The 56,599-nt window shown below is 67.7% G+C and carries 53 protein-coding genes (1 of these 53 cut by a window edge); 19 read left to right on the top strand and 34 right to left on the bottom strand.

Annotation, left to right across the window (positions count from 1 at the left end; all coding sequences use genetic code 11):
- Together GA0116996_RS03785 and GA0116996_RS03780 are read left to right on the top strand one after the other, a co-directional pair.
- A protein-coding gene (locus GA0116996_RS03785; protein ID WP_092307453.1) for an esterase/lipase family protein crosses the window boundary here: on the top strand, positions 1-1,174 show its 3' portion. 488 nt of this gene lie to the left of the window's left edge; 1,174 of the gene's 1,662 nt are visible here — the last part of the coding sequence; its start codon lies beyond the left edge, outside the window; the stop codon is at positions 1,172-1,174.
- A 95-nt stretch (positions 1,175-1,269) separates the two neighbouring features.
- Positions 1,270-2,187 (top strand): T6SS immunity protein Tli4 family protein, encoded by a 918-nt coding sequence (locus tag GA0116996_RS03780; protein ID WP_244159757.1) that lies wholly within the window; start codon positions 1,270-1,272, stop codon positions 2,185-2,187.
- Positions 2,188-2,194: 7 nt separating this feature from the next.
- Here GA0116996_RS03780 and mnmH read toward each other — a convergent pair whose 3' ends face one another.
- From mnmH to GA0116996_RS03720, 12 genes are all read right to left on the bottom strand, one after another.
- Complete coding sequence (mnmH, locus tag GA0116996_RS03775; RefSeq protein WP_092307449.1) at positions 2,195-3,301, bottom strand: tRNA 2-selenouridine(34) synthase MnmH; 1,107 nt, start codon at positions 3,299-3,301, stop codon at positions 2,195-2,197.
- On the bottom strand, positions 3,301-4,344 hold the full coding sequence (gene selD / locus GA0116996_RS03770) for a selenide, water dikinase SelD (protein ID WP_092307447.1): 1,044 nt from the start codon (positions 4,342-4,344) through the stop codon (positions 3,301-3,303). Before selD ends, mnmH begins: the two co-directional genes overlap by 1 nt.
- 182 nt (positions 4,345-4,526) lie before the next feature.
- Entirely contained in the window at positions 4,527-5,006 is a 480-nt protein-coding gene (bfr, locus tag GA0116996_RS03765) for a bacterioferritin (protein ID WP_092307445.1), read from the bottom strand.
- Positions 5,007-5,129: 123 nt separating this feature from the next.
- Complete coding sequence (locus GA0116996_RS03760; RefSeq protein WP_026164535.1) at positions 5,130-5,435, bottom strand: (2Fe-2S)-binding protein; 306 nt, start codon at positions 5,433-5,435, stop codon at positions 5,130-5,132.
- Between the two features lie 214 nt (positions 5,436-5,649).
- Positions 5,650-7,422: a phosphoenolpyruvate--protein phosphotransferase gene (gene ptsP, locus GA0116996_RS03755; protein WP_092307443.1), complete on the bottom strand. Its 1,773-nt coding sequence runs from the start codon at positions 7,420-7,422 to the stop codon at positions 5,650-5,652.
- A gap of 49 nt (positions 7,423-7,471) precedes the next feature.
- The gene (locus GA0116996_RS03750) at positions 7,472-7,741 is read right to left on the bottom strand and encodes an HPr family phosphocarrier protein (RefSeq protein ID WP_018008656.1); all 270 of its coding nucleotides are present in this window, start codon (positions 7,739-7,741) and stop codon (positions 7,472-7,474) included.
- On the bottom strand, positions 7,710-8,165 hold the full coding sequence (locus GA0116996_RS03745) for a PTS sugar transporter subunit IIA (protein ID WP_012351600.1): 456 nt from the start codon (positions 8,163-8,165) through the stop codon (positions 7,710-7,712). Before GA0116996_RS03745 ends, GA0116996_RS03750 begins: the two co-directional genes overlap by 32 nt.
- A 77-nt stretch (positions 8,166-8,242) precedes the next feature.
- Entirely contained in the window at positions 8,243-9,208 is a 966-nt protein-coding gene (gene gshB, locus GA0116996_RS03740) for a glutathione synthase (protein WP_092307441.1), read from the bottom strand.
- 8 nt (positions 9,209-9,216) lie between these two features.
- The gene (gene gshA / locus GA0116996_RS03735; RefSeq protein ID WP_062802025.1) at positions 9,217-10,512 is read right to left on the bottom strand and encodes a glutamate--cysteine ligase; all 1,296 of its coding nucleotides are present in this window, start codon (positions 10,510-10,512) and stop codon (positions 9,217-9,219) included.
- 557 nt (positions 10,513-11,069) lie between these two features.
- Positions 11,070-12,635: an ammonium transporter gene (gene amt / locus GA0116996_RS03730; protein WP_092307439.1), complete on the bottom strand. Its 1,566-nt coding sequence runs from the start codon at positions 12,633-12,635 to the stop codon at positions 11,070-11,072.
- Positions 12,636-12,667: 32 nt separating this feature from the next.
- A complete protein-coding gene (locus GA0116996_RS03725; RefSeq protein WP_010814843.1) occupies positions 12,668-13,006 on the bottom strand; it encodes a P-II family nitrogen regulator in 339 nt (112 codons plus the stop codon).
- 52 nt (positions 13,007-13,058) lie between these two features.
- Positions 13,059-13,841 (bottom strand): TorF family putative porin, encoded by a 783-nt coding sequence (locus GA0116996_RS03720; protein ID WP_092307437.1) that lies wholly within the window; start codon positions 13,839-13,841, stop codon positions 13,059-13,061.
- A 389-nt stretch (positions 13,842-14,230) separates the two neighbouring features.
- Here GA0116996_RS03720 and GA0116996_RS03715 point away from each other — a divergent pair, with 389 nt between their 5' ends.
- Both GA0116996_RS03715 and GA0116996_RS03710 read left to right on the top strand, forming a co-directional pair.
- A complete protein-coding gene (locus tag GA0116996_RS03715) occupies positions 14,231-14,509 on the top strand; it encodes an accessory factor UbiK family protein (RefSeq protein WP_092307435.1) in 279 nt (92 codons plus the stop codon).
- Between the two features lie 91 nt (positions 14,510-14,600).
- The gene (locus GA0116996_RS03710) at positions 14,601-16,142 is read left to right on the top strand and encodes a YifB family Mg chelatase-like AAA ATPase (protein WP_092308369.1); all 1,542 of its coding nucleotides are present in this window, start codon (positions 14,601-14,603) and stop codon (positions 16,140-16,142) included.
- Positions 16,143-16,155: 13 nt separating this feature from the next.
- Here GA0116996_RS03710 and zwf read toward each other — a convergent pair whose 3' ends face one another.
- Positions 16,156-17,643 (bottom strand): glucose-6-phosphate dehydrogenase, encoded by a 1,488-nt coding sequence (gene zwf, locus GA0116996_RS03705; RefSeq protein ID WP_092307433.1) that lies wholly within the window; start codon positions 17,641-17,643, stop codon positions 16,156-16,158.
- 571 nt (positions 17,644-18,214) lie between these two features.
- On the opposite strand from zwf, the gene GA0116996_RS03700 reads away from it, so the two are divergent.
- Positions 18,215-18,937 (top strand): GntR family transcriptional regulator, encoded by a 723-nt coding sequence (locus GA0116996_RS03700; protein ID WP_092307431.1) that lies wholly within the window; start codon positions 18,215-18,217, stop codon positions 18,935-18,937.
- Here GA0116996_RS03700 and GA0116996_RS03695 read toward each other — a convergent pair.
- From GA0116996_RS03695 to GA0116996_RS03685, 3 genes are all read right to left on the bottom strand, one after another.
- Positions 18,919-19,107 carry a hypothetical protein gene (locus GA0116996_RS03695; RefSeq protein WP_092307429.1) on the bottom strand — a complete coding sequence of 63 codons (189 nt, stop codon included), beginning with the start codon at positions 19,105-19,107 and terminating at the stop codon, positions 18,919-18,921. The two genes, GA0116996_RS03700 and GA0116996_RS03695, sit on opposite strands and share 19 nt — an antisense overlap.
- Positions 19,108-19,184: 77 nt before the next feature.
- Positions 19,185-19,826 (bottom strand): LysE family transporter, encoded by a 642-nt coding sequence (locus GA0116996_RS03690; protein ID WP_092307427.1) that lies wholly within the window; start codon positions 19,824-19,826, stop codon positions 19,185-19,187.
- An 84-nt stretch (positions 19,827-19,910) separates the two neighbouring features.
- Positions 19,911-20,513, bottom strand: coding sequence for a hypothetical protein (locus GA0116996_RS03685; protein ID WP_092307425.1), 603 nt, complete (start codon positions 20,511-20,513; stop codon positions 19,911-19,913).
- Between the two features lie 140 nt (positions 20,514-20,653).
- Between GA0116996_RS03685 and GA0116996_RS03680 the strand changes: the two genes are divergently transcribed.
- The 3 genes from GA0116996_RS03680 to GA0116996_RS03670 all read left to right on the top strand — a co-directional run bounded on the left by GA0116996_RS03680 (position 20,654) and on the right by GA0116996_RS03670 (position 24,118).
- Positions 20,654-21,175: a thioredoxin fold domain-containing protein gene (locus GA0116996_RS03680; protein WP_092307424.1), complete on the top strand. Its 522-nt coding sequence runs from the start codon at positions 20,654-20,656 to the stop codon at positions 21,173-21,175.
- Between the two features lie 133 nt (positions 21,176-21,308).
- On the top strand, positions 21,309-21,845 hold the full coding sequence (locus GA0116996_RS03675) for a TlpA disulfide reductase family protein (protein WP_092307422.1): 537 nt from the start codon (positions 21,309-21,311) through the stop codon (positions 21,843-21,845).
- Positions 21,846-22,003: 158 nt separating this feature from the next.
- Positions 22,004-24,118 (top strand): ATP-dependent helicase, encoded by a 2,115-nt coding sequence (locus GA0116996_RS03670; protein ID WP_092307420.1) that lies wholly within the window; start codon positions 22,004-22,006, stop codon positions 24,116-24,118.
- 108 nt (positions 24,119-24,226) lie between these two features.
- On the opposite strand, the gene GA0116996_RS03665 is transcribed toward GA0116996_RS03670, so the two are convergent.
- The 5 genes from GA0116996_RS03665 to GA0116996_RS03645 form a co-directional block, all read right to left on the bottom strand.
- Positions 24,227-25,423: a class I SAM-dependent rRNA methyltransferase gene (locus tag GA0116996_RS03665; RefSeq protein WP_092307418.1), complete on the bottom strand. Its 1,197-nt coding sequence runs from the start codon at positions 25,421-25,423 to the stop codon at positions 24,227-24,229.
- A 214-nt stretch (positions 25,424-25,637) separates the two neighbouring features.
- Positions 25,638-25,946, bottom strand: coding sequence for a YbeD family protein (locus GA0116996_RS03660; protein WP_012351583.1), 309 nt, complete (start codon positions 25,944-25,946; stop codon positions 25,638-25,640).
- Between the two features lie 61 nt (positions 25,947-26,007).
- Positions 26,008-27,207 (bottom strand): D-alanyl-D-alanine carboxypeptidase family protein, encoded by a 1,200-nt coding sequence (locus GA0116996_RS03655; RefSeq protein WP_092307416.1) that lies wholly within the window; start codon positions 27,205-27,207, stop codon positions 26,008-26,010.
- Positions 27,208-27,270: 63 nt separating this feature from the next.
- On the bottom strand, positions 27,271-27,924 hold the full coding sequence (locus GA0116996_RS03650; protein WP_092307414.1) for an alpha/beta hydrolase: 654 nt from the start codon (positions 27,922-27,924) through the stop codon (positions 27,271-27,273).
- 167 nt (positions 27,925-28,091) lie between these two features.
- On the bottom strand, positions 28,092-28,412 hold the full coding sequence (locus GA0116996_RS03645; RefSeq protein ID WP_012351580.1) for a (2Fe-2S) ferredoxin domain-containing protein: 321 nt from the start codon (positions 28,410-28,412) through the stop codon (positions 28,092-28,094).
- Positions 28,413-28,802: 390 nt separating this feature from the next.
- On the opposite strand from GA0116996_RS03645, the gene GA0116996_RS03640 reads away from it, so the two are divergent.
- The 8 genes from GA0116996_RS03640 (at position 28,803) to GA0116996_RS03605 (ending at position 38,613) form a co-directional block, all read left to right on the top strand.
- Positions 28,803-30,104, top strand: coding sequence for a dicarboxylate/amino acid:cation symporter (locus GA0116996_RS03640; protein WP_092307412.1), 1,302 nt, complete (start codon positions 28,803-28,805; stop codon positions 30,102-30,104).
- Positions 30,105-30,168: 64 nt separating this feature from the next.
- Complete coding sequence (locus GA0116996_RS03635; RefSeq protein ID WP_092308367.1) at positions 30,169-32,166, top strand: sensor histidine kinase; 1,998 nt, start codon at positions 30,169-30,171, stop codon at positions 32,164-32,166.
- A gap of 8 nt (positions 32,167-32,174) precedes the next feature.
- Positions 32,175-33,500: a sigma-54-dependent transcriptional regulator gene (locus GA0116996_RS03630; RefSeq protein ID WP_092307410.1), complete on the top strand. Its 1,326-nt coding sequence runs from the start codon at positions 32,175-32,177 to the stop codon at positions 33,498-33,500.
- A gap of 239 nt (positions 33,501-33,739) precedes the next feature.
- The gene (locus GA0116996_RS03625) at positions 33,740-34,864 is read left to right on the top strand and encodes an NAD(P)/FAD-dependent oxidoreductase (RefSeq protein ID WP_092307408.1); all 1,125 of its coding nucleotides are present in this window, start codon (positions 33,740-33,742) and stop codon (positions 34,862-34,864) included.
- A 9-nt stretch (positions 34,865-34,873) separates the two neighbouring features.
- The gene (gene creB / locus GA0116996_RS03620) at positions 34,874-35,566 is read left to right on the top strand and encodes a two-component system response regulator CreB (RefSeq protein WP_279615824.1); all 693 of its coding nucleotides are present in this window, start codon (positions 34,874-34,876) and stop codon (positions 35,564-35,566) included.
- A 9-nt stretch (positions 35,567-35,575) separates the two neighbouring features.
- Entirely contained in the window at positions 35,576-37,018 is a 1,443-nt protein-coding gene (gene creC / locus GA0116996_RS03615) for a two-component system sensor histidine kinase CreC (protein WP_092307404.1), read from the top strand.
- A gap of 125 nt (positions 37,019-37,143) precedes the next feature.
- Positions 37,144-38,121: an NAD(P)H-dependent flavin oxidoreductase gene (locus GA0116996_RS03610; protein ID WP_092307402.1), complete on the top strand. Its 978-nt coding sequence runs from the start codon at positions 37,144-37,146 to the stop codon at positions 38,119-38,121.
- Positions 38,122-38,163: 42 nt separating this feature from the next.
- On the top strand, positions 38,164-38,613 hold the full coding sequence (locus GA0116996_RS03605) for a YbaN family protein (RefSeq protein WP_165835134.1): 450 nt from the start codon (positions 38,164-38,166) through the stop codon (positions 38,611-38,613).
- Between the two features lie 115 nt (positions 38,614-38,728).
- Here GA0116996_RS03605 and GA0116996_RS03600 read toward each other — a convergent pair whose 3' ends face one another.
- From GA0116996_RS03600 to GA0116996_RS03570, 7 genes are all read right to left on the bottom strand, one after another.
- Positions 38,729-39,979: a phenylacetate--CoA ligase family protein gene (locus tag GA0116996_RS03600; RefSeq protein ID WP_092307400.1), complete on the bottom strand. Its 1,251-nt coding sequence runs from the start codon at positions 39,977-39,979 to the stop codon at positions 38,729-38,731.
- 84 nt (positions 39,980-40,063) lie between these two features.
- A complete protein-coding gene (locus tag GA0116996_RS03595) occupies positions 40,064-40,879 on the bottom strand; it encodes an ABC transporter ATP-binding protein (protein WP_018003769.1) in 816 nt (271 codons plus the stop codon).
- A gap of 193 nt (positions 40,880-41,072) precedes the next feature.
- Positions 41,073-42,410, bottom strand: a complete 1,338-nt coding sequence (locus GA0116996_RS03590; protein ID WP_092307398.1) for an ABC transporter substrate-binding protein — start codon at positions 42,408-42,410, stop codon at positions 41,073-41,075.
- A gap of 114 nt (positions 42,411-42,524) precedes the next feature.
- Positions 42,525-43,601 carry a branched-chain amino acid ABC transporter permease gene (locus GA0116996_RS03585; protein ID WP_092307396.1) on the bottom strand — a complete coding sequence of 359 codons (1,077 nt, stop codon included), beginning with the start codon at positions 43,599-43,601 and terminating at the stop codon, positions 42,525-42,527.
- 24 nt (positions 43,602-43,625) lie between these two features.
- Entirely contained in the window at positions 43,626-44,540 is a 915-nt protein-coding gene (locus tag GA0116996_RS03580; protein ID WP_092307394.1) for a branched-chain amino acid ABC transporter permease, read from the bottom strand.
- A gap of 11 nt (positions 44,541-44,551) precedes the next feature.
- Positions 44,552-45,514, bottom strand: a complete 963-nt coding sequence (locus tag GA0116996_RS03575; RefSeq protein ID WP_092307392.1) for an ABC transporter ATP-binding protein — start codon at positions 45,512-45,514, stop codon at positions 44,552-44,554.
- 22 nt (positions 45,515-45,536) lie between these two features.
- Complete coding sequence (locus tag GA0116996_RS03570; protein ID WP_092307390.1) at positions 45,537-47,495, bottom strand: AMP-dependent synthetase/ligase; 1,959 nt, start codon at positions 47,493-47,495, stop codon at positions 45,537-45,539.
- 280 nt (positions 47,496-47,775) lie between these two features.
- Here GA0116996_RS03570 and GA0116996_RS03565 point away from each other — a divergent pair, with 280 nt between their 5' ends.
- Entirely contained in the window at positions 47,776-48,444 is a 669-nt protein-coding gene (locus tag GA0116996_RS03565) for a Crp/Fnr family transcriptional regulator (RefSeq protein ID WP_092307388.1), read from the top strand.
- Between the two features lies 1 nt (position 48,445).
- Positions 48,446-48,868 carry a DUF3293 domain-containing protein gene (locus tag GA0116996_RS03560; RefSeq protein WP_092307386.1) on the top strand — a complete coding sequence of 141 codons (423 nt, stop codon included), beginning with the start codon at positions 48,446-48,448 and terminating at the stop codon, positions 48,866-48,868.
- 39 nt (positions 48,869-48,907) lie between these two features.
- Here the strand turns inward: GA0116996_RS03560 and GA0116996_RS03555 are convergent, their stop codons facing one another.
- The 5 genes from GA0116996_RS03555 to GA0116996_RS03535 all read right to left on the bottom strand — a co-directional run bounded on the left by GA0116996_RS03555 (position 48,908) and on the right by GA0116996_RS03535 (position 54,844).
- Entirely contained in the window at positions 48,908-49,258 is a 351-nt protein-coding gene (locus GA0116996_RS03555) for a hypothetical protein (RefSeq protein ID WP_092307384.1), read from the bottom strand.
- 181 nt (positions 49,259-49,439) lie between these two features.
- Positions 49,440-50,342, bottom strand: coding sequence for a 3-hydroxybutyryl-CoA dehydrogenase (locus tag GA0116996_RS03550; RefSeq protein WP_244981299.1), 903 nt, complete (start codon positions 50,340-50,342; stop codon positions 49,440-49,442).
- A complete protein-coding gene (locus GA0116996_RS03545) occupies positions 50,339-50,776 on the bottom strand; it encodes an HIT family protein (protein ID WP_092307380.1) in 438 nt (145 codons plus the stop codon). The genes GA0116996_RS03550 and GA0116996_RS03545 overlap by 4 nt, the downstream gene beginning before the upstream one ends.
- 155 nt (positions 50,777-50,931) lie before the next feature.
- Positions 50,932-54,231 (bottom strand): fused isobutyryl-CoA mutase/GTPase IcmF, encoded by a 3,300-nt coding sequence (gene icmF, locus GA0116996_RS03540; RefSeq protein ID WP_208601232.1) that lies wholly within the window; start codon positions 54,229-54,231, stop codon positions 50,932-50,934.
- A gap of 265 nt (positions 54,232-54,496) precedes the next feature.
- On the bottom strand, positions 54,497-54,844 hold the full coding sequence (locus GA0116996_RS03535) for a DUF2917 domain-containing protein (RefSeq protein ID WP_092307378.1): 348 nt from the start codon (positions 54,842-54,844) through the stop codon (positions 54,497-54,499).
- Between the two features lie 201 nt (positions 54,845-55,045).
- Here GA0116996_RS03535 and GA0116996_RS03530 point away from each other — a divergent pair, with 201 nt between their 5' ends.
- Positions 55,046-56,455, top strand: a complete 1,410-nt coding sequence (locus GA0116996_RS03530; protein ID WP_092307376.1) for an aminotransferase-like domain-containing protein — start codon at positions 55,046-55,048, stop codon at positions 56,453-56,455.
- Positions 56,456-56,458: 3 nt separating this feature from the next.
- Here the strand turns inward: GA0116996_RS03530 and GA0116996_RS03525 are convergent.
- On the bottom strand, positions 56,459-56,599 hold a 141-nt coding region (locus GA0116996_RS03525; RefSeq protein ID WP_133250528.1), incomplete at its 5' end, for an amino acid permease C-terminal domain-containing protein.

The following is a 56,599-nucleotide window of genomic DNA, read 5'->3' as shown; positions in this document are numbered from 1 at the left end:
GCTGCAAGGATGGTGGTCGACTGAAGGCCTGCATCCGCCCGGTGACTATGGTGAGGAAACCGGACAGCCGCCTTTGACGGAGCCAGAACTCATGAAAGCAGCACGCTATGACTTCGATGAATGGTGCGCCGGCTACAACTGGCTTCAATCCAACCGAAAGTCCGCCGAAGACGTCAGGCAATACATCGAAAACACGGTGCTGAGGCATTACCGTGAACAGAAGCCGCCAGTACCAGCCGACAAGGTCATCCTGGTTACGCATTCCATGGGCGGGCTCGTGGCGCGCGCGCTTACGAATCTTGTCGGCTATGAGAAGGTGCTAGGTGTGGTCCATGGCGTGCTGCCGGCGACAGGGGCGCCGGCGATTTACCATCACATGCGTGCGGGCTATGAGGGGCCTGAGCAGTTGATTCTGGGCTCCAATGCAGGGGAGGTTACCGCTGTCGTGGCAAATTCAGCTGGCGCCTTGGAGCTATGCCCAACGTTCGATCATCGCGACGGCCAAGCTTGGTTGTTTTTGCAGAGCGAACCTGGCGAGGTGGTCATGGATACAGAAGGCTTACCCTGTGCCTTTCCGCGCGCTGGAAACCCTTATGATGAGATTTACAAAAATCCAGCGTGGTATGGGCTTGTGCCGGAGCCGAACACGAAGTTTCTCAATTTGTCGGAGGACCTGTCCAACTACGAATATGCAAAAGCCGCCTCGCGCAGCACCTTCGAAGAACTGATAGATCAAGTCGCTAGGTTTCATCGTGATCTCGCTGGGCAGTACCATCCTGAAACTTACGTACACTATGGTGCGGATGGTTCAAGGCCAATGCATAGCTGGCAGGATATCGTCTGGCGTGGTAATCCAAATGCATTCCCCACATCTGCTTTTCCGGCGAGCGACGATGGCAATGGCAGCTATCAAGCCTCGAATAACGCCCCCGCCCTAACGGCGGCACGCGGTCAAGGTGACGGGACGGTACCCGCGTTCTCTGGCGAGGCCCCACGTGATGCTGGAGTTGTGGCAAGTTTCCGGCACGGTTCGGATGGTGCAGGTTCCGAGAACGCTGATCGCAAAGGCTACGATCACCAAGGTAGCTACAACGACCCCAGGGCGCGCTGGGCAACGCTATACGGCATTGCCAAAATTTCCCAATTGGCCGACTGGCACTCGAGTGAAAAATGAAGACATCCCGCTCGTTCGTTACGGTAATTGCTGTTTTCCTAACGTTGGCATTTGCAAGCATTAGCTACGGGCAATCGATGACACGGAGCCCTTCGATGGATAAACTTGGCTGGAAGACATACTGCTTTGGGCGCTACCTCGTTGAGCTTCCTCCACAGGCGAAAGTCAGCGCAACCTACAAGATCTGGGGCGACGAAATCGCACCGATGCCCGGACAGACCCCAGGCACGCTTCGGTCAATGATCTACCAGCGGGAAAAGGACTTGAAGGCCGCACATCACGAGACGCAGGGCTCCATGTTTGTCAGCAGAACGATGGTTGGCACCGAATCGGAGGTCTTACTGTCATGGTCATTGCCATACAGCAAGGCTATGCTGCGTGACGATACATACCTTGTCGCAGCGAGTCCGTGGCGCGTTTTTCATTATGGCGGGGGTGTCTCCCCTGGTAGAGAGGCGATAGCCCTCCGACTTGCGAAGACCTTGGCCAACAACATCCGTTCCCGTTCCGAAACCGAAATCCCCACCGGCCCCGGCTTCTGCATCGACCAAGGCTTTATCGCCGGCAACGACTACCGTTCGGAGAGCGTGCAGGTGGGCATCACGCTGCCCCAACATCCCAACGCCTTCATCAGCTTTGACGCCAGCACCGGCGCCGAGGAAGACCGGTTGCTCGAACGCGTTGACAACTTCCTAACCAAGGCAGTACTCGGTCCGCTCGCCGGCCTGAAGGTATTGCGCAAGCGCGAACGCAATGTCGGTGCGATTCCCGCGGAAGAGTATGCAACCGCCGCGACGGGCAATGGCCAGCGTGTTTATGTATTCGCCTGGGAATCCCAAGGAAAAAACAAGTCCTTGTCCGAGCAAAACGTATCCGCGGGCCTGCGCGTGCTCGAGCAGCCGGTGGACAGTCCGCAGACACCGTATCAGCCCGCATTCCAGTCTGATGAAGAGGCGCTGCAACTATGGGATGCCATCATCGAGTCCATTCGGCTGCGGCCCGGCGCAGTTTAGCGCCGCCCTATTCCTCCTGCCGCGCCGTGTGCGCCAGCAGCCAGTCGGTCACGGCAGCGCGGTCGCCGCGGAACACGATGCGCGCCGCGCGCTGGTCGCGCTGGAAGTCATACATCGGATCGTAGTAGTCGCGCAGCAGCACTTCGATCCAGCCGCGGTGCAGTGCTACCTCGCCGCATTCTGCCTGCCGCGCCAGCGCCTGGTCCAGCAGTGCAGACAGCTTGCCGTAGCGTGCGCCCCCAAGCCGCGGCGCGATCGCGGCCATCGCTTCGCGCAGGCGCGTGGCGTAGGCGTCGAAGCCTTCCGCGCTGCCCCTGGTGTCGATGAATTCCGCCGCCAGTCCCTGCACGTAGTCGCGCAGCACGCGCTCGACGCGGGCGTCGAACGGCGCTTCCAGCCATACCAGCGGACTGGCCTGCATGCGCTGCGACAGTGCCTGCGGCACGTCGCGGCTGCCGATGAAGCGGCCTTCGTCTTCCACCGCCAGTGCACGCCAGCCGGCGTCGAGATGCCGCAGCACGTCGATGGCGAGGGCGTTTTCAAAGTCGATTTGCGGCGGCTGCGGCAGCGCGCGGCGGCCGAATGCCGAGCCGCGGTGGCGCGCATGGCCTTCCAGGTCGATCGACGCGGGCACGTCGGCCAGCACGTCGGTCTTGCCGCTGCCGGTCAGCCCGCCCACCACGAACCATGGCTGCGCGGCCGCCGCGGTATCGATGGTCTCGATCAGGAAGCTGCGCATGGCCTTGTAGCCGCCGGTCACGCGCGGATAGTCGACACCGGCATCGTGCAGCCACTGCTGCACCAGCTGCGAACGCAAGCCGCCGCGGAAGCAATACAGGTAGCCGTCCGGATGCGCGCGCGCAAACTCCGCCCAGGCGGCGATGCGCGTCGCCTTGCGCTGGCCGGCCACCAGCTGGTGGCCGAGTTCGATCGCGGCCTGCTGGCCCTTCTGCGCATAGCACAGGCCGACCTCGTGGCGCTCGGCATCGTCCATCAGCGGCAGGTTGACCGCGCCGGGAAAGGCCCCGCGCGCGAACTCCAGCGGCGCGCGCACGTCCAGCATGGCGACGCCACTGAGAAATAGTTTGCGGAAGTCGGCGGTATCTGGACGCATCAGCGGATCTCTACGGCCAGCGCGGCGCGGGCGACCATCTCGCCGATCGGGGCGAGCGCCAGTCCCAGGCGCCGGCATTCGTCAAGGAACTCGGCTTCGCCGGCCGGCTCGACCGCGACCAGCAGGCCGCCGCTGGTCTGGGGGTCGCACAGCAGCGCGCGTTGCGTCTCGGTGAGCGGCGCGATGCGGTGCCCGTAGCTGTCGAAGTTGCGCTGGGTGCCGCCCGGCACGCAACCCTGGCCGATGTAGTCGGTCACGTCATCCAGCACCGGCACCGCGGCATAGTCGATGCGCGCGGTCAGGCCGCTGCCGTCGGCCATTTCGACCAGATGGCCGAGCAGCCCGAAGCCGGTCACGTCGGTCATCGCGCGCACGCCCGACAAGCGCCCGAAGACGCTGCCGGGCCGGTTCAGCACGCACATCCAGTCGCGCGCCAGATGGCGGTTATCGTCGCGCAGGAGTCCCTTCTTCTCGGCCGTGGTCAGCACGCCGATGCCGAGCGGCTTGGTCAGGTACAGCCGGCAGCCAGGCGTGGCCGTGTCGTTGCGCTTCATGTGCGCACGCTCGACCAGCCCCGTGACCGCCAGGCCGAAAATGGGCTCGGGCGCGTCGATCGAGTGACCGCCCGCCAGCGGAATGCCGGCGTCGTCGCAGGCGCGGCGCCCGCCGGCCACCACTTCGCGTGCCACCTCGGGCGGCAGCACGTTCACCGGCCAGCCCAGGATGGCGATGGCCATCAGCGGGTCGCCGCCCATGGCGTAGATGTCGCTGATCGCATTGGTCGCGGCAATGCGTCCGAAGTCGAACGGGTCGTCGACGATGGGCATGAAGAAGTCGGTGGTGGAAACCACCCCGCGCTGGCCGTCCGCGCCATCCAGCGCATACACCGCCGCGTCATCGCGCGAGGCATTGCCAACCCACAGGCGCGGGTCCAGGTGCTGCGCGCCGCTGCCGGCCAGGATCACGTCGAGCACTTTGGGAGAAATCTTGCAGCCGCAGCCGGCACCGTGGCTGTACTGCGTCAGGCGGATGGGACTGGTCATGAACGTGGGCTCCGCGCGGCGCGCCGGCGGGTCAGGAGCCTTGCCCCGCCGGCGCGCCTGGATGAAGAGAGGAATTGGAATGAGAAGGGTTACTGCCTGCAGGCGAGCAACCAGGCGGCGCCGATCGGCGCCGCGCGCTGGGGCGGGCCGCCCACCGAAGCGGCCTCGCCGAAAACGGCGGCTTATTGCTCGCCCGGCTCCATCTGCGACTGCAGGTAGTTCTGCAGCCCGACCTTGTCGATCAGGTCCAGCTGCGTCTCCAGGTATTCGATATGTTCCTCGGTATCGGTGAGGATATCGACCAGAATTTCGCGGCTGACGTAATCGCCAACCGACTCGCAGTAGGCAATGCCTTCCTTGACGGTGGCGTGCGCCGTCTGCTCCAGCTTCAGGTCGCACTTGAGCATCTCGGGCGTGTCTTCGCCGAGCAGCAGCTTGTGCAGGTCCTGCAGGTTGGGCAGGCCGTCCAGCATCAGGATGCGGTCGATCAGGCGGTCGGCGTGCTTCATCTCGCCGATCGATTCCTTGTACTCCACTTCGCCGAGCTTCTTCAGGCCCCAGTGGCGATACATGCGGGCGTGCAGGAAATACTGGTTGATCGCGGTCAGCTCGTTCTTGAGCTGGGCGTTCAGATGCTGGATGACCTTCTTGTCACCTTTCATTGGCGGCTCCTGTTGCATCGGGCCCGCGCAAAAATACGAAACGGCGCCAATGGCGCCGTGCAGTCAGAAAAAAGGAATGCGCAAAAACGCGCCGTGAACTGAAGCTTCAGTTCATGGGCGCGTTCAGGCCACCAGCGCCTTGCGCTGGTCGTTCGCGACTGCCGGGTCCCGAGTGTCCATTATGGTACATGGGCCCGAAGCGGAACAGGAAGAAATCTCCACAACCTGGATGCTGGCGAGGGTCGCCACCGTCACGTTGCGTACCGCGGCCACGCCTTCCTGCAACACCTGCTGCGCGCACTCGCGGCAACGGCCGCAGCACGTGCCGACGCCGAGCGTTTCAGCCAGTTCGTCGAGGGTTTCGACGCCCAGGTGCGCGGCACCGTGAATCTCACGATCGGTGATCTGGTTGCAGATGCAGACGTACACAACTCCCTCCGTTGGGGCGCGGGACACCGGCATGTCCCTGCGAATGAACGTCAGAATATCAGAGATCAATAATGATAACAATTCCCATTAAGCCACATCAACGAAGGTCGGGAAGGCGTCACAGGGCGTAAAAAGAAGGCGGCTGGCGCGGCACTTTTCCGTGTTGGGAAGTGCCGCGCCAGCCGCCTTTTTGCCTCGGAAAACCCTGATTGCGTCAGGGTCGTGCGATTTGCCGCAGGACCGTTGCCTGTTCCTCGGGATCGTATGCCTGCAGCAGCTGGTCGATCAGCGGTTCCAGGTGTTCGCAGTTGGCGTGCAGGATTTCCTGCTTGACCCGCAGTAGCTGCGACGGGTGCATGGAGAATTCGCGCAAGCCCATGCCCAGCAGCAGCCGCGTCATCGACGGGTCGCCCGCCATCTCGCCGCACACCGCCACCGGCACGCCGGCGCGGTTGGCTTCGCGGATGGTGCGCGCCACCAGTTGCAGCACCGCCGGATGCAGCGGGTCGAACAGATGCGCCACGGCGTTGTCGGCGCGGTCGATCGCCAGCGTGTACTGGATCAGGTCGTTGGTGCCGATGGACAGGAAATCCATCTTGCGCAGGAACAGCGGCAGCAGCAGCACCGCCGCGGGGATCTCGATCATGGCACCGACCTTCATGCCCGGGTCGTACGGCTCGCCGCGCTCATCGAGCTGGCGCTTGGCCTTGGCGATCAGCGCCAGGGTCTGGTCGATCTCGCTGGCATGCGCCAGCATCGGCACCAGCAGCCGCACCGGACCGAAGGCCGAGGCGCGCAGCAGCGCGCGCAGCTGGGTCAGGAACATGCCGGGCTCCGACAGCGACCAGCGGATCGCGCGCAGGCCCAGCGCCGGGTTCAGCGCGGTCTCGAAGTCGTCTGCGCGGCCGTCGCCGCGGGCGTCGAGCGGCTTGTCGGCGCCGATGTCGATGGTGCGGATGGTCACCGGCAGCCCGTGCATGGCGTCGACCGCGCCGCGGTACGCCTGGAACTGCTCTTCCTCGCCCGGCAGTTCGTCGCGCCGGTTCATGAACAGGAACTCGGAGCGGAACAGGCCGACGCCGACCGCGCCCGCGGCCAGCGCGGCGCCGGCATCCTCGGCCATTTCGATATTGGCCAGCAGCTCGATCTCGATGCCGTCGAGCGTCACCGCCGGCGTATGGCGCAGGCGCTGCAGGCGCTTCTTCTCCAGCACGCGCTCGCTCTGGCGGTGGCGGTATTCCTCGAGGATGATGGCGGTGGGGTCGACGATCACCAGGCCGGCGTCGCCGTCGATGATGATCCAGTCATCCTGGCGGATCAGCTCGCTCGCGCTCTGCACGCCGACCGCAGCCGGGATGTCGAGGCTGCGCGCGACGATGGCGGTATGCGAAGTGCGCCCGCCCAGGTCGGTGACGAAGCCGTGGAAGACCGTGTGGCGGAACTGCAGCATGTCGGCCGGCGCGATATCGTGGGCCACCACGATCACGCCGGGCGCGGGCTCGCCGTCGGCGGCCAGCGCGGGCACCGGCGCCGGCACCAGCACCGGGGCGCCGGCCAGCGCCTTGAGGATGCGCTCCACCACCTGCTGGATGTCGGCCTTGCGCTCGCGCAGGTATTCGTCCTCGATCTCGTCGAACTGGCGCATCAGCTCTTCGAGGCGCGTCGTCAGGGCCCACTCGGCGTTGTAGCGCCGGCCCCGGATCAGCGCCTCGGGCTCTCGCGCCAGCGCCTCGTCGTCGAGGATCATCGCGTGCACATCGAGGAAGGCGCCCATCTCTTCGGGCGCGTCGCGCGGCAGGTCGCGCTTGAGCGCGGCCAGTTCGGCGCGCACCGCGGCACGCGCGGCGCGCAGCCGTTCCACCTCGGCGTCGAGCTGCTCTTCATCGACCAGGTAGTGCGACACGTCCAGCGCCGCGGGCGCAAGCAGGTGCGCGCGCCCGATGGCGACGCCGCGCGAGACCGGGATGCCGTGCAGGGCGAAAGGCATGTACCGCTCCGTCAGGAACGTTTATCAATTCGGGTCAAGGCCGCCGGCCTCACTCCCCTTCACCAAAACGGTTGGCGATCAGTGCCAGCAGCGCGTCCATCGCCTCCTGTTCGTCGGGACCCTCGGTTTCGATCGTGATGGTCGAGCCGATCCCGGCGGCGAGCATCATCACGCCCATGATGCTCTTGGCATCGACCTGGCGTCCGTTGCGGGACATCTTGACCTGGCTGACGAAGCTGCCGGCGAGCTGGGTCAGCTTGGCGGACGCGCGTGCGTGCAGTCCGAGTTTATTGATGATGGTGGTGTCCCTCTGCAGCATATTTGTCGGGATGATTGGCGGTTTGATTCTGGACGGTGGTGGTGCCGACCTGCAGCACGCCCTGCGAGCCGCCGGCCAGCGCCTTGGTGGCAAGCTGGTCCAGCTTTTCGGCCCGGTAGCAGATGGCGCGGACCAGCATGGGAAGGTTGACGCCGGCCAGCACGCGCACGCGGCCCGGCTCGGCCAGGCGCGCGGCGATATTGGCGGGGGTGGCGCCGAAGATGTCGGTCAGGACCAGCGCGCCGTTGTCTTCGCAGATGGCCTCCAGGCGGCGCCTGGCCTCGGCCAGCACGGCGGCGGGATCGGCATCGGGAAGGACGTCGATGGCTTCCAGCCGCTGCGGCTGGCCACAGTAGACGTGGGCGGCGCAATCGCGCAGGGCTGACGCCAGCGGGGTGTGCGCGATGATCAGGATGCCTGCCATGATGGTGAATCCGTTGGATTGCCCCGATTGTAGCAGGCGCCCCCCGGCGCTCCCGCTGGCCGCCCGGGCCGCCGGGGCTAGCTGCCGGCAGCGCCGACCGCGTGCTCGAGCGCGTCGATGAACATCGCCGCGACATGGAAGCCGGTCTGCTGGGTGATCTCCTGGAAACAGGTCGGGCTCGTCACATTGACCTCGGTCAGGTAGTCACCGATAACGTCCAGGCCGACCAGCAGCAGGCCCTGCTCCCACAGCCCCGGCGCCAGCGCCTCGGCGATCTCGCGGTCGCGCCGGCTCAACTCCTGGGCGCGGCCGGTGCCGCCCGCGGCGAGGTTGCCACGCACTTCGCCGGCCATCGGCACGCGCGCCAGCGAATACGGCACCGGCACGCCGCCGATCAGCAGCACGCGCTTGTCGCCGTCCTTGATCGCCGGGATATAGCGTTGCACCATCAGCGAGCGGGCGCCGTCCTGGCCCAGCGTCTCGACGATCGCAGCGAGGTTCATGCCGTCCGCGCCGACGCGGAACACGCCCATGCCGCCCATGCCGTCGAGCGGCTTGACGATGATGTCGCGATGCTCGGCGTGGAAATCGCGGATCCGCGCCAGGTCGCGCGTGACCAGCGTCGGCGTGATGAATTCCGGGTACTGCGCAATCGCCAGCTTCTCGGAATGGTCGCGGATCGCGCGCGGCTTGTTGAATACGCGCGCGCCCTGCGCCTCGGCCAGTTCCAGCAGCCAGGTGCTGGTCACGTATTCCATGTCGAACGGCGGATCCTTGCGCATCAGCACCGCGTCGAAGGCCGACAGCGGCTCGAGCGCGCTGTTGCCCTCGCGGTACCAGGCGCCGGGCTCTGCGCCATCGTCGCCGGTCAGGTGCAGGCGCGTGGCCACGGTCTCGACCGTGCGGCCGGACAGCGCCAGCTGCGGCTGCAGGCACCAGTACAGCTCATGGCCGCGCGCGGCGGCCTCGGCCATCATGGCGTAGGTGGAGTCCTTGTAGGTCTTGAAGGTCTCCAGCGGATCGGTGATGAAGAGGATGCGCATGGCGGCGTTCAGATGATCGGGTTGGGGTCGGTCTTCTCGAGCTCCAGCGACGCCGCCAGCAAGGCCAGCCGCGCCACCACGCCATACATGTAGAAGCGGTTCGGCACCGCCGCACCGGGCTTGGCGTGGCTGTCCGGGATGCCGTTGGGCGCAAACGCCAGCGGCACGAAATGCATGCCCGGCGCGTTCAGGTTCTCGTCGTTGCCGCGGCCGGTGTGCACGCGGTAGAAGCCGCCCACCACGTAGCGGTCGATCATGTAGACCACCGGCTCGGCCACCGCCTCGTTGACCTTCTCGAAGGTGTGCACGCCCTCCTGGATGATGACGTCGCTGACCTCCAGGCCCTCCTTGACCACGCTCATCTTGTTGCGCTCTTTGCGGTTCAGGCCCTTGATCTCGGACGGGTCGCGCACGGTCATGATGCCCATGCCATAGGTGCCGGCATCGGCCTTGACCACCACGTATGGCGTTTCCTTGATGCCGTACTCGCGGTACTTCTTGGCGATCTTCTTCAGCACCCCCTCGACCGCGTCGGCCAGTTCTTCCTCGCCCACGCGCTCGTGGAAATTCACGCCGGTGGTACGGGCGAAGTACGGGTTGACCATCCACGGGTCGATGTCGATCAGCTTGGCGAACTTCTTCGCCACCTCGTCATAGGCGGAAAAGTGGCTGCTCTTGCGGCGCGTGGACCAGCCGGCGTGCAGCGGCGGCAGCAGGTACTGCTCGTTGATGTTTTCCAGGATCGGCGGAATGCCAGCCGACAGGTCGTTGTTGAGCAGGATCGAACAGGGATCGAAGTCCTTCAGCCCCAGGCGGCGGCCCTTGGTGCCCAGGCGCGCCAGCGGCTCGACCACCAGGGTCTGGCCATCGGGCAGCTCGATCGGGGTCGGTTCGGTGATTTCCTCGGAAAGCGAGCCCAGGCGCACGTTCAGCCCCGCCTGGCGCATGATCAGCGACAGCCGCGCCACGTTCTGCAGGTAGAACATATTGCGGGTGTGGCGCTCCGGAATCAGCAGCAGGTTCTTGGCATCCGGGCAGATCTTCTCGATCGCGGCCATCGCCGCCTGCACCGCCAGCGGCAGCATCTCGGGAGCCAGGTTGTTGAAGCCGCCCGGGAACAGGTTGGTATCGACCGGCGCCAGCTTGAAGCCGGCGTTGCGCAGGTCCACCGAGCAATAGAACGGGGGCGTATGTTCCTGCCATTCCAGCCTGAACCAGCGCTCGATGGACGGCGTCGCGTCCAGGATCTTCTTTTCCAGTTCGAGCAGCGGACCGTTCAGCGCGGTGATGAGATGCGGGACCATATCCATCCTATAGATCGTCTTAATCGTTCGCCCCGATTGTAGAGGAACGGCCAACCAGGCGCTGGCACACCCTTTATAAGGATATGCAGCGCCTGGCATAAGGGATAACCATATGGGGATGGACGGCGCGAAATAAAGAGGCCGCGCCGGCGACGGCGGACGGGCAAAAAAAAAGCGCGGCGATGCCGCGCTTTTAAATGGCCTGACAGATACGGGGAGCGTTCTGCAGGTGGAGGAAACTGCCTCAGTGGCAATGTATGTGCGCCGCACATTAAAGACAATTGAAGCTTTTTAAGATCGGAGTTAAGCACTTTGCGAAAAGCCCGTGCCCGGCGCGGGGGATTGCCGGCTGGCCCGCGCCAGCATTGGGTTCGCCGGTCCGGGCGGCGGTGGGAATGCGCCGCGCGATGGCCTCGTTCACGCCAGCGCGACCTGTCGCCGGGGGTTAAATGTCTGCAACCCCCGTCAACGCGACAAAGAAAAAAGCCCGGCACGCAGCCGGGCAAAACTCCTGAGAGCAGATTCCCAATCAGCCCTCCAGCACAACACCTTTGCGATCAGCCTTCGTAAGCGGTCTCGCCGTGCGAAGTGATATCCAGGCCTTCGCGCTCTTCGTCTTCCGGCACGCGCAGCCCGATCAGCATGTCCACCAGCTTGAAGGCGACGAAGGCCACCACGCCGGACCACACCACGGTGGTCAGCACGCCTTCGAACTGGACCCACAGCTGGCCGGCAATCGAATAGTCGTCGGCGACCTTGTTGGCCACGTAGTCGTAGATGCCGGTGCCGCCCAGGCTGGGCGCGGCGAACACGCCGGTTAGCAGCGCGCCGACGATGCCGCCGACGCCGTGCACGCCGAACACGTCCAGCGAGTCGTCCATGCCCAGCATGCGCTTCAGTCCGGTCACGCCCCACAGGCACAGCAGGCCGGCCACCAGGCCCATCACGATCGAGCCCATCGGGCCGACGAAGCCCGCGGCCGGGGTGATCGCCACCAGGCCGGCGACCGCGCCCGAGGCGCCGCCCAGCATCGACGGCTTGCCCTTGCCGATCCACTCGCCGAAGGTCCACGACAGCACCGCCGCGCAGGTCGCCAGCAGCGTGTTGACGAAGGCCAGCGCGGCCGAGCCGTTGGCTTCCAGCGCCGAACCGGCGTTGAAGCCGAACCAGCCGAACCACAGCAGCGAGGCACCCACCATGGTGAAGGTCAGGCTGTGCGGACGGATCGCCTCGCGGCCGAAGCCGATGCGCTTGCCGAACATGAAGGCCCCGACCAGCCCGGCCACCGCGGCATTGATATGGACCACGGTGCCGCCGGCAAAGTCCAGCGCGCCCTTCTGGAACAGCCAGCCGGCCTTGGCCGTGGCGGCGGTGCCGGCGGCGGCGTCGGTGTAGGCATCAGGGCCCGGCCAGAACCACACCATGTGCGCCACCGGGATGTAGGCGAAGGTGAACCACAGCACCACGAACACCAGCACCGCCGAAAAGCGCGCGCGCTCGGCGAAGGCGCCGATGATCAGGCCGCACGTGATGCAGGCGAAAGCGCACTGGAAGGCGAAGTAGCCCAGTTCCGGCAGCACCACGCCCTTGCTGAAGGTGGCGGCCACGGCGTCGACCGTCAGCCCCTTCATGAACAGCCGGTCGGTGCCGCCGAAGAAGGCGTTGCCCTCGGTGAAGGCAAAGCTGTAGCCGTAGATGGCCCACAGCAGCGCCACCAGCGAAAAGATCACCAGGCACTGCATCAGTACCGACAACATGTTCTTGGAGCGCACCAGGCCGCCATAGAACAGCGCCAGGCCCGGCAGCGTCATCAGGATCACGAACGCGGTCGAGACCAGCAGCCAGGCGGTGTCGCCCTTGTTGGGCACTGGCGCAGCCGGCGCGGCGGCGGCTTCAGCCGGTGCGGCCGCGGCAGGGGCCGCTGCAGGGGCTGCAGGGGCTGCAGGGGCCGCAGCGGGTGTTGCTGCGGTCGCTGCCGCGGCCGGCGCGGAAGTGGCGGCGGCCGAAGCCTCGGCGGCCGGCTTGTCCTGCGCGGCGGCCGGAGCCGACATGCCCATGCCGGCCGTGCCGACGGCCAGCGCCATCGCGCCCGCGGTCAGGAATCGCTTGATCCAGGTTTTCATGGAATTCACCTTTGTCTCTATGCTGTCTTGGGTCACAGGGCATCGCCGCCGGTCTCGCCGGTGCGGATGCGGATGACCTGCTCGATCGGGGCCACGAAGATCTTGCCGTCGCCGATCTTGCCGGTGCGGGCCGACTTCTCGACCGCTTCGATGGCACGCTCGACCACGTCGTCGGGCACCGCCACCTCGATCTTCACCTTGGGCAGGAAGTCGACGATGTACTCGGCGCCGCGGTAGAGCTCGGTATGGCCCTTCTGGCGGCCGAAGCCTTTCACTTCGGTCACGGTGATGCCGGACACGCCCACGTCCGACAGCGCTTCGCGCACCTCGTCGAGCTTGAACGGCTTGATGACTGCGATGATGAGTTTCATCAGGATTCTCCTGGGAGCGGACCGGCATCAGCCCGCCCGGGCTGCGTCAGAGTTAGAAAGTCTTGGTGATCGAGGCCCAGGCCGCGGCCTTGCCCAGGTAGCGGCCGCGGTTGGCACTGGTGTAGGCCACTTCCTTGGCGTTGGTGTCGACATAGGCGACCGCCAGCGCAAAGCCCTTGCCCAGGTCCTTGGTCAGGCCGATCTTCCAGTCGGTGTACGAGGCATCGCTGTTGTGCTTCACGCCCTGGTAGCCGACGTGCGCGTTCAGCGTCAGGTCCCAGAAATTCAGCGGCACGTTGGCGCTCAGGTCGACGTAGTAGCTGTTCTTGCTGTCGGCCCAGCCGAACAGGTTGGTGACCGAGTGCGAGTACTTCAGGAATACCGGGCCCCAGCCCACCCCGGCATACAGTTCCGTGGTGTACGGCCGCGGGTTGTTGTAGCCGCCCGGGTAGTAGTACTCGAGCACGCCCAGGTCATAGGCGAATTCGGTGCCGGCCACCTTGAAGGTGTTCTTGAAGCCGCCGTAGAAATCCATCTCGACCGGCGCCGACACCGCCGGGTTGGCATCCTCGAGCCAGCTGATGCTGGAGTTCCAGTTGCCCAGGTAGAAGCCGCTTTCGTGCGCGTAGTCGAAACCGCCCTGGATGGCCGGGCGCAGGTTGGTCTGGCTGATGCCGCGATAGCGGTAGTCCGTGACCAGCGACACATTGGCCGTGAACGTATGCGGCGAGGCCGGCTCGGCAGCCGGGGCCGCGGCGCCGGTGCTCTGCGCCAGGGCGCCGCCCGCGGCGCTGGCCAGGACCACCGCGCTGACTGCAAGGGCCAACTTCTTCATGGGGTTTTTCTCCTTTTCCTGATGGCTCGGATTTCGTTTAGTTGGATTCCGGTGAAGCTTTGAGGCAGCTCGGCATCACTACTGCAACTGCCGTGCCAACCCACGGTATGCCGCGGTGCGTGCGGCCCCTCGCGCCCCGGCCATGGGCACCGCGCGGGCTTGAATGCGCCTTGCAGCGACGCCAGATGGGGTTAAATGGTGTGAACGGCGCGGCGCCGGTGCTTTCGCGCGCGTGCCGCTGGGGCGATAATCGAGTCTTGACGGGGGCGGCGTAGGGCCCGCGCACCACGGATCGCCCGCATTCAGGGCGCCCAAATCCTGTGCGAAAGCGCGCCATACGCCAGATTCCCGCCCGCATTGGCACCACTCAGGTGCGCAAAGGAGAAACCATGAAACCGACCGACCTCTTCAACGACCTGCAGAACAAGGTCAGCGAGGCGCTGCGCAATTCGCCGGCAAAGGACATCGAGAAAAACGTGCGCAGCATGATGACCCAGGGCTTTGCCCGGCTGGACCTGGTCACGCGCGAGGAGTTCGACGTCCAGTCGCAGGTGCTGGCGCGCACCCGCGCCCGCCTGGAGGAACTGGAAAGCCGCGTGGCCGAACTCGAGCGCCGCGCCGGCATCCCGCCCGGCGCCGGCTCGGTGGACTCGACCGGGGGCGCGTGAGCACGCCGGTCCCCCCGCCACCTTCCCGCCTGTGTGAAGGCCGCCAGTCATGGCGGCCTTTTTCGTTAACAGTTTCGTGCGGTTCGATGCCATGAGCCTTGCCGTCCTACGCAGCCGGGCCCTGACCGGCATCGCCGCGCCGCCGGTGCGGGTCGAGACCCACCTGGCCAACGGCCTGCCGGCCTTCACCATCGTCGGCCTGGCCGACACCGGCGTGCGCGAAAGCCGCGAGCGCGTGCGCGCCGCCATCCTCAACAGCGGCTACGAGTTTCCCAACCGCCGCATCACCGTCAACCTGGCCCCGGCCGACCTGCCCAAGGAGTCCGGCCGTTTCGACCTGGCCATCGCGCTCGGCATCCTGGCCGCCAGCGGCCAGATTCCGGCCGACGCGCTCGACGCGCATGAATTTGCCGCCGAGTTGTCGCTGTCCGGCGAATTGCGTCCGGTGCGCGGCGCGCTGGCCATGGCGATGGGGCTGGCGCGCGACAATGCCGCCCGCGCCGGCTCGGGCGAGACGCCGCGCGCCTTCCTGGTCGCCGCGGGCAACGGCGCCGAAGCCGCGCTGATCGAAGACCTGGCGGTCCATGCCGCCGCCACGCTGCGCCAGGCCTGCGACCACCTCGGCCCCGTGACCGAAGCACGACTACCCCGCGCCATGCCGCCCTTGCTGCCCGCCGCCACCGGGCGCGGCCCCGACATGCGCGACGTGCGCGGCCAGGCGCAGGCGCGCCGCGCCATGGAGGTGGCCGCTGCCGGACAACACTCGGTGTTGCTGGTGGGCCCGCCCGGCACCGGCAAGTCGATGCTGGCACAGCGCCTGCCCGGCCTGCTGCCGCCGATGTCGCTGCAGCAGGCGCTGGAAGCCGCCGCCGTGATGAGCCTGACCCCGGGCGGCTTTCGCGCCGAGGCCTGGGGCGTGCGCCCCTGCCGCGCACCGCACCACACCGCGTCGGGCCCGGCCATGGTCGGCGGCGGCGGCAATCCGCGCCCCGGCGAGATCTCGCTCGCGCACCACGGCGTGCTGTTCCTGGACGAATTGCCCGAGTTCGACCGCCGCGTGCTCGAAGTCCTGCGCGAGCCGCTGGAGTCGGGCCGCATCACCATCGCCCGCGCCAACGGCCACGCCGACTTCCCCGCCTGCTTCCAGTTCGTGGCGGCGATGAACCCGTGCCCGTGCGGCTACCTCGGCCATCCCGACCGGCCGTGCCGCTGCACGCCCGACCAGGTGCGCCGCTACCAGTCGCGCATCTCCGGCCCCATGCTCGACCGCATCGACCTGCAGGTCGAGGTGCCCGCGCAGGACCAGGGCGAAATGCTCGACGGCCCGCCCGGCGAAGCCAGCGCCGCGGTGCGCGCGCGCGCGCTCGCGGCGCGCGAACGGCAACTGGCGCGGCAGGGCAAACCCAACAATGAACTGGGCGGACGCGAGATCGAGCAGCACTGCGTCATGGATCCGCAGGCGCAGGCCTTGCTGCGCGGCGCGATGACGCGGCTGGCATGGTCGGCGCGCTCGTACTTCCGTGTGCTGAAGGTGGCGCGCACGATTGCGGACCTGGCCGGCGCGGACTTGCTGGACGCCGCGCACGTGGGCGAGGCGATCCAGTACCGGCGCGCGCTGCGGATGGCCGGCTAGGGCGATCCGCGCCTCAGGCCTCTTCCGACCACTGCACGCCCTCGCGCGCCATGAACGCCGACGAGGCCGCCGGCCCCCATGTGCCCGCCGTATAGGGCCGCGGGCCTTCGTCCTGGGCGCGCCATGCCTCCAGGATCGGGTCGACCCAGGTCCATGCGGCCTGCAGCTCGTCGCGCCGCACGAACAGCGCCAGCCGTCCGCGGATGACATCGAGCAGCAGGCGCTCGTAGGCCTCGGCGCGGCGCGTGGTGAAGGCCGAGTCGAGGTTCAGCGCCAGGCTCAGCGGCTTGAGCTTCATGCCCTCGCCCGGCTGCTTCACCATCAGCGTCAGCCGCACCGATTCTTCCGGCTGCAGCCGGATCACCATGCGGTTGGGCTGCAGCGTGCTGCCCGGGTCGAAGATCGAATGCGGCACCTCGGCAAAGTGGATCACTACCTCGGTCACGCGCTCCTGCATGCGCTTGCCGGTGCGCAGGTAGAACGGCACCTTATTCCAGCGCCAGGTGCCAAGCTCGGCCCGCATCGCGACAAAGGTCTCGGTGCGGCTGTCGGGCGGAATCCCCTCTTCCTGCAGGTAGCCGCGCACCAGTTCGCCGCCGATGGCGCCGGCGGTGTACTGGCCGCGCACGGTGTTGCGTCGTACGTCCTCGGGCGACATCGGCCGCAGCGAGCGCAGCACCTTGAGCTTTTCATCGCGCACCGCGTCGGAGTTGAGCGATGCCGGCGGTTCCATCGCCAGGATGCTGACCAGCTGCAGCAGGTGGTTCTGCACCATGTCGCGCATGGCGCCGGCTTCGTCGTAGAAGCCGCCGCGCGTGCCCACGCCCACGGTTTCGGCCACCGTGATCTGCACGCTGCGCACGAACGGCGTGCGCCACAGCGGCTCGAAGATCGAATTGCCGAAGCGCAGCGCCATCAGGTTCTGCACCGTCTCCTTGCCGAGGTAGTGGTCGATCCGGTAGGTGCGGTCCTCGCTGAAGTAGCGGCTGACCACCTCGCCGATATCGATGGCCGAAGCCAGGTCCACGCCCAGCGGTTTTTCCAGCACCAGCCGGGTATCGTCGGCAATCAGGCCATAGCTGGCGAGGTTGTCGCAGGTGGCGGCGAACAGCCCCGGCGGCATCGCCATGTAGTAGATCCGCTGCGCATCGCTGCGCAGCTGCGCAGCCAGCGCGGGATAGTCTGCCGCCTGCGCGGCATCGAGATGGACGAAGTCCAGCCGCTGCAGGAAGGCCTGCCATTTGGCAGGTTCGACATAGCGCGCATCGACAAATGGTTGTGCGCTTTCGTCGGCAAAATTGACAAAGGCCTCGCGGTCCCAGCGGTGCCGGCCCACGCCGATGATGCGGGTGCCATCGGGCAGGTTGCCGTCGCGGTGGCACATGTAGAGCGAGGGCAGCAGCTTGCGCGCCGACAGGTCGCCGGCGCCGCCGAAGATGACGAGGTCGAGCGGCCGGGCGTCGGCAGTGCCGAAGGCAGAGACGGTGCGGGTGGTTGGCATGACGGGCTCCTTGCGTGCCGATGGGCGGATGAGGTTGGCCGGGGGCGGGGCAGGCCGGCGTTGTTTGCGTTGTTCGGGCAGTCTGCCGGATCAGCATGTCTCGGTCACGTTGCGCAGCGATTGCGGCTGGCCGGCAAGCACAGCGGCAAACGCCATCGGAGCATCCGCATCATCCGTGCCACCGAACGCGGCCGGTGCAACCGGTCGGGGCACCCGACTCTTGTCCGGTCCAGCGTTACGATGAACGGTTCGCGTCAACGACGATACCGGTGCGAGCCACTTTAACGACGATGTATTGAACTGGTACTCAACGAGGGGGCGCCGCGGCGATATCACGGCCAAGCCGGAAACGAAAGTTCGGTTCCCCACAGAAGAGCGCAAACAGTAGGGTTCCGCCCACACAGTGCACTGCGGCAATGCAGGCCGGGCATGCCCACGCTATGCAGTACCAATTGACGGATACCGTGCGCATGGCATGTGCGTCACCCTCTGCACACGATTCCCCGCAGGGCGATTAAATGTCCTAAAGTGGTATCGCCGACATCAGGCGCTGGTAGCTATGAGGAGTCGCATGGATCAAAGGCTGCAGGCCCTGCGGCCCGACGAGGCGGACGCCACGCCGATCTACCTGCAGGTGGCGCGCAAGCTCACCGCCGCCATCCAGGCAGGGCAATGGCGGGCGGGCGATGCGCTGCCGTCGGAACGCACGCTGGTGGATTCGCTGGGGATTTCGCGTGTCACCGCGCGGCACGCGCTGCAGGTGCTGGCCGAGGAAGGCACCATCACGCGCAACCGCGGCGCGGGCACCTTTATCGCCCCCCGCGCCGAGCCCAGGCCGGCGCGGCTGGACAACTTCAGCGAGCTGGCGCGCCGGCGCGGCATGACGCCGGCGAGCGAACTGGTAGGGTTCGAGCGCCGCCGCGCCACCGCGCAGGAAAGCGCGGAACTGGCCCTGGCCGAGGGCGACGAGATCGTCAGGCTGACGCGGCTGCGCAAGGCTGACGGACAGATCTTCTGGATGGATGTGACCACGCTGGCGCTGGCCGTGGTGCCCGACGCCAGCGCCATCGGCGAATCGCTCTACGCCTACCTGGAGCGGATCGGCAAGCCGGTGCTGCGCGTCACCGAGACGCTGCGCGCGGTCGTCGCCACGGCGGAACTGGCCGCGCGCCTGGGCATCGAGCCGGGCGAGCCGCTGCTGCATATCCGCCGCACCGGCTACACCCATGGCGACAAGCCGGTCGAACTGACCGACGCGTACTGCCTGAACGACTTCTACGAACTGAAGCAATAGCGCCCGGCGGCGCCGGCCACCGGTGGTTCCACCGGCGGCGGGGGCGGGTCGTCCTCGGGCGACAGCGGCACATCGGGCGGCACGCCCGGCGGCGCGGGCTCTTCCACCGGGGGCACGGTATGGCGCGGCTGCAGGCGCGCTCCGGCGAACGGGTTCAGCGAGGCAGGCATGCGGGGACTCCGTGACGGGGTTTCCTCCTCATTGAAGCAAACCCCGACCGCGCGCGCCAGTGCGGTTGCCGCGCCGGTCAGGCCTGCTGGCGGCGTACGAAGAACAGCGCCGCGCCCACCGCCATCAGCACGCTGCCGAAAAACCGGTTCTGCCACAGCACCGCGCGGGCATTGCGGAACAGCCCCTGCATGCGCGACGCCAGCAGCGCGTAGCCATGCATCACCACCAGGTCGACGCCGCACATGGTGGCCGCCAGGATTGCCAGCTGCGGCGCCAGCGGCCGGTTCGGGTCGATGAACTGCGGCAGCACCGCGACCATGAAGATGATGCCCTTGGGGTTGGTCACATTGGTCAGCAAGCCCGTGGCAAAGCGCCGGCGCCGGCTCATCACGGCCACGCGCGCGGGGCCGCCGTCCTGCGCGGCGTCCGCTTCCACGCGGGCACGCCATTGCTGGATGCCGAGATAGATCAGGTACAGCGCGCCGATGGTCTTGACCACCATGAAGGCCTGCTCCGAGGCCAGCAGCAGCGCGCCCAGCCCGCCGCCGGCCACCAGCAGCACGATCACCAGCCCGGCCTGCAGGCCGAAGATGGTGGTGGTGGTCCTGCGCAACCCGTACGACAGGCCATGGCTCATCGACAGCACCGCGCCCGATCCCGGCGACACGGCGATCACCCAGCATGCGGCGAAATAGGCCAACCAGACTTCCCAACGCATTTCGATTCTCCTTTGACTGCAACCATGCCGGGGCGGCGCATCGCCTCGCCGGGCATCTGTACTTCGCTGAGGCGCCGCGGCGCCTCAGAGCGGGTGGAACCCGCCCAGGAACTGCTCCACCTGCTCGGCCTGGCGCGCGTCGCGGGCGGCCTCGCCGGATTCCAGCACCACCGCCTGGAAGGCGCGCGTGCCCACCGCCACCAGACGCGCGCTGAGCCGGCGCGGCGACTGGTCCTGCGGCGACACGCCGCTGGCCTGCAGCTCCAGTCCGGCCAGCGGGCGGCCGGGCCGGTCCGCGCTCATGATGGTGACCGGCCGCGTGCGCGGCTCGCCGGAGAGCGTGCCCAGGTTGGCCAGCAGGCCGGCCTGCATCGCCGCCAGGGCCTCGCGCCGCAGCGCCTCGTCGTCGGCGGGCAGGGTCACCACGCCCACGGCGAAGAGAGTGTCGTCGATGCGCGCGGCCTCCATCGTCATCGGCAGCTTGCGCCCCGCAATGGTCACGTCGCGCGCGGCGCTGGTGGGCTTGCCGGGATAGAGCGCGGCGTAGCCGCCCTCGCCCGACTGGATGGTGCGCCAGTCATAGCGCGGCGAACAGGCGCACAAGGCCAGCGCGAGCAGCGCGGCACAGCATGTCAGGGACCAGCGGGGCGCGGCAGCGGGGCTCAGCGGGGGCGGCACGGGACGCATGGGAAACGGGGCGGAAGCACGGGCTCGGGACGGCGCGCGCGGGCGCGATCGCCGGCGCGCGGAAACCGGTATTATCCCGGAAGCGGCGCGCCAGTGCTTGCCGCGCCGCTTGTCCCACCCGTGCCGCCCCGCGAACCGCCATGCCTGCCTCCCACCTCGCCCGAATTGCCGCCGCCCGCTCTCGCCAGCACTGGCTGGCCGCGGGCGCGCTGCTGGCCGCCATGGCGGCCATGACCGGCGCGTCCGGCGTGTCCGGCGCCCGCACGCCTCACCTGCCGCCGGCCACTGACCTCGCCGCCCACGGCGCCGACGCCGCGCGCCGCGGCGAGCCGCTGGTGGTGCTGGTGTCGATGCCGGGCTGCAGCTATTGCGACGCGGTGCGCCGTAACTACCTGGGCCCGCAGGCTGCCGCCGGCGAGATCGCCGTGCGCGAGCTCGACATGACCGCCGACACGCCGCTGCGCGATGCCGACGGCAGCCAGACCACCGCGCGCGCCTGGGCTCGCGCGCACCAGGTCAGGGTGGCGCCGACGGTGCTGTTCCTGGACCGACAGGGCCGCGCCGCCGCCAGCCCGCTGCGCGGCATGCAGCCCGACTTCTACGGCGCCTACCTGGAACAGGCGCTGGCGCAGGCGCGCGCCGCCGTCGCCGCGCGCAAGTGACGGAAGGGTTCCAGCGCATGGCCGCAAGGCGGTACCGCACAGCGCGCGAACGCCTGCCGCATTAGAATGTCCCACTGCTGACCGGCCCTGCCCGGTCCCTCTGCACTAACGAAGCGGCTCCAGCCGGATTCCCATGACCACTACCCCCGCCTCCAAGACCTCCCGCAAGCCCTGGCCCATCGTCGCCGCCGTGGTGGTGCTGGCGCTGCTGGGCTGGTTCGGCTACCGCGCGCTGTCGCCGTCCGGTACCGCGCCGGCCGCCACCTTCACGCTGCTGTCCGGCGAAAAGGTCAACACCGCCGACCTCAAGGGCAAGGTCTACATGGTCAACTTCTGGGCCACCAGCTGCGCCACCTGCATCAAGGAGATGCCGGACATGGTCAAGACCTACGAACAGTTCAAGGGCAAGGGTCTGGAATTCGTCGCGGTGGCGATGAACTACGATCCGCCCATGTACGTGATGAACTTCGCCCAGACCCGCGGGCTGCCGTTCAAGGTGGCGATGGACAGCGACGGCAGCGCGGCCAAGGCCTTCGGCAATGTGGGCCTGACCCCGACCACCTTCGTGATCGACAAGGAAGGCCGCATCCTGAAACGCTATGTCGGCGAGCCCGAATGGGACGCGCTGCACAAGCTGCTCGACGGCGCGCTGGCCAAGTCGGCCGCATAACGCCCCGGTCCGGCGCTGCAAACAGACGATAAAAGGTGCTCATCGAGCACCTTTTTTTCTTTCCTGCCGCGATCCTGCGCGCGGCGGGTTGCGCGGGCGGGCTGTATGGATATACAGTTGGCGCCAGTCTTTTCCGAGCCCTTCCGCCCCGCCCGCCCGTGACCCTGGACCTTGCCCCCGCCGCCGCAGCCGTAGCAGCCGAAGCCACCGCATCTGACGCCGAAGCGCTCCCCCCCTACCTGTCCCGGCTCAACCCGGAGCAGCGCGCCGCGGTCGAGCACGGCAGCGAGGCGCCGCTGCTGATCATCGCCGGTGCCGGCTCGGGCAAGACCAATACGCTGGCGCACCGGGTCGCGCACCTGGTGCTGGGCGGCGCCGATCCGCGCCGCATCCTGCTGCTGACGTTCTCGCGCCGCGCCGCCGCCGAGATGGGCCGGCGCGTCGAGCGCATCGTCGACCAGGCGCTCGGCACCAGCACCGGCGCGGGGCGCGCCGCGCTGCAGTGGTCCGGCACCTTCCACGCCCTCGGCGCGCGGCTGCTGCGCGAATATGCCGAGACCCTGGGCCTGTCGCCGGCCTTCACCATCAGCGACCGCGGCGATTCCGCCGACCTGATGCACGTGGTGCGCCACGACCTGGGCCTGTCCGAGACCACCAGCCGCTTCCCCAAGAAGGAAACTTGCCTGTCCATCTATTCGCGCGTGGTCAACACCCAGGCGCCGCTGGAAGACGTGCTCAGGCAGCAGTTTCCGCGCTACGCCATGTGGGCCGACGCACTGCGCACGCTGTTCGCCGGCTACGTCGAGGCCAAGCAGAAGCAACACGTGCTCGATTACGACGACCTGCTGCTGTACTGGGCGCAGGCGATGGCCGAGCCCGCCATCGCGCAGGACATGGGGGCGCGCTTCGACCATATCCTGGTCGACGAATACCAGGACACCAACGCGCTGCAGGCGTCGATCCTGCTGGCACTGCGGCCCGATGGCCGCGGCCTGACCGTGGTCGGCGACGACGCGCAGTCGATCTACGCCTTCCGCGGTGCCACCGTGCGCAATATCCTCGATTTCCCCGCGCAGTTCACGCCGCCGGCGCAGCAGGTCACGCTGTCGCAGAACTACCGCTCGACGCAGCCGATCCTGCAGGCCGCCAACGCGGTGATCGGGCTCGCCGCCGAGCGCTATACCAAGGACCTGTGGTCCGAGCGCCAGTCGGCCGAGAAACCGGGCGTGATCGTGGTCAACGACGAGGCCGACCAGGCCCGCTACGTGGTCGAGCAGGTGCTGGCGCGGCGCGAGGCCGGCCTGGCGCTGATGGCGCAGGCGGTGCTGTTCCGCGCCGCCGATCACAGCGCGCAGCTGGAGATCGAGCTGGCGCGGCGCAATATCCCGTTCGTGAAGTTCGGCGGCCTCAAGTTCCTGGAATCGACCCACGTCAAGGACGTGCTGGCGCTGGTGCGCTGGCTGGAGAACCCGCGCGACCGCATGGCGGGCTTCCGCACGCTGCAACTGCTGCCCGGCATCGGCCCCAAGACCGCGGCGCGCGTGCTCGATGCCATGGCGCTGGCGACCGAGCCGCTGTTCTCGCTGCAGGAATTCGAACCGCCTCCAGCCGCCGCGCCCGCGTGGGCCGACCTGCTGGGGCTGGCACGCGCGCTGATGTCGCCGACCTCGCCGTGGCCGTCGGAATTCGAGCAGGTGCTGGCCTGGTACACGCCGCACCTCGAACGCCTGCACGACGATGCCCCCGCGCGCCAGGCCGACCTGCAGCAGCTGGAGCGCATCGCCGCCACCTACGGCGCGCGCGAGCGCTTCCTGACCGAGCTGACGCTGGACCCGCCCAGCGCCTCCAGCGATGAATCCGGCGTGCCATCACGCGACGAGGACTACCTGATCCTGTCGACCATCCATTCGGCCAAGGGCCAGGAGTGGAAGGCGGTGTACGTGCTGAATGCCGTCGACGGCTGCATGCCGAGCGACCTGGCCACGGGCACCACCGAAGAGATCGAGGAAGAGCGACGGCTGCTGTATGTGGCGATGACGCGGGCCAAGGACCACCTCGATGTCGTCGTGCCGCAGCGGTTCTATGTGCATCAGCAGGTGGGCTTCGGCGACCGGCATGTGTATGCGTCGCGCACGCGGTTCTTGCCGAACAAGGTGATGCCAAACTTCTACAGCCGTTCGTGGCCGCCGCCGCCGATGCCTGGGGAAGGCGCGGTGAAGCCGGCGCTGGCGCCGGTGGACCTGGCGAGCCGGATGCGGAATATGTGGCGTTGAGGCTCGCGTCAAAGCTTGCGCGCCTGCCGGTTCGCTCCTCTCCCGCGAAGCGGCAGAGGGCAGAAAACAAGCGGCCGGCCAGCGCCACGACCGCTCATGGATCCAGCCTTACCCCACCTTCTCCAGCAGCAACCCCTTCAGGTATTCCCCTTCCGGGAACGCCGCCAGCATCGGATGATCGGTTCCCGCCGACAGCCTGCGCAGGATGCGCGCATCCGCCCGTGCATCGGTCACCGCGCCGGCGACGATCTTCTGGAACAGCTCCATGCTGATCGCCCCGGAGCACGAGTACGTGAACAGCAGCCCGCCCGGGCGCAGCAGCTGCATGCCGACCAGGTTGATTTCCTTGTAGGCGCGCGCGGCGCGGTCGATATGCTGTGCCGACGGCGCGAACTTGGGCGGGTCCAGCACGATCAGGTCGAACTGGCGGCCCTCGGCGCGGAATTCGCGCAGCATCTTGAACACGTCGGCGTCGAGCCAGGTCGCGCGTTCCGGATCGAAGCCGTTCAGCGTCACGTTGCCCGCGGCAATCTTCAGCGCCTCGCCCGACGAATCGATCGACGTCACCGATTTCGCCCCGCCGCGCAGCGCGGCCAGCGAGAAGCCGCCGGTATAGCAGAAGCAGTTCAGCACCTCGCGCCCGTCGGCGAGATCGCCCACCAGCTTGCGGTTGTCGCGCTGGTCGACATAGAAGCCGGTCTTGTGGCCGTTGCGCACGTCGACGTAATAGCGCACGCCGTGCTCGGTCACCGACAGCGCCGGGTCGGGCTCGGCGCCGGCGAGCACGCCGGTCACCAGCTCCAGCCCCTCGCGCTGGCGCACCGCGGCGTCGGAGCGCTCATAGACGTTGGGACAGCCGGTCTCCTTGACCAGCGCCTGCACGATCGCGGTCTTCCAGTGCTCGACCCCGGCGGAATTGAACTGGCATACCAGCTGGCCCGAGGCGCCGTTGCCGTAGTAGTCGACGATCAGGCCGGGCAACCGGTCCGATTCGCCGAAGATCAGCCGCACCGCGTCGCTGTCTTGCACCCACTGGCGCCGGTAGGCAATGGCCGCGGCCACGCGGCGCTTGAACAGGGCGTGGTCGACCGGCTCGTTCTCGTCGAAGGTCCACACGCGCGCGCGGATCTGCGATTCGGGGCTGTAGGCCGCCTTGGCCAGGAAGCGGCCGTCGGCGGCGCGCACGATCACGGTGGCGCCCGGCTCGCAGCGGCCTTCGGTGGTGGCAATGCCGGTGGCATAGATCCACGGGTGGCGGCGCAGCAGGGATTTTTCCTTGCCGGGTTTCAGGGTGATGGTGTTCATGTCGGTATGGGAAGAAGCTATGCCATGCCCCACGCGCTTAGCACGCTGCGGGAGTGGCTCCCCTCTCCCGCTTGCGGGAGAGGGGTTGGGGGTGAGGGCGGGGGTGTCAACGAAGTGACGCGCGTCGATATTGCCAGCGCCTGCCCTCTCCCCCGGCCCCTCTCCCGCGCGCGGGAGAGGGGAGCAAACAGAGCGGGAAAGGAACGCCAGCGCCTTACAGCACCACCTTCACCATCGGATGCGAAGTCAGCGCCCGGTACAGGTCATCGAGCTGCTCGCGGCTGGTGACCCATACCGTCACGGTCAGGCCCAGGTAGTTACCCTTGCTCGACGGGCGCATTTCCATCTTGCCGGCGTGGAAGTCCGGATCGAACTCCTGCACCAGCGCGACGATGGCTTCGGCAAAGCCGTCCTGCATCGCGCCCATCACCTTGATCGGGAAGTGGCTCGGGTATTCGATCAGCGATTGCTCCGGCGGAATATCGCCGGGCTTGTTGCCGCTGCCTTGGTTGTCGGTCGTCATTTCGGATTCTCCGGCGCGAGGCCGGCGCGCCGCGGGACGCACCGGCTCGCGCGCATTCAGCTCACTTGCGCTTGAACCACAGGCGGATGGTGTCCCACAGGCGGCCGAAGAAGCCGGCCTCGGGCACTTCTTCCAGCGCCACCACCGGGAATTCGGCCACCTTGTTGGTGCCGTCCATCAGCTTGACCATGCCCACCTGCTGCCCCGCCGAGATCGGCGCGATCAGCAGTTCCTGGCGCTCCAGCACCGGCTTCAGGCGCCCGCCGGTACCCTTGGGCACGGTGACGAAGGTTTCGTTCGGCACGCCGATCTTGACCGTGCCGCTCTTGCCCTTGTAGATGTCCGGCGTGGCCAGCACCTGGCCCTTGTCGTACAGGCGCAGCGTGTCGAAGAACTGGAAGCCGTAGTTGAGGATCTTCAGGCTTTCCTGGGTGCGCACCTGTTCGGTGGTGGTGCCGATCACGATCGAGATCAGGCGGCGCGAGCCGTCCGGCACGTTGGCCAGCGGCCGCTTGGCCGACGAGATCAGGCAATAGCCGGCGGACTTGGTGTGGCCGGTCTTGACGCCGTCGACGGTCGAGTCGATGTACAGCAGGCGGTTGCGGTTGGGCTGCCTGATCTTGTTATAGGTGAACTCCTTCTGCGAGTACATGCTGTAGTACTCGGGGAAGTCCTTGATCAGGCGCGTGGTCAGCGTCGCCAGGTCCACCGCGGTGGTGTAGTGGTTGGGGTCGGGGATGCCGTCGGTATTGGTGAAGTGGGTGTTCTTCATGCCCATGCGCTGGGCCTCGCGGTTCATCATCGCGACGAAGCCCTCTTCCGAGCCGCCGACGGCCTCGGCCAGCGCCAGCGCGGCGTCGTTGCCCGACTGCACGATCAGGCCCAGCAGCAGGTCCTGCACCGTGACCGGCTTGTTGGGCTCGATGAACATGCGCGACTCGTCGCTTTTAACCTTGAGCACCAGGTTGGTCGGCACCACCGCCTGGTCCAGCGTCAGGCGCTTCTCCTTGAGTGCCTCGAACGCCAGGTAGGCGGTCATCAGCTTGGTCAGCGAGGCCGGCTCGATGCGCGCATCGGCGTTCTGCGACGCCAGGGCCTGGCCACTGGTGACGTCATACAGCATCCACGACTTGGCTGCGACCTGCGGCATCGGCACGCCCTGCGCCAGCACGGCGGCGGGCGCGGCGGCCAGCACGACGGCGGCGGCGATGGCAGCGGGAGCAAAGGCGGAGCAAAGGCGTGTCGTGGCTCTATTCAGCATGTTTCTGTTTTCCGACAGTAAGAAGGTGGCGCGGGAAGGTTCCGAACTGGCGGCGTGCCGGCCTTACCGGTCCCACGCATTGACGACGAGCTGCTTGATCAGGTGCAGCTTGCGGTGAAAGAAATGGTCGGCGCCGGGGATCACGATCACCGGCAGCTCTTGCGGGCGGGCCCAGTCGAACACGCTGGCCAGCGGCACGGTGTCGTCCTGTTCGCCGTGGATCACGATGGTGTCGGCCGGCACCTGGGCCACTTCCCAGCGGCTGGCGGCGGTGCCCACCAGCACCAGGCGCTGCACGGGCGTGCCGGCCTCGGCCAGGCGGCGCGCCACATGGGTGCTGACGAAGCTGCCGAACGAGAACCCGCCCAGCGCCAGCGGCAGCGTCGCGGCCTGCGCCGACCACGCGGTCTGCTGGCGCATCCAGGCCACCACGGCGAGCAGGTCGTCCTGTTCGCCGATGCCGTTGTCATGCTCGCCGGCGGTCGCGCCGACGCCGCGGAAGTTGGGGCGCACGGTGGCATAGCCGAGCTGCACGAAAGCACGTGCCAGCGTCTGCGCGACCTTGTTGTCCTTGGTGCCGCCGAACAGCGGATGCGGGTGCGCCACCAGCGCCAGGCCGCGCAGCGGGACCTCCGGCAGGTTCTGCGGCAGGTCTACCGAGAGCTCGATCGCACCGGCGGGACCGGCGATGGAAAGTACCTGGGTGTGCGCGTTCATGATGGGCGGTCAGGGTGGCGGTCAAGCAAGCGCCCGGCGCAAAGCCCGGGCAAAAATGAAAAAACCGTCCGGCTGGCGGGCGGCGGGGCATGGCATTGGCGACAGTGGAACAGGGGTAAAGCAACAAGCCGGCATAGGCCGGCTTCGGTTCGTTCAGTGCGCCGCCATCAGCGGTCCACCATCAGCCGCTCGACCGGCTTGCCCTTGAGCAGGTGGCTGTCGATGATTTCATCGATGTCATGCTCGTCGACATAGGTGTACCAGATGGCCTCGGGGTAGACCACCAGCACCGGGCCGAGTTCACAGCGGTTCAGGCAGCCCGCCTTGTTGATGCGCACGCGGCCTTCGCCGCCGGCGATGCCCAGTTCCTTGCAGCGCTTCTTGGCGTATTCCTGCATGGCCTTGGCGTTGTAGTTGGCGCAGCAGTTCTCGCCGGCCTCGCGCTGGTTCAGGCAGAAAAAGACGTGGTGCTGGTAGTAGCTGCGCATGCGTACGGTGTGAAGACGGCCCCGGACGGCGGCACGGCCCGGACGGGATTGAACGGAAGCTTGGAATTATACGGCGTTGCGAGGGCGCGGCCGCGATCTGCGGCAGCTTTGCGCACAGCGCCATGCACCCCGGGCCGCTGCCGGGTGGCGCCTCGCGCACCCCATGCCGACCCGCCATTCCGGATCGCCGGAGCCGCCCCGTCCGGGATTCCGGAATCCCGGAGGCCCGGCGCGCGCCCGCCGCCTGCCTTTCCTTGTGAATCAACCAGTTAGCAATACCGGTTGGACTGGCATGCCGGTTGCGAATTCCCGCCCCTGAACGCGCCGCAAGCGTGACGGCGCGCGCCCGCGCGGACCCGCCCGGGTACGGTCAACACCGAGGACGACATCATGAGGAAACCCTTCTACAAGATCCTGTACGTGCAGGTCCTGTTCGCCATCTGCATCGGCATCCTGCTCGGCCACTTCTGGCCCGACACCGGCGTCGCCATGAAGCCGCTGGGCGATGGCTTCATCAAGCTGATCAAGATGATCATCGGCCCGATCATCTTCTGTACCGTGGTCACCGGCATCGCCGGCATGAGCGACATGAAGAAGGTCGGCCGCGTCGGCGGCAAGGCGCTGCTGTACTTCGAGGTGGTGTCGACCTTCGCGCTGCTGATCGGGCTGGGCGCCGCGCACCTGCTCAAGCCAGGGGTGGGCTTCAACATCGACCCGGCCACGCTCGACACCAAGGCCATCGCCCAGTACGTGTCGAAGGCGCACGGCCAGAGCACGGTCGAGTTCCTGATGCACATCATCCCCGACACCGTGTTCAGCGCCTTCGCCAACGGCGACATCCTGCAGATCCTGCTGGTGTCGCTGTTCTTCGGCGCCGCGCTGGCGGTGCTGGGCGAGCGCGCCCGCATCGTGGTGCAACTGATCGAGCAGGTCTCGAAGGTGTTCTTCCACATCGTCCACGTGATCACCAAGGTGGCCCCGATCGGCGCCTTCGGCGCGATGGCGTTCACCATCGGCAAGTACGGTCTGGGCTCGCTGGTGCCGCTGCTCAAGCTGATCGGCACCTTCTACTTCACCGCCATCGTGTTCGTGCTGGTGGTGCTGGGCACGATCGCGCGCATGACCGGCTTCAGCATCGTGCGCTTTATCTCGTACATCAAGGAAGAACTGCTGATCGTGCTGGGCACCAGCTCGTCCGAGGCGGCGCTGCCGCACATGATGGAAAAGCTGGAGAAACTGGGCTGCTCCAAGTCGGTGGTGGGCCTGGTGGTGCCGACCGGCTACTCGTTCAACCTGGATGGCACCAACATCTACATGACCATGGCGGTGATCTTCATCGCGCAGGCCACCGGCATCGAACTGACGCTGATGCAGCAGCTGACCATCCTGGCGGTGGCGATGATCACCTCCAAGGGCGCCAGCGGCGTGACCGGCTCGGGCTTCATCACGCTGGCGGCGACGCTGGCGGTGGTGCCGACCATCCCGGTGGCGGGCATGGTGCTGATCCTGGGCATCGACCGCTTCATGAGCGAGTGCCGCGCGCTGACCAACATCATCGGCAACGGCGTGGCCACGGTGGTGGTGTCGGCGTGGGAACGCGAGCTGGACCGCAAGCGCCTGGCGCGCGTGCTGCAGCACGGCGCCGGCGACGATGCCGATACGCTTGGCGAAGCCGGCCAGCGCGCCGCCTGAAACGACCGCGCCTGCGGCCGCGCGCCAGCGGGTATCATCGGCGCGACACCCCTCGCGCGCGCCGATGCCCCACTCCGACGACTTTCTCGCCGTGCATGATCCCGCCGCCACCCGGCCGGTGCACGCGCCGGCGGCCGGCAGCGGGCGCTGGTGGGGCTTTGCCGTCGCGCTGGCCGCGGGCCTGCTGCTGCTGTGCGCGCTGACCTGGCTGGTCTCGGTCCAGCGCGGCCTGGCCAGCCTGCAGCAAGGCACCGCGACGCGCGCCGACCGCTACGCCGCCACGCTCGAAAGCACGCTCGACCGCTACGAGTTCCTGCCCGCGCTGGTATCGCTCCATCCCTTCGTGCGCGGGCTGCTCGCCGCCCCCGACGACGCGCAGCGCGTCGCCGCCGCCAACCAGTACCTGGCCGAGGTCAACCGGCGCGCGCATGCGTCGGCGACCTATGTGATCGCGGCCAACGGCATCGCGCTGGCGGCCAGCAACCACGGCCAGCCCGGCAGCTTCGTCGGCACCGACTACCGCTTCCGCCCCTACTTCCAGACCGCCGCGGGCGGCAAGATGGGGCGCTTCTACGCCATCGGCATCACCAGCGACGAACCCGGCTACTACATCGCGCAGCCGATCGAGGCCGGTGGCAAGGTCATCGGCGTGACCGTGGTCAAGCTCAACCTGGAGTGGTTCCAGCGCGCCGGCAGCGGCGCCGAACCGCTGATGGTCAGCGACGACCACGGCGTGATCTTCCTGTCGTCGGTGTCGGCATGGCAGTACCGCACGCTGCGCCCGCTGCCGCCGGCGCTGCGCGCGGAAATCGAGCAGACCCGCCAGTACCACGGGCGCGCGGTGACGCCGCTGCCGCTGGAACCGCTGGCGTCGCCGGTCACGCGCTGGCTGGCCGATACCACGCTGGCGCACGGCGCGCGCCTGGTGCGGGTGCGCGACGAGGCCACGGCCGGGCGCACCACCTTCGCGCCGGACGGCGCCGAACGCGCCGACCGCTACCTGGAGCTGAACCGCACCGTGGGCCCCGCCGGCTGGACCATGCAGGTGATGGCGCCGCTGGACCCGGTGCTGGCCAACGCGCGCAACGCCACCGTGGCCGCGGCGCTGGCCTATGCCTGCATCTGCCTGCTGCTGGTCAACTGGCGCCAGCGCCGCCAGCGCGCGCGCGACATGCAGTACAGCCGCCGTTTGCTGGAAGCCGCCTACGACCAGCTGGAGCGCCGCGTCGAGGCCCGCACCGCCGACCTGATGGCGATCAACGAGAAGCTGGAAGACGAAGTGGCCGAGCGCACCCGCGCCGAAAGCGAGCTGCGCGCGGCGCAGGACGAGCTGGTGCAGGCCAGCAAGCTGGCCGCGCTGGGACAGATGGCGGCCGGCATCACGCATGAGCTGAACCAGCCGCTGGCGGCGCTGCGCACGTTCTCGGACAACACCCGCGTGCTGCTGGCGCGCGGCCAGCTGGACGCGGCCGAGGGCAACCTGACGGCGATTGCCGACCTGACCGAACGCATGGGCAAGATCACCGGCCAGCTCAAGCTGTTTGCCGGCAAGGCGCGTCCGGTGCAGCGGCCGGTGGCGCTGCGCGCGGCCGTCGACCACGTGCTGGCGCTGCTGGCGCCGCGGCTGGGCGCGGTCACGATCGACCTTGCCGGCCTGGATGCCGTGCCGGGCCTCTGCGTGCGCGCTGACGAGCTCAAGCTGGAGCAGGTGCTGCTGAATCTGATCGGCAATGCGCTCGATGCCATCGCCGCGGCCGCGCCGGCGCAGGGCCGCATCGAGCTGGAAGTGCAGGCCGGCGAGCATGCCGTCACCATCGTCGTGCGCGACAACGGCACCGGCATCGCGCCGGAAGCCCTGCCGCGCCTGTTCGAACCCTTTTTCACCACCAAGGAAACCGGCCAGGGACTGGGCCTGGGGCTGGCGATCTCATCGTCGATCGTGCGCGAGTTCGGCGGCCAGCTCAGCGTCGCCAACGTCCCCGGCGGCGGCGCGCAGTTTACGCTGGTGCTGGCGCGCGCGCCCGCCATCGATCCCGCGCCATCGGTTTCCGCGTCACCATGAGTACTGCCATGCAAGACGGTCTGCGTGTCCTGTTTGTCGAAGACGAGCCGCTGGTGCGGCAGGCCACCGCGCAAAGCCTGGAACTGGCCGGCTTCCGCGTGCTGGCGCTGCCGTCGGCCGAGGCCGCGATCCCGCACCTGCACGGCGCCTTTGCCGGCGTTGTCGTGACCGACGTGCGCCTGCCCGGCGCCAGCGGGCTGGACCTGCTGCAGCACTGCCGCAACGCCGCGCCCGGCGTGCCGGTCATCCTGGTGACCGGCCACGGCGACATCACCATGGCGGTGCAGGCGATGCGCGAAGGCGCCTATGACTTCATCGAGAAGCCGTTCGGCGCCGATCGCCTCACCGACACCGTGCGCCGCGCGCTCGAACGGCGCGCGCTGGAACTGGAAAACCAGGCGCTGCGCCGCGAACTGGCCGGGCCGGCCGCCGGCACGCGCATCATCGGCCGCTCGCCCGCGATCGGGCAGGTGCGCGCGCTGGTAGCCAATGTCGCGCCCACCGACGTGCCGGTGATGATCAACGGCGAGACCGGCACCGGCAAGGAACTGGTCGCGCGCAGCCTGCACGCGCTGTCCGCGCGCGCCGAGGGTCCCTTTATCGCGCTGAACTGCGGCGCGGTGCCCGAGGCCATCTTCGAGAGCGAGATGTTCGGGCACGAAGCCGGCGCCTTCACCGGCGCGGGCAAGCGCCGCATCGGCAAGCTCGAGCACGCCTCCGGCGGCACGCTCTTCCTCGACGAGATCGAAAGCATGCCGCTGGCGCTGCAGGTCAAGCTGCTGCGCGTGCTGCAGGAAGGCTCGCTGGAGCGGCTGGGCTCGAACGCGTCGGTGAAGATCGACGTGCGCATCGTCGCGGCGGCCAAGGGCGACATGGACGCGCTGGTGGCGCAAGGCACCTTCCGCGAAGACCTGTATTACCGGCTCAATGTCGTCACCATCGCGCTGCCGCCGCTGCGCGAGCGGCGCGAGGACATCGTGCCGCTGTTCGAGCATTTCTCGCTGGTTTCGGCGGTGCGCTACCAGCGGCCCGCGCCGATCCTGTCCGAGGCCCAGCGCCAGGCGCTGGCCCAGCGCCCGTGGCCGGGCAACGTGCGCGAGTTGCGCAACGCCGCCGACCGCATGGTGCTGGGCGTGCCCGAGGGCGGCCAGGCGGGCGGGCAGGCGGCCGGCCCCGACGAGAGCGCGCCGCTGCGCGAGCGCATGGAGCACTTCGAGCGCGCCGTGATCGCCGACGCGCTGGCGCGCACCGGCGGCGCGGTCAGCCAGGCCGCCGACCTGCTGCAGGTGGGCAAGGCCACGCTCTACGACAAGATCAAGCGCTACGGGCTGTGATGTCATGCGCGGTTCATCGCGCTGCCACGGCGCCGTCACATTGGCGGCCTATCCTTCGTGTGCGGCTGCGGCATTGGCAGGTGCCCGCCGTGTGTATCAGTCTTCGTGGTAATTGATGGCCCCGCGCATGCGGGGCATTTTTTTTGCCGCATCGGCGCCGCCGCGCCGCTTCACACCCGCCACACATTGCCCTCACCCCGGCTGGCCAGACTGGAGCCCTTCGCTATCCGGAAACCGCCATGCCCTCCTTCGACTACGACCTCGTCATCGCCGGCGCCAGCTTTGCCGGCGCCGCCTGCGCCCTGGCCGCCGCGCGCGCGGGCCTGCGCGTGCTGGTGCTGGAACGCAAGACCGATCCGGGCGACAAGCTCCACACCACCGGCATCCTGGTCAAGGAAGCGATCGAGCAGACCTGGCTGGGCCAGGCGCCGGCCGATTGCGTGCATCGCGTCGAGCAGGTGAAGCTGTACTCGCCGCGGCTGCGCAGCCTGAACCTGAGCGCACCCGGCTATTACTTCCACACCACCGACACGCCGCGCCTGATGCGCTGGCTGGCCGCCGAACTGGTGCGCCACCGAGTCGAGCTGCGGCTGGGCCAGGCCTTCGTCGGCGCGGTGCCGCGCCACGGCGGCTGGCATGTCACCGGTGTGGGCCTCGCGCGCTATCTGGTTGGCGCCGATGGCGCGCAGTCGCGCGTGGCGCAATGTGCCGGGCTGGGGCGCGTGCACAGCGTTTTGTATGGCGTGGAGTACGAGTTCCCGGGACTGGCGCTGCCAGAGCCCGGCGCGCTGCACTGCTTCATCACGCGCCGCTTCGCGCCCGGCTATATCGGCTGGATCGCGCAGAACCCCACCGGCGTGCAGGCCGGGCTGGCGCTGCGCTACCTGCCGCGGCGCGGCCGCGCACCGGACCTGGACGGCCTGCTGGCGCATGTGCGCGAGCGCGCCGGCCTGCCGCAGCTGACGCAGCCGGCCGCGACGCGCGCCGGGCTGATCCCGTGCGGCGGCCCGGTGTCGCCGCTGGCGCGCGACGGCGTGATCCTGACCGGCGACGCCGCGGGTATCGTGTCGCCGCTTACTGCGGGCGGCATCCACTATGCCTTTGCCCACGGCGAGTCGGTCGGCCACGCGGTGGCCGCGCACCTGCTGCGCGGCGGGCCGGCACCGGAAGCCGTGGCCAGCGCCAGCGCACCGCGCTTTCGCGCCAAGCGCGCGCTGCGCTGGATGTTCGAGCGCTTCCAGTGCGACTGGCCGTTCGACCTGATGCTGTATTCGCCGCCGCTGCGCCGGGCCGCGGAGCAGGTCTATTTCCACCGGCGCGGCGCGGAACCGGCACCGCCGGCGCGGGCGGCGGCCAGCGCCTGAACGGCTAAAATGCCTGGCATGGAACAACCGCGCATCCTGGTGGTGGAAGACGAGCAGGCCATCGCCGACACCATCCTCTATGCCCTGCGCACCGACGGCATGCTGGCCGAGCACTGCACGGTGGGCGGCGACGCGCTCGCGTGCCTGCGCGCCGCGCGGGCCGACCTGGTGATCCTGGACGTGGGGCTGCCGGACCTGAGCGGCTTCGAGGTCTGCCGCACGCTGCGCACCTTCAGCGATGCGCCGGTGATCTTCCTGACCGCGCGCCACGAAGAGATCGACCGCATCGTCGGACTGGAGATCGGCGCCGACGACTACGTGGTCAAGCCGTTCTCGCCGCGCGAACTGGCCGCGCGCGTGCGCGCCATCCTGCGCCGGGCCCGCGGCGGCGCCACGGCAAAACCCGGCGAGGCGGCCGGCTTCACCCACGACCAGGACGGCGCCCGCCTGGCCTACCACGGCCACTGGCTGGCGCTGACGCGCTACGAATACCTGCTGCTGGCCTGGCTGGTGGCGCATCCGGGCCGCATCTACTCGCGCGCGCAGCTGATGGACGGGGTGTGGGCGGGCGCGCTCGACACCAGCGACCGCACCGTCGACACCCATATCAAGACCCTGCGCGCCAAGCTGCGCGAGGTGTCCGCCGAGGGCGCCGAGCGCATCCGGACCCATCGCGGCATGGGCTATTCGCTGGGGCCCTGAGCGCGCGCCATGCATATCGGCCTGCGCATCTTCTTCGGCTTTTTCCTGATCGTGGGCCTGGCCACGGTGCTGACGCTGCGCGTGTTCGTGCAGGAGGTCAAGCCGGGCGTGCGCCAGGCCATGGAAGACACGCTGATCGATACCGCGCACGTGCTGGCCGCGCTGGCCGCCGACGACCTCAAGGCCGGCCGCATCGCCGACGGCGACTTCGCGCGGCATATGGCGGCACTGCGCGAGGTGCCGGTCAATGCCGAGGTCTCGGGGCTGCACAAGGACAGCATCGGCTACCGCGTCTACGTCACCGATGCCAGCGGCATCGTGCGCTTCGACTCCACCGGTACCGACGTGGGCCGCGACTACTCGCGCTGGAACGACGTCTACCTGACGCTGCGCGGCAAGTACGGCGCGCGCAGCACGCGCGCCGACCCCGCCGACGAGGCCAGCACGGTGATGCACGTGGCCGCGCCGGTGCGCGATGGCGAGCGCATCGTCGGCGTGCTGACCGTGGCCAAGCCCAATGCGGCGATGACGCCGTTCATCGCGCGCAGCCAGCGCAAGATCCTGCTCTACGGCGGCCTGCTGATCGGCACCGCGTGCGTGATCGGGCTGGCCTGCACGCTGTGGCTGATGCATGGATTGAGCCGCCTGCGCGGCTACGCGCGCGCGGTGGCGGCCGGCGAGCGCGCCGAGATGCCGCTGCGCGGCGCGGGCGAACTGGCCGAACTGGGGCGCGCGGTGCAGGGCATGCGCGAGCGCCTGGAGGACAAGCAGTATGTCGAGCACTACATCCACACGCTGACCCACGAGATGAAGAGCCCGCTGGCCGCCATCGGCGGCGCCGCGGAGCTGCTGCAGGAAGAGATGCCGGCGGCCGACCGCCAGCGCTTCGTCGCCAATATCCGGACCCAGTCGGGACGGCTGGAAACCATGATCCGCAAGCTGCTGGCGCTGGCCGAGGTGGAACAGCGCCAGCGTCTGGAGGTGCGCGAGCCGGTGGCGCTGGCGCCGCTGCTGGCGCAGCTGTGCGCCGAGCTGGAGCCGCGCGCGCGACAGCGCGGCGTTGCGCTGCAATGCGAGGCCGAGGCCGGGTCTGGTCCCGCCGCCGGCCACGTCGCCGGCGACCCGTTCCTGCTGCGCCAGGCCATCGCCAACCTGCTCGACAACGCGATCGACTTCGCCCCGCCGGGCACCGCGGTCACGGTGCGGCTGCAACGCCGCGGCGACGCACTGGCCATTGCCGTGGCCGACCACGGTCCCGGCATTCCCGACTACGCGCTGCCGCGCGTGTTCGAGCGCTTCTACTCGCTGCCGCGCCCGCACGGTGCGGACAAGAGCACCGGCCTGGGCCTGTGCTTTGCGCGGGAAGTCGCAACGTTGCATCATGGCGGCGTGACGCTCGCCAACCGCCCGGGCGGCGGCGCGCTGGCCGAACTGGTGCTGCCGGCGGCATAGCGCCACACGCCTGCCTGACCGGCATAGACTTGGGCTTCTAACGTGACCGCGCTGAAACTCCCTATAATCGAACGACCGTTCATTTAGGGCACGACAAGGTGCCCGCCCGTAGTTCAGGAGACCCCATGCCCGCCGCCAAGCAACTGCCCCAGGCCCTGCAGAACCTGGCCCTGCCCGTGATTGCCTCGCCCATGTTCATCGTCAGCTACCCGGAACTGGTGCTGGCGCAGTGCAAGGCCGGCATCGTCGGCTCGTTCCCCGCGCTCAATGCGCGCCCGGCCGAGCTGCTCGACGAGTGGCTGACCCGCATCGGCGACGAACTGGCGGCCTTCAAGGCCGCCAATCCCGGCGCACCCGTAGGCCCGGTCGCGGTCAACCAGATCGTGCACGCCTCCAACGCGCGCCTGGAGCATGACGTCAAGGTCTGCGTGGAGCACAAGGTGCCGATCTTCATCACCTCGCTGCGCGCGCCGCCCCGGGAGCTGATCGACGCGGTGCACAGCTACGGCGGCATCGTGCTGCACGACGTGATCAGCCTGCGCCATGCCGAGAAGGCGATCGAGGCCGGCGTCGACGGCCTGATCCTGGTCGCGGCGGGCGCCGGCGGCCATGCCGGCATGCTGTCGCCGTTCGCGCTGGTGGGCGAGGTGCGCAAGATCTTCGACGGCCCGATCGCGCTGTCGGGCTCGATCGCCACCGGCGAGGCGGTGCTGGCCGCGCAGGCCATGGGCGCCGACTTTGCCTACGTGGGCACGCGCTTCATCGCCTCGCAGGAGGCGCATGCGGCGGAGTCATACAAGCAGTCGATCACCAGCTCGGCCGCCGCCGATATCGTCTACACCAACCTGTTCACCGGGGTGCACGGCAACTACATCCGCGAGAGCATCAGCAACGCGGGCCTGGATCCGGACAATCTGCCGGTGGCCGACAAGACCAAGATGGACTTCTCCAGCGGCGCCTCCAAGGCCAAGGCGTGGAAGGATATCTGGGGCGCCGGCCAGGGCGTGGGCCAGATCCACGACATCCCCGGCGCCGGCGAAATCGTTGCGCGCATGAAGGCGGAGTACGATGCTGCCAAGGCGCGGCTGGGCATCGCGCGCTAACCGATCCCTCACCGGGCCGCTTTGGCGGCCTTTTTCCGACCATTGCCGCCTTCCACTCCCGACCTTTCGCCCGATCCCGATCCCGAAGCCGTGCTGAGCCACCGCCAGCGCGTGCTGCGCGCCGTCTGGGTGGCACTGGGCGGGCTGTGCCTGCTGCTGGGCGTGGTCGGCATCTTCCTGCCGGTGCTGCCGACCACGCCGTTCGTGCTGCTGGCCGCGGCCTGCTTCGCGCGCGGCTCGCAGCGCTTCCATGAATGGCTGCTGGGGCATCCGCGCTTCGGTCCGCTGGTCAGCGACTGGCAGCGGCACCGCAGCATCCCGTTCAAGGCGAAATGCCTGGCGCTGTCGATGATGTGGCTGTCGATGGGGACCACGGCGTGGCTGCTGCGCGGACGGCCGCTGGTGTCGGCGGCGTTGCTGGCGTGCGCGGTGGGGGTCAGTGTGTGGATGGTGCGGTTGCCGACGCGGGGGGAAGGCGGGCGGGAGTCTTGAGGTCGGGGTCTGTCGACGGTCTTTACTTCGTGGAGGCTCAGGCCCTCACCCCCGCCCCTCTCCCGCTTGCGGGAGAGGGGCGGGCTGAGGGCAGGCCCATCCACGAAGTCCTGCGTCAATCGTAGCTGCGCGCGTCCTCGATCAGCCGCCCATCCTGCGGCAACGACCCCGCCGCCACGAACGCCACCTCGCCTCGCAGCCGCATTACCTCGCGCAGCGACTCCGCCACCGCGCGCTGCAGGTCGTCGTCCTGGCGCGTGGCCTCGCAATGCAGCGTCATCACGTCAGCCCCCGGATCGCCCGTCACCACCAGCCGCGCGGCGCGGATTTCGGGATGACGCCGCAGCACGTCGGCCACCTGCCCGGGATGCACGAACATGCCCTTGACCTTGGTCGCCTGGTCGGCGCGCCCCAGCCAGCCCTTGAGCCGGATATTGGTGCGCCCGCACGGGCTGGGCCGCTGCGACGACGCCGGCACCACCGCCGACAGGTCGCCGGTGCCGAAGCGGATCAGCGGGTAGTCGCCGTTGCCCAGCACCGTCACCACCACCTCGCCGGTCTCGCCTTCGGGCATGGGGCGCGAGCCGCCGGGCTCGACGATCTCGACCAGCACGCCCTCGTCCACCACCCAGCCGTCGCCGCCTTCGGTTTCATACGCGATCAGGCCGACATCGGCGGTGCCGTACATCTGCTGCACGCGCACCCCGCGATCCCGGAACCAGTTGCGCAGCGACGGCGGCAGCGCCTCGCCCGAGACCAGCGCCTTGGCCAGGCTGGTGCAGGGCGTGCCGAGTTCATCGCCGCGCTCGAGCAGCAGCTTGAGGAACGACGGCGTGCCGGCATAGGCCGCCGGCTGCAGGCTGGCCAGCGCCTGCACCTGCGAATCGGTCTGTCCCACGCCTGCCGGGAACACGCAGCAGCCCAGCCGGTGCGCGCCGCTTTCCATCATCATGCCGGCCGGCGTGAAGTGGTAGGAGAAGGTGTTGTAGACCAGGTCGCCGGCGCGAAAGCCGGCGGCGTGCATGGCGCGCGCGGTGCGCCACCAGTCGGCGTCGTGGCCGTCGGGCTCGTGGATCGGGCCGGGCGACTGGAACACGTGGCGCAGCTTGCCCAGCGGCGTCGCGTTGAGCCCGCCCAGCGGCGGCAGCGCGCGCTGGCGCGCGCTCAGGTCCGACTTGCGCGTCACCGGCAGTTCGGCCAGCGCCGCGCGCGAGCTCAGCAGGCGCGGATCGACGCCATCCAGCAGTTCGGCAAAGTATGGCGCGTGTTCGCGCGCGTGGGCCACCTGGCGTGCCAGGGCGGCAAGGAGCGCCTGCTCGCGGACTTCCGGCGCGCGGGTTTCGAGCGGATCGAAGTATTCTGGCATGGTGCTGTGCGTCAGGGAATGGGATGCGGCCTGCCCCGCGCCGCCGGGCGCGTGGTGACAAGGCCGGGTGAAAACAGTCGCTTGCTAGGCGAGCCAGCGCTTGCGGCGGCGGTAACTCTTCACGTCGCGGAACGATTTGCGGCCGGGGCCGTCGGCGTCGTTGGCGGCCACGCCCAGGTAGAACTCCTTGACGTCCTCGTTGGTGCGCAGCGACTCGGCGTCGCCGTCCATCACCACGCGGCCGTTCTCGAGGATGTAGCCGTAGTCGGCGTAGCGCAGCGCCACCATGGTGTTCTGCTCGGCCAGCAGGAAGCTGACGTTCTCGCGCGAGTTCAGGCCGCGCACGATCTCGAAGATTTCCTCGACGATCTGCGGCGCCAGCCCCATCGACGGCTCGTCGAGCAGGATCATCGCGGGCTTGGCCATCATGGCCCGGCCGATCGCGCACATCTGCTGCTCGCCGCCGGAGGTATAGCCCGCCTGCGACTTGCGGCGCGTCTTCAGGCGCGGGAAGTATTCGTAGATCTTCTCCAGCTCGTCGCGGGTCTGGCCGCGCGACAGGCCGCGCGTGTAGGCGCCGGTGAGCAGGTTTTCCTCGATGGTCAGGTGCGCGAAGCAGTGGCGCCCTTCCATCACCTGGATCACGCCGCGGCGCACCAGGTCGTTGGGGGTGAGCTGGTCGACGCGGTCGCCGCGGTACTCGATCGAGCCCTTGGTGACATCGCCGCGCTCGGCCTGCAGCAAGTTGGAGATGGCCTTGAGCGTGGTGGTCTTGCCCGCGCCGTTGGCGCCCAGCAGCGCCACGATCTTGCCCTCCGGTACCTCGAGCGAGACGCCCTTGAGCACCAGGATCACGTGATCGTAGATGACTTCGATGTTGTTGACGGATAGGAGGCTCATGGTGCGGCTCGGATTGGTGTTGCGGTTTCAGCTTGCCGATTGGGTTCCCCCTCTCCCTCTGGGAGAGGGTCGGGGTGAGGGTGGGCGCGACAACGAAGTGCTGACCTTCGTCTTGCTGCCAGCGCCCGCCCTCACCCCCTGCCCCTCTCCCGCATGCGGGAGAGGGGAGCAAGCAATCGGGATTCGAGGGCCATCAAGACTTGGAGCACCCCGGCGTAATCCCCTTCTCCTTCGCGTACTGCGCCGCGGTGGCCTTGAACAGCGGGTGGATCAGGCTCTTGTTGCCCTCGATCCAGTCCGACACCACCACCCACTTGCTGCCGTCCCACTGCTGGATCTTCACCTTGCCCGAGCCCTCGTGGTTCTCGCAGCTGGTCTTGATCTCCGGCAGCAGGCCGGTGGCGCCCAGCTGCTGCAGGCGGGCGTTGGTCAGGTTCAGGTTCTCGAAGGCCCAGCGCATCTGCTCGCCGGTCATGGGCTTGCCCTTGCCGAACTTGGCCTGCGCCACGCGCACCGCTTCCACCGTCACCACCGCCGCCGACACGCCGCGGTTGTACAGCACCGAACCGACCTTGTTCTTGTCCTGCATATTGCCCTTGCCGGCGCCGTAGACCACCTTCTCGATATCGGCGATCAGCGGCACGTTCTTGCCGGCAACGTTCCAGGTCGCGCTCATGTAGCCCTTGGAGGCATCGCCGGCCGGCACCGTGTCTTCCTCGGAGCCCGCCCACCAGGAGCCGATCATCTTCTCGCGCGAGAAGCCCACCTTCTGCGCCGCCTTCAGCGCGGTCTGGTTCATCACGCCCCAGCCCCAGAAGATCACGTAGTCAGGGTTCTCCTGGCGGATCTTCAGCCATTGCGCGCCCTGCTCGTTGCCCGGGTGCGCCACCGGGATCTCGACCAGGTTGAACTTGCCCAGTCGCGCCTCGGCCTGCAGCGCCACGATCGGCTCCTTGCCATAGGCGGAGTCGTGGTACAGGTAGACGATCTTCTTGCCGGCCAGCGAGCCGCCGCTCTTGCTGGCCAGGTACTTGACGATGGCCGAGACCTGCATCTGGTACGTGGTCACCAGCGGGAACGCGTACGGGAACACCGAGCCGTCGACCGCGTCGGTGCGGCCGTAGCCCATCATCACCAGCGGCACCTTGTCGGCCGCGGTCTTGTCGACCAGCGCGTACGAAATGCCGGTGGACATGGCGTGGTAAGCCGTGCCCTTGGTGGTCGCGTTCTTCGACTTCAGGCGCTCATAGCACTCCACGCCCTTGGCGTTGTTGTACTCGGTCTCGCACTCTTCCCAGCTCAGCTTGACGCCGTTGACGCCGCCGTCCTTCAGGTTGACATAGTTGAGGTAGTCGATGAAGCCGCCATACCAGGACTGCCCGTTGGCGCCGTAGGGCCCCACGCGATAGCTCGGCAGCGCGATGAACTGCTCGTTGCTTTGCGCCAGTGCCGGCACCGCCGGCGCCAGCAGTGCAGCCGCGGCGCTGACCACCAGGGCGGCGCGTTGCACATTGCGGATCAGGTTGGTCATGACAGTCTCCTTCGCCCTCGGTGGAGCGTTTCGTTATGCGTAAGCTTCAGTACTTCACACAGGAACTGCGGTAAGTCGGATAGGCAAGTCAGGTACGTCAGCAACCCCGCTCCGTCAGTGCGGGAACGGCCACAGCCTCAGCTTCTCCTTGGCGATCTGCCACAGCCGGGCCAGCCCGTGCGGCTCGACGATCAGGAAGAAGATGATCAGCCCGCCGAACACCATCAGCTGGATGTGCGACACGGTGGCATTGGTAAAGGGCAGGTGCAGCAGCGATGCCAGCGGCGGCAGCACGTTGTCCAGGAAGATCGGCAGCAGCAGGATGAAGGCGGCGCCCAGGAACGATCCCAGGATGCTGCCGACGCCGCCGATGATGATCATGAACAGCACGCGGAACGACAGGTCCAGCGAGAAGCCGTCCGGCTCGACCGAGCCCAGGTAGCAGAACGCGTACAGCGCGCCGGCCACGCCGCAGTAGAACGAGCTGACCGCGAACGCCAGCAGCTTGGTGCGCATCAGCGGGATGCCGATGACTTCCGCCGCCACGTCCATGTCGCGCACCGACATCCAGGCGCGGCCGGTGGCCGAGCGCACCATGTTCTTGGCCGCCAGCGCCAGCACCGTGACGATGGCCAGCACGAACAAGTACTTCTTCACGGGGGTGTCGATGGCGTAGCCGAACAGGTCCAGCCGCTGCGCCGTGATCACGCCCGACGAGCTGTTGTTGGAGAACCAGGGGAACTTGGTCAGCGCCCACACCACGAAGAACTGCGCCGCCAGCGTTGCCACCGCGAGATAAAAGCCCTTGATGCGCAGCGACGGCAGGCCGAAGGCCACGCCCACCAGCGCCGCCGACAGCCCCGCCAGCAGGAACGACAGCAGCACGGGAATGCCTTCGATGCGCAGCTGGAAGTTGTACGCCGCGTAGGCGCCCACCGCCATGAAGGCCGCTGTGCCCAGCGACAGCTGCCCGGCATATCCGGTCAGGATATTCAGCCCCAGCGCTGCCAGCGAGAAGATCAGGAACGGGATCAGGATGGCCGAGAACCAGTATTCCGATCCGACGAACGGGATCGCCACGAAGGCCACGGCCATCAGCACGGCAAAGCCGATGCGGTCCTGGCGGATCGGGAAGATCTGGCTGTCGGTAACGTAGCTGGTCTTGAACTGGCCGGCTTCACGATAAAACATGGCAAGTCTCCTGTGCGAAGTCGGTCAGACGCGATCGATGTGTTTCTCGCCGAACAGCCCTTCGGGCCGCACCAGCAGGAACAGCAAGGCAAACACGTACGGGAACCACCCCTCGATGCCGCCGAAATTGCCGCCGAACATCGACTGGAACACCGGCGGGATATAGATCTCGGCCAGCTTCTCCGAGGCGCCGATGATCAGCCCGCCGACGATGGCGCCGGGCACGGAGGTGAAGCCGCCCAGGATCAGCACCGGCAGCGCCTTCAGCGCGGTCAGCGTCAGCGCGAACTGCACGCCATTGCGCGAGCCCCACAGCATGCCCGCCACCAGCGCGACGAAACCCGCCACGCCCCAGACGATGGCCCAGATGTTCTGCAGCGGGATGCCCAGCGACAGCGCGGCCTGGTGGTCGTCGGCGACCGCGCGCAGCGCGCGTCCCACCTTGGTGTACTGGAAGAACAGCGCCAGCGATCCCACCAGCACGCCGGCGATGGCCGCGGCGGCAAGGTCGAACTTGGAGATGACGATGTTGAAGGTGGTCAGGATCGACTCGATCGGCTCGTCGACGATGCCCAGGTGGATCGGGCGCACTTCGTTGCCGAACAGCAGCGGCCCCAGGCCTTCGAGGAAGAACGACAGCCCGATGGTTGCCATGAACAGCGTGATCGGCGGCTGGTTGACCAGCTTGCGCAGCACGAAGCGCTCGGTGCTCATGCCGACCAGGATCATCACCACGAAGGCGCCGATCACCGCGGCCCACATCGGCATGCCTTTGTCCATCAGCCCCACCACCGCCAGCGCGGCAAAGTAGACCATCGCGCCCTGGGCAAAGTTGAACACGCCCGAGGCCTTGTAGATCAGCACGAAGCCCAGCGCCACCAGCGAGTACATCAGTCCCGACAGCAGGCCGCCGAGCAGGATTTCAAAGAAGAACGTCATGGTTCCGACCCTCAGTGCGAAGTGCCCAGGTATGCCTTGATCACGTCAGGGTTGCCCTTGACCTCTTCCGGCGTTCCATCCCCGATCTTCTTGCCGTAGTCCAGCACCACCACCCGGTCGGAGATATCCATCACCACGCCCATGTCGTGCTCGATCAGCACGATGGTGGTGCCGAACTGCCGGTTCACATCGAGGATGAAGCGGCACATGTCCTGCTTCTCTTCCACGTTCATGCCGGCCATGGGCTCGTCGAGCAGCAGCATCGAGGGCTCGGCCGCAAGCGCGCGCGCCAGTTCCACGCGCTTCTGCAGGCCGTACGGCAGGCGCCCCACCGGCGTCTTGCGGATCGACTGGATCTCGAGGAAGTCGATCACCTCTTCCACCTTCTGCCGGTGGCGCATCTCTTCGTTGCGCGCCGGGCCCCACCACAGCGCGTGCGCGAACCAGGAGGTGCGGAACTGCGTGTTGCGTCCGGTCATGATGTTGTCCAGCACCGTCATGCCCTTGAACAACGCGATGTTCTGGAACGTGCGCGCAATGCCCTGGCGCGCCGCGGCGGTCGGGTGCATCTGCTTGCGCTCCTCGCCGCGGAACACGATGCGTCCCTGCTGCGGGTGGTAGACGCCGTTGATCACGTTCAGCATCGAACTCTTGCCGGCGCCGTTCGGTCCGATGATGGCGCGCACCTCGTGCTCGCACACGTCGAACGAAATGTCGGTCAGCGCCTTGACCCCGCCGAACGACAGCGAGATGTGCTGCAGGTCCAGGATCACCTCGCCGCCGGTGCGCGCCTGCTCGCCGGTGCGCTGCGCGTGGCGCGTACCAGGATGCACGCCGCTGTCATCCGCCAGCCCCGCGGGGGGCAGCGGTCCTGCCGGCGCCATCGCCCCGCCACCGCCGGCGCCGCTCGCATCGGTGCGTGCCGCCGCGGTCCATTCGCGCTTGCCGGCGCCTTGCCAGGCCACTTGTGTCATATTGCTGCCTCCACCTGTGCTCTTATGCCGCGCGCGCCGCTACCGGCAGCCGCCTGGCATCCACCAGCTTCAGCGTGGCCGACACGCTGCCCTCGCGCCCGTCTTCGAACTTGACGCGCGTCTCGATGAACTGCTCCGACTTGCCCGCATAGAGCGCGTCGACCAGCACCCCGTACTTCTCCGCGATAAAGCCGCGCCGGACCTTGCGCGTGCGGGTCAGTTCGTCGTCGTCCGGGTCAAGCTCCTTGTGCAGCACCAGGAAGCGCGCCACCTGCGAGCCCGCCAGCATGGGGTCGTTGGCGAGGTCCGCATTCACCTGGTTCACGCACTCGCCGATCATCTCCAGCACGTCCGGCTGCGCGGCCAGGTCGACGTAGCCGGCATACGGCAGGTGGCGGCGCTCGGCCCAGTTGCCCACCGCCTCGAAGTCGATGTTGATAAAGGCGCAGACCTGGTCGCGGCCGTTGCCGAAGGCCACCGCCTCCTTGATGTACGGGAAGAACTTGAGCTTGTTCTCGATGTACTTGGGCGCGAACATCGAGCCATCGGCCAGCTTGCCCACGTCCTTGGCACGGTCGATGATCTTCAGGTGGCCGTCGGCGTCGATCACGCCGGCGTCGCCGGTCATGAAGTAGCCCTCGTCGTTGATGGCCTCGCGCGTCGCATCCTCGCGCTTGTAGTAGGACTTGAGCAGGCCCACGCCACGCACCAGCACCTCGCCGTTGTCGGCGATGCGGATTTCCATGCCCGGCGCGGCGGGTCCCACCGAGTCGAACTTGACCTTGCCGTCGGGCTGCAGGCACACATAGGCGCAGGTCTCGGTCTGGCCGTAGAACTGCTTCAGGTTCACGCCGATCGAGCGGTAGAAGCGGAACAGGTCCGGGCCGATCGCCTCGCCCGCGGTATAGGCCACGCGGATGCGGCTCATGCCCAGCACGTTGCGCAGCGGGCCGTAGACCAGCGCTTCGCCCAGCGCATAGCGCGCGCGCTCGGCGAGCGATACCGGCTGGCCGTCGAGGATGGCAGTGCCGCAGCGGCGCGCCACGTCCATGGCCCAGTGGAACAGCTTGCGCTTGATCCAGCCGGCATCCTCCATGCGGATCATCACCTGCGTCAGCAGCCCCTCGTAGATGCGCGGCGGCGCAAAGTAGTAGGTCGGGCCGATCTCGCGCAGGTCGGTCATCACCGTTTCGCGCGATTCCGGGCAGTTCACCGTAAAGCCCGCCACCATCGCCTGCGCATACGAGAACAGGTTGTCGCCGACCCACGCCATCGGCAGGTAGGACAGCACGTCGTCGGCGGCGCTGAGCTTGTCGAAGGCGCAGCCGTTGCGCGCCGAGCCGATCAGGCCATGGTGCGAATGACACACGCCCTTGGGCTTGCCGGTGGTGCCGGACGTATAGAGAATGATCGCGGTGTCGTCGGGCTGCCCGGCGGCGATGGCCTCGTCAAAGAAGCCCGGATGGGCCTGGTCGAACTCGCGCCCCAGTTCCTGCAGGCGCTCGTACGACATCAGCGACGGATGGTCGTAGTCGAGCAGGCCGCGCGGGTCTTCGAAGATGACGTGGCGCACGGCGCGGCCGGACTCGGCCAGCTGCGCCTCGACTTCGAGCAGCTTGTCCACCTGCTCCTGGTCCTCGACGATGGCGAAGTCGATCTCCGCATCGTTGAGCACATAGACCATCTCGTTGGCGATGGCGTCCTGGTACAGCGGCACCGGCACGCCGCCCAGCGCCTGCGCCGCGGTCATGGCCCAATACAGGCGCGGACGGTTGTCGCCCACCACTGCGAGGTTCATGCCGCGCTTGAAACCGAGCGCGGCCAGACCACATGCCAGCGCCCTCACTTGCTGTGCCGCCTGGGCCCAGCTGTATGTCTGCCAGATGCCGAGATCCTTTTCGCGGTAGGCCGGATGTTCCGGCCGCTGCTGGGCGTGCGCCAGCAGCCATCGCGGAAAGGTCGTCGCCGACGATTCCTGCATCGCTGTCTCCTGTCCCTCCGGCGTGGGGGTCCACGCCCGGTGTCAAGCGCCGGTCCGGTCGTTATACTTGGCTTGCTTTGCCCGGCGGCATCTGCCGCATCGCATCAAGCCAGTCTGTGCCTTGTCTTCAGGGGCCGGGAGAAGCGTCTTCTGCCTTCCCGGCGTGCCCTTGGTGGCACCCGCGGTTCCGTTGTGATCGTACGATAGCCCATGCCAACACCCCCGGTTGTCACGCCGGTGACAATTCCGGGTTAATCCCTACCGGAGCTTTCGCGAGGCCATGCTGAACGATTTTGTCGACCGCTGCGTGTGGGCAGCAGACCTGAGTCCGGAGCAGCGCGAGCGCGTGCGCCGCGCCATGTTCGTGCACGAGTACAGCCAGGGCGACTACGTCTGCCACAAGGGCGACAAGGCTGAGCACTGGCTGGGCGTGCTCGAAGGGATCGTCAAGATCACCACGGTATCGCCGTCGGGCAAGTCGGTTACCTTCACCGGCGTGCCCACCGGCGGCTGGTTCGGCGAAGGCGCGGTGCTGAAGTCGGAGATCCGCAAGTACGACGTGATGGCGCTGCGCCGCTCGACCATCGCCTTCCTGCCGCGCGACACTTTTCAGTGGCTGCTGGATACCAGCCTGCCGTTCACGCGCTTCCTGCTGACGCAGTTCAACGAGCGCCTGGGGCAGTTCATTGCGGCGGTGGAGTATGAACGGCTGCTCGACATCGATTCGCGCGTGGCGCGCGCGGTGTCGTCACTGTTCAACGAGCACCTGTATCCCGGCCTCGGCAAGACGCTGGAGATCTCGCAGGAAGAAATCGGCCTGCTCGCCGGCATCTCGCGCCAGCGCGCCAACCAGGCGCTGAAGGTGCTGGAACAGCAGGGGCTGGTGCGGGTGGACTACGGCGTGATCGAGGTGCTGGACCTCGACGGGCTGCGGCAGTACGGGGAGTAAGGTGGCCAGCGCCATCGACGCCGAGACCCTGCTGGCGTATCGCGAAACGCACTACCGGGTGCTGGGCGACACGCCGATGACCTTGCGCATCGACCAGCCTAGCGCCGCGCTGGCCGCGCTGCACTGCGCGCTGGGCGTGGACTGCAGCGCCTTCATCACCGCGGCCAACCCGTTCAGCCAGCGCTGCGACGATGCGGCCAACGCGCGCCGGCAACAGGCTCTGGCGCAGGATCTCAACGCTCGGGGGCGGCGCGCGATCGAAGCCGCCGGCGAGCATCCCGATAACGGCTGGCCCGCCGAACCGAGCTTCCTGGTGCCCGGGCTGTCGCTGGCCGAGGCGCGGGCACTGGGCCAGGCATACCAGCAGAACGCCGTGGTCTGGAGCGGCGCCGACGCGGTGCCGCGACTGGTGCTGTTGCGCTGACCGGGCGGCCGGACCGGTCAACGCCGGCCGGCAAGGCGATCAGTGCCCGTGGCCGCGATGGCCGTGATGGCCGTGATGACCATGGTGTCCGTGGCCATGGTGGCGATAGTGGTGATGCCGGTGATGATGATGCCGGTAGTGGTGATGCCGGCCGCGCCATTCGTGCCGCCCATACCAGCGCCGGCCGTCCCAGTAACGGTCGCCATGCCAGCCGTGGTAACGCGGCGCGTACACCACGGGAGGCGGCGGCGCCACATAGACCGGCGCCGGCGCGGCATAGACCGGTGTGCCGATATGCACCCCCACATCCACATGCGCCATCGCCGAACGCGCCGCCAGCAGGGACATGACGCCGGCGAGCAGCGCCGCGAAGAGAACCGGATGAGCCATGATGGTGTGTTGTCGTAAACGGAATGGGTGCACTCTACCGCGCATTCCTGTTACCAGATGCGGCGGATTGTTTCGGCATATAACGCGGTGTAAGCGGGATTGAGTGGCACCTGATCCGGGGCCAAAAAAGACAGCGGCCGCCCGAAGGCGGCCGCCAGTACACGCGGCAGAGCCGGTCTACTTACTTGCTATACACGTACACCCCACGCCCCGTCTTTCGCCCCAGATAGCCGGCAGCAACCATCTCGCGCATCAGCATCGCCGGACGATACTTCGGATCGGCAAACTCGGCGTACAGCACCTCCATCACCGCCAGCATGGTGTCCAGGCCGATCATGTCGGCCAGCGCCAGCGGCCCGATCGGGTGGTTGCAGCCCAGCTTCATGCCTTCGTCGATTTCTTCCGGCGAGGCCAGGCCTTCGCCCAGCACGCAGAAGGCTTCATTGATCATCGGGCACAGGATGCGGTTGACGACGAAGCCCGGGCTGTTCTTGACCGTGATCGGATATTTGCCCAGTTCCCTGGCCAGCGCTTCGACGTCGGCGTGCGTGGCGTCGCTGGTCTGCAGGCCGCGGATCAGTTCGACCAGCGCCATCACCGGCACCGGGTTGAAGAAATGCATGCCGATGAAGCGGTCGGCGCGCGAGGTGACGGCGGCCAACTTGGTGATCGAGATCGACGAGGTGTTGGACGCGATGATGACGTTGTCGCCGACGATGCCGTCGATCTGCTTGAGGATCTTGACCTTGAGGTCGTAGTTCTCGGTGGCGGCCTCGATCACGATGTCGGCGGCCTTGAGGTCGTCGTAGGCGGTGCTGCCTTTGATGCGCGCCAGCGCATCGGCCTTCTGCGCCTCGGTCAGCTTTTCCTTCTTGATCAGCCGGTCCAGGCTGCCCGACACCGTGGCCACGCCCTTCTGCACGGCGGCGTCGCTGATATCGACCATCACCACGTTCAGTCCCACGACCGCGCAGGCCTGGGCGATGCCATTGCCCATGGTGCCGGCACCGACGATGCCTACAGTCTTGATTGCCATCTTGTCTTCCTCTGCTTGCTTGGTTGAATGCTTGGATGCGTTGTTCAGGACGCCTGCTCGCGCAGCGCGGCGATGATGCGTTCGGCATGCCCCTTGAGCACTTCCGGCTCTTGCATGTCGCGCGCGTGGCCGCGCAGCGACTGGTCGTTGTAGCGCGGCACGATGTGGAAATGGATGTGCGGCACGGTCTGGCCCGCCGCGGCGCCGTTGAACTGGCCGATCGAGATGCCGTCCGGTTTGAAGGCCGCGCGCACCGCGCGCGCCACGCGCTGGGTGGCGACGATGGCGGCCTGGGCGCCACGCTCCGACAGGTCGAACAGGTTGACCGCGGCTTCCTTGGGCACCACCAGCGTATGGCCGTCGGCCTGCGGCATGATGTCCATGAAGGCGATGGTGTCGTCGTCCTCGTACACCTTGATGCACGGCATTTCGCCGCGCAGGATCTTGGCAAAGATATTGTTCGGGCTGTACTGGGTGTCCATGGTCTTGTGTTGCGGTTGTCTCGGGATTTGTTGCCGCCAGGCGCCGGCTTGCGCTTGCGTGCGCTGACGGTGCGGCGCAGCATCCGAGTGTAACGCAGGGCGGCCCTTCACCGCGGCCGCCCTGCGCGATTACCGGTCAGCGCGTGGATCGGGGTCTACATATTGCGCCGGTATTGCCCGCCGACCTCGAACAGCGCATGCGTGATCTGCCCCAGCGAGCAGACCCGCACCGCATCCATCAGCACCGCGAACACGTTCTGGTTGTCGATCACCGCCTGGCGCAGCCGCTGCAGCATCTCCGGCGCTTCGCCGGCATGCTCCTGCTGGAATGATTGCAGGCGGTCGAGCTGGCTCTGCTTCTCGGCCTCGCTCGAACGCGCCAGCTCCAGCTTCTGCGGCACCGGGTCGCCGTCCGGATTGCGGAAGGTGTTCACGCCGATCAGCGGCAGCGTGCCGTCGTGCTTGAGCTGCTCGTAATAGAGCGATTCCTCCTGGATCTTGCCGCGCTGGTAGCCGGTCTCCATCGCGCCCAGCACGCCGCCGCGCTCGGCGATGCGCTCGAACTCCTGCAGCACCGCCTCTTCCACCAGGTCGGTCAGCTCCTCGATCAGGAAGCTGCCCTGGTTGGGGTTCTCGCATTTGGCCACGCCCCATTCGCGGTTGATGATCAGCTGGATCGCCAGCGCGCGGCGCACCGATTCGCCGGTGGGCGTGGTGATGGCCTCGTCGTAGGCGTTGGTGTGCAGCGAGTTGCAGTTGTCGTAGATGGCGATCAGCGCCTGCAGCGTGGTGCGGATGTCGTTGAAGTCGATCTCCTGCGCATGCAGCGAGCGGCCCGAGGTCTGGATGTGGTACTTCAGCTTCTGGCTGCGCTCGTTGGCGCCGTATTTGTCGCGCATGGTCACGGCCCAGATGCGGCGCGCGACGCGGCCCAGCACGCTGTACTCCGGATCCATGCCGTTGGAGAAGAAGAACGACAGGTTGGGCGCGAAGTCATCGATGTGCATGCCGCGCGCCAGGTAAGCCTCGACATAGGTGAAGCCGTTGGACAGCGTGAAGGCGAGCTGCGAGATCGGGTTGGCGCCGGCCTCGGCGATGTGGTAGCCCGAGATCGATACCGAGTAGAAGTTGCGCACCTGGTGGTGCACGAAATACTCCTGGATATCGCCCATCACCTTGAGCGAGAACTCGGTGGAGAAGATGCAGGTGTTCTGGCCCTGGTCTTCCTTCAGGATATCGGCCTGCACCGTGCCGCGCACGTTCTGCAGCACCCAGGCGCGGATCTTGGCTTCCTCGTCGGCGGTGGGATCGCGGCCGTTGTCGGCGCGGAACTTGTCGAGCTGCTGGTCGATGGCGGTGTTCATGAACATCGCCAGGATGGTCGGCGCAGGGCCGTTGATGGTCATCGACACCGAGGTGCCCGGGCTGGTCAGGTCGAAGCCGTCGTACAGCACCTTCATGTCGTCGAGCGTGGCGATCGACACGCCCGAGTTGCCGACCTTGCCGTAGATGTCGGGGCGCACGTGCGGGTCCTCGCCGTACAGCGTGACCGAGTCGAACGCGGTCGACAGGCGCTTTGCGTCCATGCCCTCGGACACCAGCTTGAAGCGCCGGTTGGTGCGGAAGGCATCGCCTTCGCCGGCGAACATGCGCGTCGGGTCCTCGTTCTCGCGCTTGAAGGCGAACACGCCGGCGGTGTACGGGAAGCTGCCGGGCACGTTCTCGCGCATCAGCCACTTCAGCACCTCGCCGTCGTCCTCGAAGCGCGGCAGCACCACCTTGCGCACCTTGGTGCCCGACAGCGTGGTGGTGACCAGCCCGGTGCGGATCTCCTTGTCGCGGATCTTCACTACGTATTCGTCGCCGCTGTAGGCATCGCGCATCTGCGGCCACATCGCCAGCAGCTTGCGTTCGACCTGGCCCAGCGCGCTGTCGCGCTCCGCGGCCAGTGCGTCGAGCGCGGCGCCGACATCGCCCTGGCCCTGCGCGGCCTGCAGCATGCGTCTGGATTCGCGCAGCTGCTGGCGCTCGCGCGCGATGCGGCTCTGCCCGGCCACGCGGCGGTGGTAGGCGCGCACGGTGTCGGCCAGCTCGGCCAGGTAGCGGCTGCGTGCCGGCGGCACGATCACGTTCTGGCCGGTGGAGATGCGTCCCGCCAGGACCGGGAGCGTGCCCGCCTTCACCTTCAGGCCATGGCCGGTCAGCGCCTCGCGCAGGCCCTGGTACAGCATGGTGACGCCATCGTCGTTGAAGCGCGACGCCTGGGTGCCGTACACCGGCATGTCCTCCGGCTTGCCGTGCCATTGCTCGCGGTTGCGCTGCACCTGCTTGGCCACGTCGCGCCAGGCATCCTGCGCGCCCTTGCGGTCGAACTTGTTGATGGCGACGAAGTCGGCGAAGTCGAGCATGTCGATCTTCTCGAGCTGGCTGGCGGCGCCGAACTCGGGCGTCATCACGTACAGCGACAGGTCCACGTGCGGCACGATCGCGGCGTCGCCCTGGCCGATGCCGGAGGTCTCGACGATTACCAGGTCGAAGCCCGCCACCTTGCACGCGGCGATCGCGTCGGGCAGCGCCTGCGAGATCTCGGAGCCCGCCTCGCGCGTCGCCATCGAGCGCATGAAGATATTGGGGTGGTTGATCGCGTTCATGCGGATGCGGTCGCCCAGCAGCGCGCCACCCGACTTGCGCCGCGACGGGTCGATCGAGATCACGGCGATCGACAGCGCGTCCTGCTGGTCGAGCCGGAAGCGGCGGATCAGCTCGTCGGTCAGCGACGACTTGCCGGCGCCGCCGGTGCCGGTGATGCCGAGCACGGGAATCGATGCCTGCTGCGCCTGCGCATGCATCGCCGCGACCAGCGCCGCATCGGCCTTGCCGTTTTCGAGCGCAGTGATCAGTTGCGCCAGCGCGCGGCGATCGCCGCCGGCGACGGGGTCGAGCGAGGTGGGCGCGTAGCGGCTCAGGTCGAGGTCGCAGCGCTGCACCATGTCGGCAATCATGCCGGCCAGGCCCATGCGCTGGCCGTCCTCGGGGCTGTAGATGCGGGCCACGCCGTAGGCCTGCAGCTCGCGGATCTCGTCGGGCACGATCACGCCGCCGCCGCCGCCGAAGACCTGCACGTGTTCGCCGCCCTTGTCGCGCAGCAGGTCGACCATGTACTTGAAGTACTCGACATGGCCGCCCTGGTAGCTGGAGATGGCAATGCCCTGCGCGTCTTCCTGCAGCGCCGCGGTCACGATCTCTTCGACCGAGCGGTTGTGGCCGAGGTGGACCACCTCGCAGCCATGCGACTGCAGGATGCGGCGCATGATGTTGATCGAGGCGTCGTGGCCGTCGAACAGGGATGCCGCGGTGACGAAGCGCACCTTGTTGGCCGGGCCGGTGCCGGGCTGCACCGGCTTGGGCTGGGGCGCGCCGCGGCGCACATCATGGACATCGGAAAGGTCGGTCATTGTCTCCACCGTGTCGGGGGTTGGCTGCGGCCGCGGCGTCCGCCGGCGCCGTTCTGTGCCGGCCTGGCCGCAAACGCGCGGCCTGCGCCCCGGGGTTGGGGCGGGTCGATTGTATGACGTTGACGTTAACGTTAATCAATGGGGCGGAACCCGGACGGCGGGGTGCCGGCGTCCTTATAGAGTAGGTGTCTGCGGGCTACGGACAAACAAAAGGCCACCTTGTCGGTGGCCTTTGCGCCGCATGCTGGTTTGACTGCCGGCCGACTCACCGGCACAGCGCCCCGATCCGCGGGCACTCGCCGAATGCATCGGTGCTGTGCTCGTCCACCCGATGCCGCAGCGCGCGCAGCCACGCCGCCAGCCGCTGCATCGACCACGGTGCCGGCGTCTGCGCCAGCGCAAAGCGTGCCCCCGTACCGTCGCCGGACAGCCAGACCCGATAGCCCTCCGGCAGCGCCAGCTCCTGGCCCGGTTCCAGCCAGATATCGTTGGGATTGCCTTCCACCGTCACCCACAGCTTGCCCGCCACCGCGCAGACGGTCTGCCCGTAACCGGCGCGCCAGCTCACCGGCAGTCCGGGTTGGTCCAGTTCGAAAGTCCGTAGTTCGCGCATGTTGCACTCCTTGTCAGCCCGGCGGTCATCGCGGGTGCCGGAGCATCCTGGATGGGGATGCCGGCGCCTTCGTCCGCCACGCTTCCATTATTCGCATCCCTCACTACAATCCCATGTACAGTTGTGAACAGTTTTCGATGGACTGTTCAGTAGTTTTTCCTGACAGTTTCCTGCCCACCGCCCTGCCCGGCAGCTCCCTTCATGAAACTCATCTTAGATGCTTCCACCGGAATTCCACTGACCGAGCAGATCGTCGACGGCGTGAAGGCGTGGATCGGCAACCGCGAGGCGCGCCCGGGCGCGCGGCTGCCATCGATCCGGCAACTGGCCGCCGAGAACGGCATCAGCCGCTTCCCGGTGATCGAGGCCTATGACCGGCTGGTGTCGCAGGGACTGCTCGATTCGCGCCAGGGCTCGGGCTTCTATGTGGCGGACAGTCCGCTGGCGGGGCGCTCGGCGCGCGGCTGGTCGGACCCCAGCCTGGCCGAGGACCTGTCCGACCATATCCTGGAGCAGTTCAACCACCCCAGCGGCACGCTCAAGCTGGCGGGCGGCTTCGTCCCGGAGACCTGGCGCGACGTGGAGGGCCTGACGCAGGCGATCCGCGCGATCTCGCGCAACGAGATCGACAGCGTGATTCACTACGCCACCCCGATGGGCCATCCGGAACTGCGCCGCCAGGTGCTGCTGCGCGTGCGCCAGCTGGGCATCGCCGCGGAGTTGCCGCAAGTGCTGATCACCACCGGCGCCAGCCAGGCGCTGGACCTGGTGGTGCGCCACCTGCTCAAGCCGGGCGACACGGTGTTTGTCGAAGACCCCGGCTACTACAACCTGTTCGGCCTGCTGCGGCTGCACGGGGTGCAGCTGGTTGGGGTGCCGCACACGCCCGACGGCCCCGACCCCGACGCCACCGAGGCGCTGCTGCGCCAGCACAAGCCCAAGCTGTTTTTCACCAACAGCGTGCTGCAGAACCCGACCGGCTCGACGCTGGCGCCGCCGGTGGCGTTCCGGCTGCTGGAACTGGCGCGCCGGCACGGCTTCCGCTTTGTCGAGGACGATATCTTCTCGGACTTCCAGACCCACTTCACCGACCGGCTGGCCACGCTCGACCAGCTCGAACACGTGATCTACATCGGCGGCTTTTCCAAGACGGTGTCGGCGTCGCTGCGGATCGGCTACCTGGTGGCCGACAAGGCGCTGGTCAAGGACCTGGTCGACGTGAAGGTGCTGACCAGCGTGGCCGGCTCGCACTTTGCCGAGGCGGTGACCGCGGCGCTGCTGGAGCGCGGCGGCTACCGCAAGTACGTGGAACGGCTGCGGCTGCGCGTGCGCGAGGCCGTCGCCAACGCGGTGCGCCAGCTGCACGGCAACGGCTGGGAGGTGTTCTGCCAGCCCTCCGGCGGCAACTTCCTCTGGGCCCGCCCGCCGGGCATCGAGGATTCGCGCGAACTGGTGACGCTGGGCGAAGAATTTGGCGTGACGCTGGCGCCGGGCAACTACTTCCGCCCGGGCGGCGAGACCTCGGCGTGGATCCGCATCAACGCCGCCTATGCCAACGAGCCGCGCGCGGTGGCGTTCATGAAGGCGGCAGCGGAGCGCGGCGCGCGCTGACGCTCAGCCGCCGTGGTTATGCAGCACGGCATTGCGCCGCGCATAGGCGAAGTAGATCACCAGCCCCAGCGCCAGCCACACCAGGAAGGCGGCCCAGGTCAGCGCCTGCAGGTGTGCCATCAGAAACAGGCAGAAGCCGATCGA

Source organism: Cupriavidus alkaliphilus, assembly GCF_900094595.1.
GTDB classification, from domain to species: domain Bacteria; phylum Pseudomonadota; class Gammaproteobacteria; order Burkholderiales; family Burkholderiaceae; genus Cupriavidus; species Cupriavidus alkaliphilus.
This window is presented reverse-complemented; position numbering and strand designations above follow the sequence as displayed.

Coding starts and splice junctions, on each gene's coding strand:
- GA0116996_RS03590 (WP_092307398.1), bottom strand. CDS start 42,410: ATGACCAACCTGATCCGCAATGTGCAACGCGCCGCCCTGGTGGTCAGC.
- GA0116996_RS03645 (WP_012351580.1), bottom strand. CDS start 28,412: ATGCGCAGCTACTACCAGCACCACGTCTTTTTCTGCCTGAACCAGCGC.
- GA0116996_RS03545 (WP_092307380.1), bottom strand. CDS start 50,776: ATGGACACCCAGTACAGCCCGAACAATATCTTTGCCAAGATCCTGCGC.
- GA0116996_RS03530 (WP_092307376.1), top strand. CDS start 55,046: ATGAAACTCATCTTAGATGCTTCCACCGGAATTCCACTGACCGAGCAG.
- GA0116996_RS03580 (WP_092307394.1), bottom strand. CDS start 44,540: ATGACGTTCTTCTTTGAAATCCTGCTCGGCGGCCTGCTGTCGGGACTG.
- GA0116996_RS03600 (WP_092307400.1), bottom strand. CDS start 39,979: ATGCCAGAATACTTCGATCCGCTCGAAACCCGCGCGCCGGAAGTCCGC.
- gshB (WP_092307441.1), bottom strand. CDS start 9,208: ATGCGCATCCTCTTCATCACCGATCCGCTGGAGACCTTCAAGACCTAC.
- GA0116996_RS03655 (WP_092307416.1), bottom strand. CDS start 27,207: ATGCTGAATAGAGCCACGACACGCCTTTGCTCCGCCTTTGCTCCCGCT.
- GA0116996_RS03555 (WP_092307384.1), bottom strand. CDS start 49,258: ATGGCTCATCCGGTTCTCTTCGCGGCGCTGCTCGCCGGCGTCATGTCC.
- GA0116996_RS03780 (WP_244159757.1), top strand. CDS start 1,270: ATGGATAAACTTGGCTGGAAGACATACTGCTTTGGGCGCTACCTCGTT.
- GA0116996_RS03630 (WP_092307410.1), top strand. CDS start 32,175: ATGCAAGACGGTCTGCGTGTCCTGTTTGTCGAAGACGAGCCGCTGGTG.
- zwf (WP_092307433.1), bottom strand. CDS start 17,643: ATGCCAACCACCCGCACCGTCTCTGCCTTCGGCACTGCCGACGCCCGG.
- GA0116996_RS03700 (WP_092307431.1), top strand. CDS start 18,215: ATGGATCAAAGGCTGCAGGCCCTGCGGCCCGACGAGGCGGACGCCACG.
- GA0116996_RS03715 (WP_092307435.1), top strand. CDS start 14,231: ATGAAACCGACCGACCTCTTCAACGACCTGCAGAACAAGGTCAGCGAG.
- GA0116996_RS03575 (WP_092307392.1), bottom strand. CDS start 45,514: ATGACACAAGTGGCCTGGCAAGGCGCCGGCAAGCGCGAATGGACCGCG.
- GA0116996_RS03690 (WP_092307427.1), bottom strand. CDS start 19,826: ATGCGTTGGGAAGTCTGGTTGGCCTATTTCGCCGCATGCTGGGTGATC.
- GA0116996_RS03750 (WP_018008656.1), bottom strand. CDS start 7,741: ATGCTGCAGAGGGACACCACCATCATCAATAAACTCGGACTGCACGCA.
- GA0116996_RS03610 (WP_092307402.1), top strand. CDS start 37,144: ATGCCCGCCGCCAAGCAACTGCCCCAGGCCCTGCAGAACCTGGCCCTG.
- GA0116996_RS03570 (WP_092307390.1), bottom strand. CDS start 47,495: ATGCAGGAATCGTCGGCGACGACCTTTCCGCGATGGCTGCTGGCGCAC.
- GA0116996_RS03695 (WP_092307429.1), bottom strand. CDS start 19,107: ATGCCTGCCTCGCTGAACCCGTTCGCCGGAGCGCGCCTGCAGCCGCGC.
- GA0116996_RS03680 (WP_092307424.1), top strand. CDS start 20,654: ATGCCTGCCTCCCACCTCGCCCGAATTGCCGCCGCCCGCTCTCGCCAG.
- ptsP (WP_092307443.1), bottom strand. CDS start 7,422: ATGCCTTTCGCCCTGCACGGCATCCCGGTCTCGCGCGGCGTCGCCATC.
- mnmH (WP_092307449.1), bottom strand. CDS start 3,301: ATGCGTCCAGATACCGCCGACTTCCGCAAACTATTTCTCAGTGGCGTC.
- creB (WP_279615824.1), top strand. CDS start 34,874: ATGCCTGGCATGGAACAACCGCGCATCCTGGTGGTGGAAGACGAGCAG.
- GA0116996_RS03535 (WP_092307378.1), bottom strand. CDS start 54,844: ATGCGCGAACTACGGACTTTCGAACTGGACCAACCCGGACTGCCGGTG.
- GA0116996_RS03635 (WP_092308367.1), top strand. CDS start 30,169: ATGCCCCACTCCGACGACTTTCTCGCCGTGCATGATCCCGCCGCCACC.
- amt (WP_092307439.1), bottom strand. CDS start 12,635: ATGAAAACCTGGATCAAGCGATTCCTGACCGCGGGCGCGATGGCGCTG.
- GA0116996_RS03725 (WP_010814843.1), bottom strand. CDS start 13,006: ATGAAACTCATCATCGCAGTCATCAAGCCGTTCAAGCTCGACGAGGTG.
- bfr (WP_092307445.1), bottom strand. CDS start 5,006: ATGAAAGGTGACAAGAAGGTCATCCAGCATCTGAACGCCCAGCTCAAG.
- icmF (WP_208601232.1), bottom strand. CDS start 54,231: ATGACCGACCTTTCCGATGTCCATGATGTGCGCCGCGGCGCGCCCCAG.
- GA0116996_RS03650 (WP_092307414.1), bottom strand. CDS start 27,924: ATGAACGCGCACACCCAGGTACTTTCCATCGCCGGTCCCGCCGGTGCG.
- GA0116996_RS03660 (WP_012351583.1), bottom strand. CDS start 25,946: ATGACGACCGACAACCAAGGCAGCGGCAACAAGCCCGGCGATATTCCG.
- GA0116996_RS03565 (WP_092307388.1), top strand. CDS start 47,776: ATGCTGAACGATTTTGTCGACCGCTGCGTGTGGGCAGCAGACCTGAGT.
- selD (WP_092307447.1), bottom strand. CDS start 4,344: ATGACCAGTCCCATCCGCCTGACGCAGTACAGCCACGGTGCCGGCTGC.
- GA0116996_RS03595 (WP_018003769.1), bottom strand. CDS start 40,879: ATGAGCCTCCTATCCGTCAACAACATCGAAGTCATCTACGATCACGTG.
- GA0116996_RS03665 (WP_092307418.1), bottom strand. CDS start 25,423: ATGAACACCATCACCCTGAAACCCGGCAAGGAAAAATCCCTGCTGCGC.
- GA0116996_RS03720 (WP_092307437.1), bottom strand. CDS start 13,841: ATGAAGAAGTTGGCCCTTGCAGTCAGCGCGGTGGTCCTGGCCAGCGCC.
- GA0116996_RS03640 (WP_092307412.1), top strand. CDS start 28,803: ATGAGGAAACCCTTCTACAAGATCCTGTACGTGCAGGTCCTGTTCGCC.
- creC (WP_092307404.1), top strand. CDS start 35,576: ATGCATATCGGCCTGCGCATCTTCTTCGGCTTTTTCCTGATCGTGGGC.
- gshA (WP_062802025.1), bottom strand. CDS start 10,512: ATGGTCCCGCATCTCATCACCGCGCTGAACGGTCCGCTGCTCGAACTG.
- GA0116996_RS03585 (WP_092307396.1), bottom strand. CDS start 43,601: ATGTTTTATCGTGAAGCCGGCCAGTTCAAGACCAGCTACGTTACCGAC.
- GA0116996_RS03710 (WP_092308369.1), top strand. CDS start 14,601: ATGAGCCTTGCCGTCCTACGCAGCCGGGCCCTGACCGGCATCGCCGCG.
- GA0116996_RS03745 (WP_012351600.1), bottom strand. CDS start 8,165: ATGGCAGGCATCCTGATCATCGCGCACACCCCGCTGGCGTCAGCCCTG.
- GA0116996_RS03685 (WP_092307425.1), bottom strand. CDS start 20,513: ATGCGTCCCGTGCCGCCCCCGCTGAGCCCCGCTGCCGCGCCCCGCTGG.
- GA0116996_RS03675 (WP_092307422.1), top strand. CDS start 21,309: ATGACCACTACCCCCGCCTCCAAGACCTCCCGCAAGCCCTGGCCCATC.
- GA0116996_RS03625 (WP_092307408.1), top strand. CDS start 33,740: ATGCCCTCCTTCGACTACGACCTCGTCATCGCCGGCGCCAGCTTTGCC.